This window comes from Burkholderia sp. AU45388, assembly GCF_030481585.1.
Taxonomy (GTDB): domain Bacteria; phylum Pseudomonadota; class Gammaproteobacteria; order Burkholderiales; family Burkholderiaceae; genus Burkholderia; species Burkholderia sola.
Genome location: NZ_JAUJPV010000003.1, coordinates 456,150 through 502,211 on the forward strand (window position 1 = coordinate 456,150; position 46,062 = coordinate 502,211).

Here is a 46,062-nt window from a genome sequence, read left to right on the forward strand (position 1 = left end):
GCTTCACGCCGGGCGCGACGACCGACGAATGGTGCGAACGTCACCTGCTCGCACGCATTCATCGCTATACGGTGAAGCGGCTGCGTCGCGAGATCGAGCCGGTCGAGCGCGCCGATTTCATGCGCTTCCTGTTCCACTGGCAGCACCTGACGCCCGACACGCGCGGCACCGGCCGCGACGCGCTGGCAGCCGTGGTCGAACAGCTCGAAGGCTACGAGGCCGCGGCAAGCGCGTGGGAAGACGCACTGCTGCCCGCGCGACTCACCGACTACACGGCGGGCGGCCTCGACGAGCTGTGCCGCTCGGGCAAGTTGGTGTGGACCCGCATCGGCGCGCCGGCGCGCTCGGCCGGTACGCCCGTGAAGACCACACCGATCGTGCTGCTGCCGCGCCGCCATCTTTCCGCGTGGCAGGCGCTGCGCGACCCCGATGCACAACCTGCGCTATCCGCACGCGCGACGCAAGTGCGCGACACGCTCGCCGCGCACGGCGCGATGTTCTTCGATGCGCTGCTCGACGATCTGCACATGCTGCCCGTCGAACTCGAACAGGCGCTCGGCGAACTCGTGTCGGCCGGCCTCGTGAACGCGGACAGCTATGCGGGCCTGCGCGCGCTGCTGAAGCCGGCCGTCAAGCGCAGCGCGACGTATGCGCCCCGCACGCGCCGCGGCGGCGCGCTGATCGGCGGGATGGACGACGCCGGCCGCTGGGCGCTCGTGCAGCGTCATTCGCAGCCCGACGACGACGCGCACGCATCGAAACGCCGCCTCGCCACGACCGATCCGGACGCGCTCGAACATATCGTGTGGACGCTGCTGCGCCGTTACGGCGTCGTGTTCTGGCGGCTGCTCGAACGCGAAGCCGACTGGCTGCCGAGCTGGCGCGAACTCGTGCGCGTGCTGCAGCGCCTCGAGGCACGCGGCGAGATTCGCGGCGGTCGCTTCGTCGCCGGGCTTGCCGGCGAGCAGTTCGCGCTGCCCGAGGCCATCCCGATCCTGCGCGAACTGCGACGGCAACCGGGCGACGGGCAATACGTGTGCGTGACGGGCGCCGACCCGCTGAATCTCGCCGGCACGCTGCTGCCCGGCGACAAGGTGCCGGCGCTGGCCGGCAATCGCGTGCTGTTCCGCGACGGCGTGCCCGTCGCATCGCTGGTATCGGGTACGTTCCACTACGCGCCCGAGCTGTCGCCCGCCGCGCGCGAGGAAGCGCGCCTGCGGCTCGCGCGCGCCTGCTGACATCGGCTGACATGCACGCGATACCCGACTACTAATCGCCGGGCCGCGCGAGCGCCATCGTTCGGGTAGCATCGAACGATCGACCGCGCGGGCTTGCGCGCGTCGCCCACACAAAACAAGACTTCCGGAGACTGCCGCTCATGCCTTCGCATGCCGATTCGCCCGTTGTCCATCACGCGGGTTCGCTGACCATTTTTCAGGGTGCCGCGCTCTATATCGGCGCGGTGCTCGGCACCGGCGTAATCGCGCTGCCCGCACTCGCCGCCGAAGTCGCGGGGCCGGCCTCGCTGCTCGCGTGGGCGGCGCTCGTCGTACTATCCGGGCCGCTCGCGGCCACCTTCGCCGCACTCGGCGCCCGCTATCCCGATGCGGGCGGCGTGTCGACCTACGCGCGGCGCGCATTCGGCCCGAAGGCCGCGGCCGTCGTCGGCTGGTGCTTCTATTTCGCGGTGCCGGCCGGCGCGCCGGCCGCCGCGATGTTCGGCGGCGCATACGTCGCGGCCGTCACGGGCGGCGGACACACGACGATCGTCGTCACGGCAGCCGCACTGATCGCGACCGTGTCGGCCGCGAACGCATTCGGTGTCACCGTGTCGGGCCGCATGCAGCTCGTGTTGTCGGCGCTGCTCGTCGCGTTGCTGCTCGCAGCAGTGCTTGCATCAGCGCCGCACGCGCGCACCGCGAACCTGCATCCGTTCGCCCCGCACGGCTGGCTCGCGATCGGACAGGCCGCCGCGCTGCTCGTGTGGAGTTTCGCCGGTTGGGAAGCGATCACGCACCTCGCGGCCGAATTCCGCCGGCCCGCGCATGACATGCCGCGCTCGGCCGGCATCGCGGTCGTGGTCGTCGGGTTCCTGTATCTGTCGGTTGCCGCCGCGAGCGTGACGGTGCTCGGGCGTTCCGCGGGCGCATCCGGCGCGCCGCTCGCCGAACTGATCGCGGGCGGCATCGGCGGCCATGCGCAGGCGCTGGCGGCCGCCGCCGCGCTGCTGCTCACGCTCGGCACGATGAACGCGTATTTCGCGGGCGCGGCCAAGCTCGGCGCGGCGCTTGGACGCGACGGCGCGTTGCCCGCATGGCTCGCACAGGGCAGCCAGGTGGGCGGCGTGCCGCGCCGCAGCCTCGGCGTGATCGCCGTGCTCGCGGCCATCGCGCTGGCCGCGACGGCGCTGTCGGACGTCGGGCCGAAGCCGCTCGTGCTCGTGACGTCCGGATGTTTCGTGATGGTGTACGGGCTCGGCGCGGCAGCCGCGCTGAAACTGCTGCCGCGTGGCGGCATCGCGTATCGCTGCGCGTGGATTTCGCTGATTGCGGTGGCCGGGCTGTTCATGACGACCGGCTGGTACTTCCTGTTCCCGCTGCTGCTTGCGGGCGGTGCGCTGCTTTATCTGCGGATGGCCGGGCAATCGTAGAGCAAAATGCAGTCGCCATCGCTTGAAAACGCGAAAGTATCACCTCGCCGGCCGACGTTGACTGCAACACCAAAGTTTCCCACCGGTTCTCACGCTTTTAAGAGGCACATTAATGTTGTCACTGGCTTCGACTCGGCGAAGTTCCACGTTACCTAGTCGAGCAATACCGCAGGTATGTCCTCGACGAGACATACCTGCGTGCACATTGAATCAATCAGATCTGGAAACCCCAACTCCATTGAACAGAGGGGAAGTCGCTACTACTGGGAATATAGATGGCGTTGTTCTGGATCAAGTGCCCGTCGCCGGTATATTTCGAACTGCCGGTCAAGTATCCCGACGAATCATAGCTTTTTGCGTTGTACGTTCCATCGCTGTTGTATGTGAACTTTGAGAACCCGGTAAGCTTTCCAGTTGATGTGCTAAATCGGTCAGCTTCGATATGACGCCCCAGACCATCGAATATGTCACGCTCGAACAGTTTTCCATAGGAATACTGATAATAATCGTAAATAATATGATTTACGCCGAAAAGTGCGACCATTTCATCCGCACCGTCAAACATGTGAGCGATGAAACTATTGTCAGTGGAAAAATCGTACCGATGCGTCGCTCGTCCGTTAGAGTAAAAAATATCCTGTGTCTTGAACCCGTTCGCATTAAAGGTCGCATATTCTTTCATCTTTCCATTGGTGCCGAACAGTGCTGCGAATTGTGAGCCATCACTATTAAAGACATGAGAAGCGTAGCTGCCGTCGAGATTGAAGTCGATCTGCTTGGTTGCCTTTCCGTCCGCACCAAAGAAAATATCCTGCGTCTGGACACCGGCTGCATTGAACTTCGCATACTCGCTCACTTGACCATTGACGCCGAAAAACGTCGCTGTTTGTGAACCATCGGCAGCAAAGTCGTACTTCGTGTAGCTCTTGTCGACGTTGAAGTTGTACTGCTGCGTGGCCTTGCCGTTCGCGCCGTAGAAGATGTCCAGCGTCTTGAAGCCGTTGGCGTTGAACTTCGCGTATTCGGTCATCTGGCCAGTCGTGCCGTACAGCGATGCGGTCTGTGAACCGTCGGCAGCGAAGTCGTATTTCGTGTAGCTCTTGTCGAGGTTGAAGTTGTACTGTTGTGTGGCTTTGCCATCCGCGCCATAGAAGATATCCAGCGTCTTGAAACCATTGGCGTTGAACTTCGCGTACTCGGTCATCTGGCCGGTCGTGCCGTACAGCGATGCGCTCTGCGAACCGTCGGCAGCGAAGTCGTATTTCGTGTAGCTCTTGTCGAGGTTGAAGTTGTATTGCTGCGTGGCCTTGCCATCCGCGCCGTAGAAGATATCCAGCGACTTGAAACCGTTGGCGTTGAACTTCGCGTACTCGGTCATCTGGCCGGTCGTGCCGTAGAGCGAGGCAGTCTGCGAACCATCGGCAGCGAAGTCGTATTTCGTGTAGCTCTTGTCGAGGTTGAAGTTGTACTGCTGTGTGGCCTTGCCGTTCGCGCCGTAGAAAATGTCCAGCGTCTTGAAACCATTGGCGTTGAACTTCGCGTACTCGGTCATCTGGCCAGTCGTGCCGTAGAGCGAGGCAGTCTGCGAACCATCGGCGGCGAAGTCGTATTTCGTGTAGCTCTTGTCGAGGTTGAAGTTGTACTGTTGTGTGGCTTTGCCATCCGCGCCATAGAAGATGTCCAGCGTCTTGAAGCCATTGGCGTTGAACTTCGCGTACTCGATCATCTGGCCAGTCGTGCCGTAGAGCGAGGCAGTCTGCGAACCATCGGCAGCGAAGTCGTATTTCGTGTAACTCTTGTCGAGGTTGAAGTTGTACTGTTGCGTGGCCTTGCCATCCGTACCGTAGAAGATGTCCAGCGTCTTGAAGCCGGCGGTATTGAATTTTGCGTATTCGACGATCTTGCCGTTCACACCATACAACGTTGCGGTCTGCGAGCCATCGGCGCTGAAGTCGTACTTCGTGTAGCTGTTGTCCAGCCGGAAGTCGTACCGCTGGGTGGCTTTCCCGTCAGCCCCATAAAATATGTCCTGGAGCTTGAACCCCGTATAGTCGAATTTTGCTTGTTCCTGGATTTGGCCGTTGGGACCGAACAGGGACGTCGTCACGGCACCTTTCAACGAAAGGTCGCCATTCACCATCACCCATCCGCCGTTCAGCAGCGGAATGCCCTTTGTATCAATCGTGAATACTGCCTGGCCATCAACTGTGAAGCTGGTGTACTTGATCATATCGCCCTGGATTTTCTGCCAGTCGACGAGATTCGGATCCATGCCGGAATGCTGGAGAATCCACCAGTCCGCGTAATATTGGGTGTAGGTCAGATATTTGGCAATGGACGGCGGGAGCGTGCCGTAGTATTTACCTGCGGCGTCGACAAACGCCGTACCGGGATTTGCGAGCGCCTGAGCGGCAGCGGATCCCCACGTTACATTTTTGACGTCGATACCGGCCGACTCCGCCAGTTTATTCAGTTGCAGCGTCAGACGACTGTCGGATAAGTCCGAATGCATGTGACCGGTCGCGCCACCAGTTAGGCCCAACTGGATTGCAACGATGTATTCGGAAAGCAGCGCCACCCCTTCGTTCGTCAAGCCATTGGCAACGGCCTGATCGGGATTCAGCGCAAGCGAACCGCCCATCCCGCCTGGCAGCAGCGCGCGCCCAAGTTCGTGAGCCAGTGTGGTGGCAAAAATATTTGCCGGTTCACTCCATGTAGGATCGAAGGCGATGACCCTGTCAGTAGGGTTAGCGTAAACCCCTTTACCTATCTCCCCGGTTACGAAAATCCAGCCATCCAAATTGCCGAAAGCATTCAGTTCGCCAGCCAAGAAAGAAGATTTTTTCGCAGCCTCGATAATTGCGTTATATTTTACGGAATTAAATCCAAATCCATCAGCAAGCTTTTTAAGAGCTTTTTTATTGAGATCAACCGCCAATTTAAATCCCCAGTTTTATTTATTTTTTGATATCAATGATAATGCGAGAAAGTTCACCAGCCGGATTAAATCCAACGGTGATTGTCTTATCGATATGACTATCTACAATCTGGCACCGCCACGTTTCGTTTCCGTGGGGAGCAGTAGCTGCACCCGGACCGCCGTGGGGAGATGGCTGCGGAGGCACGCGCACAAATTCACTTTTGAATATCTTTTGAGCTGCATTAAAGTCAGGGCCGCCCTCATACATCCCAAAATTTATCACTGCCGTTGTCACACCAGATTGATTAATTGTCTTTCCGCCTACAAAATTGGCACCAGGAATTGATCCTCCAAAAGCCTCTGGTACTTTTCTTCGCGGAATCACCGAACCCGGCACACTCGCCATAATCGAAATTTGTCGATCCGCGCCGTTAACGTCGTCGAATATACTAACCTCCTCGAGATTAAATATATTTTTCAGATTCTCTTCGGTATAGAACGCATCTTGCAGCAGGAGGTCGCCGTCAAAAATCACCTTGAGGTTCTGAACGAACTCAACAGGAGTTTTCGGTCTGGAAATCATTTGCGCCACCTCTTTTCCACCTTGCAACGAAACGGACTGATTGGTCGGCGAACTCGCTTGTTGCGCGGTATTCAGACGGCTGGTCAATACGGGAGCCATTTGTGGTGCGTCATCAGGTTGTGCATAGCGCAGACTTCCCGGCAACGCGGCCGGCAGGTCGGACGCCGGCACCGGCTGCGCACAACTTATGTTGCTTGCCACGGTAGCGGTCGCCACTGCGGTTGCTGTAATAGCTTTCATCAATACCTTTCCTCTAAAAACCACGTTAATAGAATGGCGCAAAACCTGCTCTGCTTCGTGTCAGGGACATAAAAGCCCTCAAACGTGCACGAGCGGTGGCGCTCAAATTTTTCAAATAAATTCGCTCCTTGACAATTTTACGCTGGAGAACATTACTTCACCACCCGCAATAATTGCTTTTTCTACTCCCCTTGCTTGCGGCGGCACATTAGTTATGCCCCATGCATTATGGAATCGACATTGCCCGCGATGGAGGCAAATAAGGATTCCCCGGCATGCCGAAACCGGATCTCGAAAGATTCTCTTGCGCCCGGCGGGCATTTTTAATATTCTCGATGGTCTGCCGCTCGTTCCTTAATCGCATCAACTCTGCCTGTTTCATACGCGCCGATGCATTTATGCAACGAGTGATCGAGAGACGTTGCTGAAACGTCAGATCTGCCGTGTCAAGCGGGTACCCGTCCGCCTGACGAATCTGGCACCCAAGCTCAGCGCGTGGCGCTTCTTCGGCATGACCTACCGGGATCAATTCGATGTCTGATAACAACAGAACCGCAACAAACAGACCAGCAGATTTTCGTGTCTTCATGAGAGCCTTAACTCGGAACAATAAATACCGGGCACTTTCGAGATGGCATCGCAGGATTAATCCCGCATCGATTTGCGAATCCCGTCCCTAACCGGTTCAAGCAGGTAATCGAATGCCGAGCGCGCATGCGTGCGGATATACACCTCGGTCCGGAGCCCCGGCCCGAGTGCGACCGGCTCCTTGGCGAGACGGTTGGCCTTTTCCAGTGCTTGCGCCGGCACCTCGACCCGGACCACGTAGAAGCGCGTGCGCTTATCGCTGTCGGTCAGCGCGTCTGCCGAAATGTATGTGACCTTGCCGTCGAGCATCGGCGTGGTGCGCGAGTTGTAGGCCGTCAGCCGAACGTCGGCATGGCTGCCCGGCGCGATCTCACGCACGTCATCCGGTCGGATATTCGCTTCCACGATCAACGGCGCCCCTTCGGGGACAACATCAACGATCGGCTCGCGAGGCGCGATTACTGCGCCGATCGTATGTACCTTCAGGCCGACGATCGCACCGTCGACCGGCGCGGTCACGCGGGTACGGGCAGACTGATCGCGAGCTGGGCGTAGCCGCTCGCCAATCTGAATCGCGCGCGTGGTCGCTTCCTTAAGCTGGTCGTCGGCCGCCTTCACATAGTCGTGACGCAGCCCGGCAATTCGGAGTTCGAGATCAGTCTGCCGCTGCTTCGCGCGGCTCAGATCGGCGGCGCCTGACTGGACGCGCGACAGTGCATCAGCCTCGGCCCGCCGCAAATCGAGCACCTTCGTTTCAGCAACGAAACCTTCCTGTTGCAACGTTTCGTTGGTCCGCCGTTGCTGGCGCGTCATGTCGTAGCTGCGGTTCATCGTCTGAATCAACTGCGAACTGATCGCGATTTCCTGGCGGGTCTGTGCCAGTTCGGTGCGCAGCATCGTGCTTTGGTCGACGAACGCACGCCGGCGCGCGATGAACAGCGAAGACTCGCGTGCCAGCAACTCGGCGACGCGCGGATCGTCGCGCTGTTTCTCCAGCGCAGCCGGGAACGCCAGCGTTTCCTTCAGTTCGCGCTCGGCGGAAAGGCGTGCGATCTTTGCCTGTTCCGCATCAAATTGCGCTTGCAACGCCGATAATTCGGCCGCCGGACTCACATTGTCCAGCACAACCAGCACTTGGCCCGCCTTCACACGGTCGCCATCCCGGACCAGGATTTGCTTCACGATCCCGCCTTCCAGGTGCTGCACTGTTTTACGTTCGCCTTCGGTGCGCACCGAGCCCTCTGCGACGACGGCGCCAGAAATCGGCGCGAGCGCGGCCCACACCCACATCAAACCCAGACCGACGACGACCCCGGCGACGCTGGCGCAGATCAACCGGCGCGGCAACGGCAGCACGCTGCCGTCGGATGCCACGGACGCAGGCCGCCAGCGTTTCAGACTTTCGCTCACACGAAGTAAGGGCATGGATGTTCTCATCGGTTGCCTTCCATCGCCGGATCAAGCGTTGGCACCCGGGCGGCCTGCAACGAAGACCGGCTTGCCTGCAACGCGGCGAAATCGATTCCCTGCGGTAAGCCGCTGGCGTCGTCGGTTTGCCCATTCGCTGGGCACGAGCCACTATCGGCCTGCTCCGGTCCAGATGGCATTTCAAGCCGTTCCATTTGACCATCTTTCAGCCGCAATATCCGGTCAGCCAGTGCGAGCAGCGACGGCCGGTGGGTGACCGCGATGATGGTCATTCCATCGGCTTTCAGATGGCGCAGCACGCGTTCGAGCGCGGCTTCCCCCATCGTGTCGAGGCTCGCATTGGGTTCGTCCAGCAGCAGCAGGGCAGGCTCGCCGTACAGAGCGCGCGCGAGGGCGATGCGCTGACGCTGGCCACCGGACAACAACTCTCCCGCGTCACCGATCAGCGTCTCGTATCCATCGGGGAGATTCAGGATCATCTCGTGAACCTCGGCTCGCTTCGCCGCGCGCACGATCGCGGCCGAATCGAGCGGGAGCGGCTTCGCGGTCCGGGCGATGTTTTCCGCGACGGTGCCTGCGAACAGCTCGACGTCCTGCGGCACGTACCCGAGATACCGGCCCAGGGAAGATCGGGGCCACTGCGCCATGTCGGCGCCGTCCAGCCGCACCGCACCTGCCTGCGGTCGCCACAACCCCGCGATGACCCGCAGCAACGTCGATTTACCGGACGCGCTAGGCCCCGTGATCACCAGCGTCTGGCCCGCCGCCAGCGTGAAATTGATACCGCGCAGCAGCAGCCCCAGACCTGGCGTTCGCGACGGCACGCTGAACGCGATCTGCTCGACCCGAATTTCGCCGGTGGGCGGTGGCAACGCGATCGGTTCGGCCTCGGTCTGGCTGACCAGCAGTGCCTCTAGGCGAGGCCATGCCTCGCGCAGTTCGCCGGCCTGCCTCCAGTTGCCAATCAACTGTTCGATCGGCGCCAACGCCTTACCGAGCAGGATGGTCGTAGCCAGCATCACGCCCGGCGTCGCATGGCCCGAAATCACCAGCCATGCGCCGGCCGCCATCATGATCACCTGGATCGCCTGCCGCAGCCCCTTGGTCAAGTCGCGATAAAACGCGCTGCGATCCGACACGTCGCGCTGTGCGGCGATGTAGTCGCGCTTGCGTACATCCCAGGCACCCACCAGGTTTTCCGTCATGCCGAGTACGGTCATGACTTCGGCATTGCGGATGAGGTGCTGGTAGAACGCATCACCCTCCCGCTGCCGCGCAAGGTAAGACTCGATACCCTTGCGCGTAAGCCGGTCGTTGACCATCGCGACACTCACCAACAGCAGTGCGCTGAGCACCGCGATCAGCGCCAAAGACCAATGAAAGAGGCCGATGACGGCTACGTAGACCACCAGCCAAGGCGCGTCGAAAAACGCAATCACGCCCGACCCTGCGAGAAACGCCCGCAGCGTATTGATGTCACCCTGACTCGCGAGCGCGCGCGATGGCAGCCGATAGGCGCGAACGGAAATCTGCGTCTGCAACGCGAGTCGCTCGAGCCGGTTGCCGATTCGCACGCCCAGGTCCGACAAGATCCGGCTGCGGGCAATATCGACGCCGATATTCATCCCGAGTGCGATCGCCATGAAGGCCATCAACATCAGCAGCGTTTGAATGCTCCGGCTCGGTAGCACGCGGTCGTAGACCTGCAGCAGATAGATGGTCGGCGTCAGCAGCAGCAAGTTTGACGCGATACCGAACGCGGCCGCGATCACCAGATGGCGCCTGATGAGTTGATACATCAGTGTCCTCCCGATGCGCCGGAGCTCGCGATGCGGGCAGGCGTGTGCTCGACCAGCATCGTATCGAGTGCCGCAAGGTCGGCCTCGCCCAGGTCGGCGGTGCTCGCTTTCAGCTTGAGCGCTTGGGCGAGCGTTTCAGTACGGGCGCGCGCAAAGTCGCGCTGAGCCCGGTAGAGCTTGTCGCCTGCGTCGAGCACGTCAGCATTCACGCGAACGCCGACCCGGTAGCCGGTCTGATTCGATCGCAATGCGACCGTGGCGGAGCGCACCGCGCTCGCCAGCGCATCGGTCTGCGCCAGTCCCCGTGTGACGCCCAAATACGCGTCGTGGGCCGTGAGCCGGGCACTCCGCTGGGCGTCGTCCAGATCTTCGCGAGCCTTGTCTTCCAGCGCGAGCGCTTCGCGAATCTTGCTGCGGGTCATCAGGCCGTCGGTCAGGGGCAACGAGATCTGGACGCCGACGTAGCCGGAGCTGCCGCGGCTCGCGCCGGTGTAGAAGTTCGTCTGTCCATTGATAAACGCCGCGTTGCCGTTGCTGGCATTCCCGACCAGCGAGACGGTGGGATAGTCACCGGCGCGCGCCTTGTTTCGCTCGCGGCTGGCGAGTTGGATCGCGATCATTTTCCGACGCACCCCATAATCCGCGGTGGCGGCCGTGTCCATCCACTGTTGTAGGTCCTCGGGCGCCACGGGCGGCAGATGTGCATCGCCGCGCCATCCGTCTACTCTGTCGACAGGATGGCCGACAATCTTCTGGAGCGCCGCGTAGCTGGTATCGCGTTGCGTTTGCGCGGCGACTTCATCCGCTCGCGCAGCATCGAAGCCGGCCAATGCCTCGTTCGTATCAACGATGGTCGCATCGCCCAGTGCGAAGCGGCGTTTCGCAAGCGCCAGTTGTTCCGCGACGGCCTTGCGGTGGCCGATGGCAAGCGCAAGGTCGTCCTGTGCATTCAGCGCGGCCAGATAGGCCTGGGCAACGCGAAGGAGCAAGTCCTGCTTCGCTTGAGCCAACGCAAGATCGGCATCCATCGCAAGGAGTTGGCCTTGCTGCCAGTTTTCCCAGGCGGCCCAATTCAAGAGTGGCTGGTTCAGTGTCAAGGTGAAGCCATTTGTCGAATAGCCGGGTATGGTCTGGCCTGGAATCTGCATGCCATTGCGATAGATGACCTGCTGGATACCAACTTGCGGCAACAGTCCCGCTCGCCCCTGCGGGGATTTTTCGATTCCCGCACGCCATGCAGCTTCTGCACTCCTGAACGTAGCATCTTGGGCAAGCGCCTCGCTAGCGAGATTTGCCAGACTCGACGCGTTGGCATACGGAGCCGATATGATCACAAGAAAGCTGGAAATTGCGTTCAGCGCATTGCGCGCAGCGTGCCGAGGACGCCAGCCCTTGAGGTTGGATTCTCGTGACATGCCCCCATCTGTTCGGCTGTGCCAACTGCAGTTGCTCATCGTTTTCCTTTATTTGCGCATCCACTGCAGTTGAGTCCAGCGCAAACGTTTGTCTTGCTGAGCACAGTTGCACGTCACATTGCAGATCTTTTCGAGTGTATAAAAAACATCAATTGGTAAGAATAGAACGAATCCGAATTCCTTTAGAGATTCACTCGAAAGAATCTGAAAATCCAAGCAATTTGAACGTTAGTCGCACTCGATTAATATGCAATCGACCGGTCTTAGACATCGCCCAAAAGGCAAGCGGCCTCGGACATCGCAACCCGACGCCGGGATCGCGCTGAAGGCGCATTAGGTATGTCGGGTAACAGCGACTTTCTATAGTGGTTTGAATAACCACGGTAGGGTGTGCCGTGCAGGAGCAATTTGAATCTTCAATCCAATCAATTTGCGACACGACAGCGGAAATGAACGCCACCGCGAATCGGCAAGCCGCCGCGCCCTCCATGGGACTCACCGGAAAACAGCGTGAGCCTCCATCGGAAATCGGCTGCCCGCCGGTTCACCGGGCACGCGTCAGGCCGGCACCAGCTCGAAGCTGAGCCGTTTGCCGAGCGCGGTGGCCGCGCTCGCGAGCGTCGCCAGCGTGAGGCTCGTGTCGGTTTCGTCGAGCAGACGGTTGAGCGCGGCGCGGCTGGTTTTCATCCGCGCGGCCATCGCCGTTTTCGTGATGTGCTGCGCCTTCATTTCCTGCCCGATCTGCCACGCGATCACGCGCTTGATCGCGGTGGCGGTGGCCGCTTCGAGATTGCCGTCCGCTTCGAGGAAGGCGTCGAAATCGCTGCCGATATGCGGATTGTTCGTGGTCGTCATGTCGTACTCCAGGTGCATGGCGTTGCCGGCTGCCCGACCGTCGGAGACGGTGCGTTCCGGCGCAACCGGGGAATTCAGATGGCGTGCGTCAGCGCTTTCAGGCGCGCGACGGTGACGTCGAGATCGTCCGACGGCGTGGCCCGCGACTGCTTGAAGAAGCCGTGCAGCAGCACCATCGTGTCGCCCACGACGGTAAACAGCACGCGTGCGCTTCGCCCCGGCACGGCCACGCGGATCTCCCACACATTCTTCGCCATCTTGCGGACCAGCGGCATGCCGAGCGGCCAGCCGAGTTGAACGGTCTTGATCTCTTCGCCGATCGCCCTTCACTCCACGCGCCCGAGCGCGTCGAGCCATTCGCGCACCGGCTCGTTGCCGCGGGCCGTCCGGAAAAACCGCACACCGAGCGTGACCTGAATCTGCTGTCTCGCCATCGTCTTGTCGTCCATCGTATCAAAAATGGTACGATATGCCAAGCACCCCGATGACGGCTACTGGCCGGATGGCCGATCCTGCAGCAAGAAAGAGAAAGGGATCGGCCCGGCGCATCGCCAGGCCCGATGGATCAACGCTTGCCGCGAGCAGGCTTGCGCGCCGCGTGTGGCGCCCGCTGCGGGCGCGCATCGCCGAACCGCGACCGTGCGATGTCGCGCACCGCGTCGATCAGCGTCCGCGCGACCGGCGACGGCTGCGCATCGGTACGCAGCACGAGCCCGACCGGCTCGTCGGTGCCCGCCGACGGCAGCGGCAGGCCCGCCAGCGCACCTGCCGACAGATCGTATTCGGCCGCATAGAGCGGCACGAACCAGACCGCGTCGTTCTCGAGCGCCAGCGCGCGCGCGACCGATACCGACAGCACCTCGATGAATGAATCCAGCGGCGGCGCGCCGCATGCGCCGAGCAGTTGCTCGGCGGACTGGCGAATCAACGTGCCGAACGGCGGCAGCACGACCGGATAGCGCGCCAGCTCGGCGGCCGGCGCCGTGCTCGCGAGCAGCGGATGCCCGGCGCGCACGACCGCGACGAGCGGCTCGTTGTACAACTGCTCGAACGCGAGCCCGATCATCCGCTCGGGCTCCGACAGCCGCCCGATCGCGCATTCGATCGCGCCGGATTTCAGACGCTCGAGCAACTCGGCGTTCGCGGCCGTCGCGATCCGCACGACGATGCGTGGCCAGCGCGCGGTCAGCGCCTTCATCAAGGCCGGCGCGAGCGAGGCCGCGACGGTCGGCAGCATGCCGATTTCCAGCGTCGCGGCGGCGGCCCCGCCCTCCCGCGCCAGCAGCCCGACGCCCTGCCGCAGCGCCAGCACGCACGCGTTCGCATGCGGCATGAACAGTTGCGCTTCGCGGGTGGGCTGCGCGCCGTGCCGGCCGCGCTCGAACAGCTTCACGCCGAGGATCGCCTCCAGCTCGGCGATCGTCTTGGACACGGCCGGTTGCGTGATCGACAGGCTTTCAGCCGCCTTCTGCACGCCGCCCAACTGCGCGACCGCGAGAAAACACTGCAGGTGCCGGAATTTGACGCGGCCGTCGGCGATACGGTTATTCATAACGAGCAGTTATGCGAATGACGATGAATCGCCATTTTGCATAACTTTCCGGAAAGGCCCAAGCATCCGGCGCGGCGTCACGCATGGCGCCGCAGCGCATGGAATCCGGTCGGCTCCCAGATCCGCTTCGCGATCAGCAGGGCCGTGCCGTGCTTCTGCCCCAGCGGCGCGGAGGACGACTCCGCATGCAGCGCCGCCGCCTTGCTGGCGAGCCTCCGCAGCTCCTGTTCGAGCTCCGCGGCAGCTGCATCCGTCAGCATCCCCTGCAGGAACGTCATCGTCTCGCCCGGGCCGTCGAAGCGGCTGCCGAGAAAATCGTCGAGCACGTGCGCATGGAAATAACGGCGAATCGGCCCGCCCGGCAGCCAGTCGAAATCGCGCGCGACGCGCACGCGAATCCGGTCGCCGGGCAGCAGCGCGATCACGTTCATCCGGTCGAGCATCAGCAGATATTTCACGCACTCGGCCTGCGTGAGCCGATAGGCCGACACGATGTCCTGCACGGTCCAGTAGTTGATCGCGCAAACGGCGACGAGCAGCAGCTTCTCGTCCGACACGAGCAACGCCTCCTGCTGCTCCGTCAGCACGCGCAGGCGCGGCGCGGACGCCGACGCTTCCTGCACGAGTTCGGCGAGCGTATAGCCGAGCAGTTGCGCGATCTCCGCGACACGCTCCAGCGTGAAGCGGCCGCTCGCGAACAGCCGCTTCACGCTCGTCTCGGACACGTCGAGCGCACGCGCGACATCGCGGTAAGTCATTCCCTGCGCCTTCAGCTGGCGCTTCAGCGTTTCGATGAGTTGGGCGGTCTCGGTCATGGCAGTATCAAAAAATGATGCTCGAGGTCGGATATTAGGCTACTCGCGCATCCACATCAGCACTTTGGGTTACTTGTCTGCATAATCCGCTCCGTCCTGTCACGCAACGACGGAGCCGAAATGACCGCCCGAATCGACACCACGCCCTGCGAACCGCGCCGCGCCACCCCGCGCGATGCACGCGACACCGATCGCACGATGCCGCTCGCCACCATCCGCACGCTGGCCGCCGGCGCGCACGTCGGCGATCTCCTGTTCATCCGCGCGCCGGCCAGTGGGCCACAGGCCGCGGCTGGCGCGGCCGGCACGTGGGCCAACCGCTTCGGCATCGTCGTCGATACGTCGGGCGACGAACCGCTGATCGCCGAACCCACCGCGTTCGCGTGGACCAAGCTCACGCCGCTGTCGCGCTTCGTCGCCCGCACCGACGGCGGACGCATCGCGCTGGCACGCCGCGTCGCGGCAGCGTCGGCCGACGCGCAGCGCCACGTCCATGCGCTGGCCGAACAGCGAATCGATGCGCTGTTCGGCAGCCGCCTCGCCCTGCGTGCGCGGCGCGGCTTCTGCGCGCGGTACGTGGCCGACGTGCTCGGTGCCGGCCACGCGTCGACACCGTCGGCCCTGCTGCGCAGCGGCACGCTGGCGCTCGAATTCGACGGGATCGTCTTCGATCCCCGCCACCCATGACGACGGGCACGCTCGGGGAGACCGCATAACAACGAGAACGAACGATAAAAAACAGCGACGGGCTGGCTGGAGGGCCGTGCACGGGGTCGTCACCGACGACGCGAAGCCCGATCGTTTTTTCCGCCGGACAGGCTGCCTGTCCGGCGGAATTTTCATTGGAGGCACCACCATAACGAACGGTTATGCGATTCGCGAAAAAAGGTCATTTTGCATAACTTTCCGGATTGGCTAAAGTCGTGCCATCCACTTCGCGAAAAACTGACAGGAGACGCCCGATGGATTCCCCCACGATCCTCACGCCGCGCGACTGGCCGTCGCATCCGGCCTATGTTCACCCCGAGTACCGTTCGTCCGTGAAGCGCGGCCCGACCCGCCCGCTGATCCCCTTGAAGGAGAAGCTGCGCGACCAGTACGCGCCCGTCTACGGCGCGGAAGATCTCGGCGCGCTCGACCACGACCTGACGAAGAATGCCGTGAAGAACGGCGAGCCGCTCGGCGAGCGGATGGTCGTCACCGGCCGCGTGCTCGACGAGGGCGGCAAGCCCGTACGCAACACGCTCGTCGAGGTGTGGCAAGCCAATGCGGCCGGTCGCTACGTGCACAAGGTCGACCAGCACGACGCGCCGCTCGATCCGAACTTCCTCGGCGCAGGCCGCTGCCTGACCGACGACGAAGGCCGCTACCGCTTCCTGACGATCAAGCCCGGCGCGTATCCGTGGGGCAACCATCCGAACGCGTGGCGCCCGAATCACATCCACTTCTCGCTGTTCGGCGATTACTTCGGCTCGCGTCTCGTCACGCAGATGTACTTCCCCGGCGATCCGCTGCTCGCGTACGACCCGATCTTCCAGGGCACGCCCGAGGCCGCGCGCGACCGCCTGATCTCGCGCTTCTCGATGGACATCACCGAAGAAGGCTATGCGCTCGGCTACGAATTCGACATCGTGCTGCGCGGCCGCGACGCCACCCCGATGGAGCGCTGAACCATGACGACGCTGAAGCAAACCCCTTCGCAGACAGTCGGCCCGTACTTCGCGTACGGCCTGTGCCCGCAGCAATACGACTACGACCTGAAAAGCCTGTTCACGCCGACGATCGCCGCCGCGCACGCCGAAGGCGAGCACGTGCTGCTGGTCGGCCAGGTGTTCGACGGCGACGGTAACGTCGTTGGCGACGCGGTGCTCGAATTCACTCAGGTGGACGGCGCGGGCCGCTATCCCGCGTCGCGCGACGACATTGCGAAATCCGGCTTCACGGGCTTCGCGCGGGTCGGCACGGGCACCGATCCGCAGCAGCGCTTCGTCGTCGAGACGGTGAAGCCGGGCCGCGTCGCCGCCGACGAGGCGCCGCACATCAACGTGACCGTGATGATGCGCGGGATCCTCACCCATGCGTTCACGCGCGTGTACTTCGACGACGAAGCCGCCGCGAACGCGGCCGACCCCGTGCTGAACGCGGTGCCGGCCGAGCGCCGCGCGACGCTCGTCGCGAAACGCGACGCGCAGCCGGGCCGGCCGGTCGTCTACCGCTTCGACATCCGCATGCAGGGGCCGGACGAAACCGTGTTCTTCGACGTTTGACACATACGCCGGCGCGCGCCGGCTTCACCTGCAACCGCACCGCCGCGTGGCGCGATGCCGATCGGTATCGCGCCACGCGGCGTTTGGGCGATCCGTCGCCGGCATTCGATGGTGCGCCGCACCGTGACGCGCGGCGCGCGGGCTGTCGTCATCGGGTTCCCGCCCCGATATCGAACACGCAATCGGCGCGCATGCTGCGGCAGCACATGAATCGTCGGGTCGACACGATATCGTTTGCGCGTTATGCAGCGTATTCTTTGCTATCCGCAACAAGCCGGCAGGATTGAATCGAACGAGGAAACAATGACAGGTGTCATGCGCGGCGCTGCCCGACCAGCGGCGCGCGCATTTTTCAGACAGAGTGCCTTTAAACGCGTCTGGCCGAAGTTGGCGGACGCGTATTTTTTTGCGGCAACCGCTTAGCGACGACTCTCCAGATACCGGCTCGGCGTGTCGCCCAGAATGCGGCGAAACGCCGACGTGAACGCACTCGCGCTCGCGTAGCCGAGATCGAGCGCGACGCGCGTCACCGGCTGCCCGTCGGTCAGGCGGGCAATTGCAGCGAGCATGCACACCTGCTGGCGCCACGCGGCAAAACTCACGCCCGTCTGCGCGCGGAACTGCCGCGTGAACGTGCGGCGGCTCACGCCCGCGGCGGCCGCGACCCGATCGAGATCGGCCGCGATCGACGGCGCCGCGAACAGGTGCCGGCACACCTTCGCGAGCCGCGCGTCGGCCGGCAGCGGCGCATGCAGCGACAGGCGCGGCATCGTCGCGATTTCCGCGACCAGCAGATCCATCAGCTTGCCCGCGCGGCCATCGACGTCGTACATCGCCGGCAGGTCGATCGCATCGTCGATCAGTTGCCGCAGCAGCGGCGACACGCCATACACGCCGCACTGCGCGGGCAGCCCGGCCGCCTGAGCGGCGTCGGTGGACACGAACGTGTTGAGCATCGTGACCGGGCCGGTCATCGTCATTTCGTGCCGCACGCCGGCCGGCACCCAGCACGCGCGCTGCGGCGGCACCAGCCAGCGGCCGTGCGGCGTCGACATGCTGATCGTGCCGCGCGACGCGAACGCGAATTGTCCGCGCACGTGCGCGTGTTCCGGAAACGTCGTGCCCGCCGCAAAGTCGTTGGCGGTCACGACCACGCTCCGGGGAATGTGTTCGTAGGGATCTAGCAGCGTATTTCTCACGGCCCGAATTCCATCATCAATGACCCGATATCGAAGGCGGGTCGCCTTCGAACGATCTACGATCCGCTCCACCGTTGCGCCACCTCGCGGCCGCAACACCCGCCGGCCCGGTCGGCCGGATGGTAACCTCATCGGAACGAATATGCCGAATACCTTTCATCGCGTGGGGGACGGCCCCCACCCTGTTCTCGTGCTGCACGGCTGGTTCGGCGACGCCCACGCGTTCGAACCGCTCGAAGCGTGGCTGTCGCGCGAGCGCTTCAGCTATGTATTCATGGACTACCGAGGTTACGGCCGTATGCGCGACGCCCGCGGCGATTACACGATCGACGAGATCGCCGCCGACACGCTCGCGCTCGCCGACGCGCTCGGCTTCCCGACCTTCAGTCTCGTCGGCCATTCGATGGGCGGCATGGCGATCGAGAAGATCGCCGCCATCGCACCCGATCGGGTGCGCGCGCTCGTGGCGATCGCCCCTGTGCCGTGCGGCGGCCTGCCGTTCGAGGCCGAGCGACGGCACTATTCGAGCGGGCCGCCGATCACCTCGCCGATCGCCGGACCATCATCGACCGCAGCACCGGCAACCGGCTGCCCGCCGCCTGGATCGAGTGGAAAGCCGCGTATTCGGCCGCCTGTTCGTCGGCGCGGGCATTCGGCGCGTACTTCCGCGCGTGGGCCGATACGGATTTCAGCGCGGCGATCACGGGCATCCATCCGGTAAAGGTCCTGATCGGCGAGCACGATCCGGCGTTCGACGCGGCGCTGATGGCCCGCACCTACCTGCGGCGCTATCCGCTCGCCACCGTCGATGTGCTGCGCAATGCGGGTCATTATCCGATGAACGAAACGCCGCTCGCGCTGGTTGCGGCAATGGAAGCATTCCTGCTCGCCGCGACGGCCCGCGCCGTCGCGATCGGCTGACCGGCCGCGCGCCGGCGGCATCGTCGCGGCACGCATCACCGGAGCATGAACGACATCGCCGACAGGCTGTTCAGCGTGCGCACCGCGTGCTCGACCGACGGGCCGTCGAAGCGCAGCGTCACCGCATCGACGCGCTCGAGCGACGGCAGCACGCAGAACAGGTCGGCGAGCGCGACCGTCTGTACGCGCAGCGTGCAGGCGGCCGGCGCGGGCCGATGGGCGCCCGCGCGCCGGCCGGACGACAGCGCCTGTGCGACCGTTTCCCGTGCGGCGGCCGCGATCCGCGCGCACGACGCCGACGGCGTGAGCGTCTCGCCGCTCGATGCGCCGCCGGCCGTCTTGACCGTCTCGAAACGCGCGTCCGGAAACAGCGGCTGCGTTTCCTCGGCGAACACGTCGTCGCCCGTGGCGAGCGCGACATGCGCGCCGTATTCGCGCGCCAGCGCGCCGTACAGCCCGGCTTCGCCGAGCTCGACGCCGTTGAGCCACACCTGCGTGAACGCAAAGCTGTTGATCGTGTGCGCGAGCACGCCGCGCGTCTGCGATTTCGCGTGATAGCCGATCATGAACACGAGATCGGGCTGCTGTTCGACGCCCGTCATCATCCCGAGCGTGCGCGGCTTGCCGAGCACGACGCGCGCCCGCGCATCGAGCCCGTCGGGCAGCAGGTTGCGAAAGCCGCCATGCGAATCGTTGACCCAGACGGCCTGCGCACCACCGGCAAACGCGCCTTCGATCGCCGCGTTGGCCTCGGCGGTCATCCAGCGGCGCGCGCGCTCGTATTCCGGGTTGCCGGCACGCGTCTGCTCGGTCGCGAATACGCCGGCGACACCCTCGATGTCGGTCGAAATCAGGATCTTCATGACAGGGTCGAACGTCCTTCGTTGTATGCGTTGAACCACCGGTCGAGATCGGGCACCGCGTCGCGCAGCGATTGCCGCACGTGGCCGTCGCGCCCGATGACCGTTACCGCCTGCAGCAACGCGTCGGCGATCGCGTGCTCGACGCTTTCGGCCGCGGCCATGAACAGCGGATCGAGCGCCGCGTCGGCCACGAGGGCCGGCAGCGCGATCGTCGATGCGTCATGCGCAATCGTGTAGGCGGTCGAGAAGGCGAGCGCGAGGTCGCCGCTGCCATGCCCATAGACGGAGCCCGTGCGGGCCAGCCCGGCTCCCGCGCGGCGCGCGAGCCGCGACAACTGCCGCGCGTCGAGCGGTGCGTCGGTCGCCAGCAGCAGAATGATCGAGCCCTGCTCGGGCGCCGCCGCGTGGGCGGCTTCGGCCGCGCGCCGTTGCGCGACGATGCGCCCGAGCGGCACGCCGCCGAGCGTCAGCATCGGCAGCCGGCCGAAATTCGCGAGCACGAGCGCGCCGACCGTATAGGGGCGGCCGGCCGCGACGGCCACGCGCGACGCGGAACCGATCCCGCCTTTCAGGTCGAAGCACGACATCCCGCGCCCAGCGCCCACCGCGCCGCGTGCGACGTCGCGCGACGCCGCGCGGCACGCGTCGTCGTAATGCGCAGCGGTGACCGCGAACGCCTGGATGTCGTTCAGGTAACCGTCGTTGCACTCGAACACGAGCGGATTGACGGTCGGCCAGTCGCGGCCGATCCGCGGATTCGCGGCGATCGCCGCGCGGATCTGCGCGTGGGCGACCGCGCCGACGCCGAACGTATTGGTCAGCGCGACCGGCGTCTCGAGCGTGCCGAGTTCGTCGACCTGCACGAGCCCGACGCTCTTGCCGAAACCGTTGATCACGGCCGCCCCCGCCGGCACCTTGCTGCGGTACACGTCGCCCGGATGCGGCTTCACGACGGTCACGCCCGTCTGCACGTTGCCGGCGTCGAGCGTGCAATGGCCGATCGTCACGCCCGGCACGTCGGCGATCGTGCCGCGCGGGCCGGCCGGCAGCGTCGTGGTCCACATCGGCGCAGCCCGCATCAACGGCGCTCCAGCTTCGGATCGAGCGCGTCGCGCAGCCCGTCGCCGAGCAGGTTGAACGCGAGCACGGTCAGGAAGATCGCGAGACTCGGGAAGATGGCGATGTGCGGCGCCGTCACCATGTCCGCGCGCGCCTCGTTGAGCATCGCGCCCCACTCCGGCGTCGGCGGCTGCGCGCCGAGCCCGAGGAACGACAGGCTCGCGGCGGTGATGATCGACGTGCCGATCCGCATCGTGAAGTAGACGACGACCGACGACACGGTACCCGGCAGGATGTGCCGCATGATGATCGTCCAGTCGGACGCGCCGATGCTGCGCGCGGCCTCGACGTAGGTCATGTGCTTGAGCATCAGCGTGTTGCCGCGCACGAGCCGCGCGAACGCAGGGATACTGAAGATCGCCACCGCGCAAATCACGTTGATCATCCCGTTGCCGAGGATCGCGACCACGCCGATCGCGAGCAGGATGCCCGGGAACGCGAACAGCACGTCGGCGACGCGCATCGTGATGCGGTCCCACCAGCCTTCGTAGTAGCCGGCGAGCAGCCCGAAGAACGTGCCGATCACCGCGCCGAGCGCCACCGAAAAGAAGCCGGCCGCGAGCGAGATGCGCGTGCCCGCGACGATCCGGCTGAAGATGTCGCGGCCGAGCGAATCGACGCCGAACCAGTGCACGGCCGACGGCCCCGCGTTCAGCGCGTCGTAGTCGAAATAGTTTTCCGGATCGAACGGCACGATGTGCGGGCCGACGAACGCGAGCACGACGAGCGCCAGCACGAAGCCGCCCGCGACGAGCGCGACGGTCTGCTTGCGGAACTTGCGCCAGAATTCGCGCCACGGCGTGCGGATCGCGGTCGGTGCGGCCGGCGCCGCGGGCTGGACAGTCGCGTTCATGCTGGCCTCACTTGAACCGGATGGTCGGGTTGATGACCGCGTACAGCACGTCGACGGTCAGGTTGATCAGGATGAATTCGAGCGAGAACAGCAGCACGATCGCCTGGATCACCGGGTAGTCGCGCATCGTCACCGCGTCGACCAGCAGGCGCCCGAGCCCCGGCCAGTTGAACACGACCTCGACGACGATCGAACCGCCGAGCAGGAAGCCGAACTGCAGCCCCATCATCGTGACGACCGGGATCATCGCGTTGCGCAGGCAGTGCTTGAGCACGACCATCGGCTCGTGCACGCCCTTCGCGCGCGCGGTGCGCACGAAGTCCTCGTTCAGCACCTCGACGAACGACGCGCGCGTGAAGCGCGCCATCACGGCCGCGACCGCGGCGCCGAGCGTCAGCGACGGCAGCACGTAGCTCTTCCACGTGCCGTCCGGCACGACCGGCAGCCAGCCGAGCTTCACCGAGAAGATCTCCATCAGCAGCATGCCGAGCGCGAATGCCGGAAACGAGATGCCCGACACCGCGAGCGTCATGCCGAGCCGGTCGGGCCAGCGATTGCGCCAGACCGCCGACGCAATGCCGATCGCCATGCCGAACAGCGTCGACCACCCCATGCTGACGAGCGTCAACAGCAGCGTCGGCATGAAGCGCTCGCCGATCTCGGTCGACACCGGCCGCTTGCTGCGCGTCGACACGCCGAAATCGCCGTGCGCGATCTTCGCGAAGAAACGCGCGAATTGCGCCGGCAGCGGCCGGTCGAGCCCGAGATCGGCGCGCACGAGCGCGACGGTCGCCTCGTCGGCTTCGGGGCCGGCCGCGAGCCGCGCCGGGTCGCCCGGCAGCAGATGCACGAACAGGAACACCAGCACCGCGACGATCGCGAGCGTGGGCAGCAGGCCGAACAGGCGCTTGACGAGGAAATTCAGCATGGGACACCGATCGAATCAGCGCACCGGCGGCTCGCGCCGCCGGCACTGCGTGGCGGGCAAACCGCCGTCATTTCAGCGAGATCTCGTCGAAGTTGAACGAGCCGTCCGGCATCACGTACGCGCCCTGCAGCCGCTTGCTGCGCGCATACACGATCTTCTCCTGCACGAGGAAGATCCACGGCGCGTCGGCCCAGATCTGCTTCTGCGCATCGGCGTAGAGTTCGGCTTTCTTCGCGCGGTCGACCGTCTCCAGCGCCTTCGTCAGGTCGCCGTCCACCGTGTCGTTCTTGTAGTACGCGGTGTTGACCAGCTTCGGCGGCGCCGACGCGCCGGCCAGCAGCGGCGTGATCGCCCAGTTCGCTTCGCCGGTCGACGACGACCAGCCGATGTAGTACATCCGCACCGGCGCCTTCGCCGGATCCGGCGCGCTCTCGACCTTCGCGACGCGTTCGCCGGCTTCCAGCGCCTGCACCTGCACCTTCACGCCGACCTGCGCGAGCTGCTGCTGCACGAACTGGATCGCCTTCTGCGACGTCGAGTTGTTATACGCGGACCACAGCGTCGTCTCGAAACCGTTCGGATAGCCGGCTTCCTTCAACAACGCACGCGCCTTCGCCGGATCGTACGGCCACGGGCCGAGCTTCGTCGCATAATCGACGCCCTGCGGCACCACGCCGGTCGACGGCGTCGCGAAACCGGAGAACGCGACCTTCGCGAGCGCTTCCTTGTTCACCGCGTAGTTCAGCGCCTGGCGCACCTTCGGGTTGTCGAACGGCTTTTGCAGCATGTTCAGCGACACGTAGCGCTGCACGATCGACGGCCGCTCGACGACGTCGACCTTCGGGTTGCTCTTCAGGTCGGCCGCCTGCTCGAACGGAATGCGGAACGCGAAATCGGCCTCGCCCGTCTTCATCAGCGCCGCGCGCGTGTTGTTGTCGACCACCGGCTTCCAGTCGATCGCGTCGATCTTCGGATAGCCCTTCTTCCAGTAGCCGGCGAACTTCTTCACCTTCAGGTCGTCGGTCTGCTTCCACTCGACGAATTCGAACGGCCCGGTGCCGACCGGATGCAGCGCGATATCGCGGCCCCACTTCTTCAGCGCGGCCGGCGAGATCATCACGGCCGACGGGTGCGCGAGCGTGTTGATGAACGCCGAGAACGGCTCGCGCAGCGTGATCTTCACCGTGGTCGGATCGACCACCTCGGTCTTCTCGATCACGCGGAACATGTTGTAGCGCTTCAGGTGGTTCGCGGGATCGGTCACGCGGTCGAAGTTCGCCTTCACGGCCGCCGCGTTGAAATCGGTGCCGTCGTGGAACTTCACGCCCGAGCGCAGCTTGATCGTGTACGTCTTCGCGTCGGGGCTCGCTTCATAGCCGGTCGCGAGCACGTTGACGAGCTTCATGTCCTTGTCGAAGCCGAACAGCCCCTGGTAGAACGACTTGACGACCGCCTGCGACACCGTGTCGTTCGCGTCGTACGGGTCCATCGTCGTGAAGGTCGAGTCCACCGCCATCACCGCGGTCTGCTGCGCGAACGCGGGCACCGCGGCCGACAGCGCGAACGCGCCGGCGAGCGCGACGAAGCATGCGCGCGGACGAAACATCGGAAACGGATGCTGCTTGTTCATGTTGCTGGGCTCCTATCGGTGAATCGGTGACGCCTCACGGGCGTTTCGGTTTCGACTGCCTGCTGGTTCGTGCGCCGTCATCGCAACGCACGGTTTCATCACTCAATACGCACCGCCGACACGATGCGTCGCGACGTAATGATCGGGACCGACCGCGACGAGCGGCGCGACGACCGGCTCGTCGCCGGCCGCGCGGATCGGGCTCGGAATCTCGTCCGCCGCGAGCTGGCGCGGCGCATGCCGGCGCGCGGGGTCGGCCACCGGCACCGCACTCATCAGCTTCTTCGTGTATGGATGCTGCGGCGCCTCGAACACCGCGCGACGCGGGCCGATCTCGACGATCTGGCCGAGATACATCACCGCGACGCGATGGCTGATGCGCTCGACCACCGCCATGTCGTGCGAGATGAACAGGTACGCGACGCCCAGCTCGCGCTGCAGGTCGAGCATCAGGTTGACGATCTGCGCCTGCACCGACACGTCGAGCGCCGACACCGACTCGTCGGCGATCACGACCTTCGGGTTCAGCGCGAGCGCCCGCGCGATCGCGATGCGCTGGCGCTGGCCGCCCGAGAATTCGTGCGGATAGCGGCGCGCGGCTTCCGGCGGCAGGCCGACCTTGTCGAGCAGCCAGTCGACGCGCGCCTGTGCTTCACGGCCGCTCGCGACGCCGTGCACGAGCAGCGGCTCCATGATCGAGAAGCCGACGGTCAGGCGCGGGTTCAGCGACGCGAACGGGTCCTGGAAGATGAACTGGATGTTCCGGCGCAGCGCCTGCAGGTCCGGGCCCTTCAGCGCGCTGATGTCGCGGCCGTCGAATTCGATCGAGCCGCTCTGCGATTCGACGAGGCGCAGCAGCGAGCGGCCGGTGGTCGACTTGCCGCAGCCCGATTCGCCGACGAGCGCGAGCGTCTCGCCCGCGCGCAGCTCGAAGCTCACGCGCTCGACCGCATGCACGTATTGCGACACGCGGCCGAACACACCGCTCTTCACCGGAAAACGCGTGACGAGATCGCGCACGCGCAGGATCGGCGGCGCGGCATGATCCACCGGCGGTTGCGCGTCGTTCGCCGCGGACGCCGTGGTCGGGGCCATGGCCGGCGCGTTCGTGCCGTCCACCTTCAGCAACGGGAATTTCTCGGGCGCGTCGGTGCCCTGCATCGAACCGAGCCGCGGCACGGCCGCGAGCAGCGCCCGCGTGTAGCGATGCGCGGGCGTCGCGAAGATGCGGTCCGACTCGCCCTCCTCGACCTTCTCGCCGCGATACATCACGAGCACGCGGTCGGCCACTTCGGCCACCACGCCCATGTCGTGCGTGATGAAGATCACGCCCATGTTCATTTCGTCCTGCAGCCCGCGCACCAGTTGCAGGATCTGCGCCTGGATCGTCACGTCGAGCGCGGTCGTCGGCTCGTCGGCGATCAGCAGCGCGGGCCGGCACGACAACGCCATCGCGATCATCACGCGCTGCCGCATCCCGCCCGACAGCTGGTGCGGATAGCGCGCGAACACGCGGCGCGCTTCGGGGATGCGCACGAGATCGAGCAGCCGCAGCGCTTCCGCGCGTGCTTCGGCCGCGCTCTTCGACTGGTGCAGCGCGATCGCCTCGCTGATCTGGTCGCCGACCGTAAACACCGGGTTCAGCGACGTCATCGGCTCCTGGAAGATCATCGCGATGTCCGCGCCGCGGATGCCGCGCATCGTCGCGGCACTGGCCCGCGCAAGATCGACCAGCGCGCCGCCACGTCGCCGGAACGCGATGCGGCCGCTCGTGATCTCGCCGCCGCCGTGCTCGACGAGCCGCATCAGCGCGAGCGACGTGACCGATTTGCCCGAGCCCGATTCGCCGACGATCGCGAGCGTCTCGCCGCGATCGACGTGAAACGACACGTTGCGCACCGCGTCGAACGTCGCGTTTTCGCGGCGGAACGTGACCGACAGGTCGTCGACGGCCACCACGCGCTGCTCGGGCAGCGCCAGGGGCGACGGGTTACGGCTCGAAGTCATGGCGTCTCTCCTCGTGCGATCCGCAATCAGGCCGCATCGTCGCGGTAGATGCCGACGACCGGCGCTTCACCGACGCGCGCGTAGCCGCGGTACATCCCTTCGGTGTTGAACGGCATCGCGACGTTGCCCCGTGCGTCGACCGCGATGATCCCGCCGCGGCCCGCGAGGCGCGGCAGCTTGTTCATCACGACGTCGTGCGCGGCGTCCGCGAGCGACGCGCCGCGATACGCGAGCTGCGCGGCCACGTCATGCGCGGTCGCGAGCCGGATGAACATCTCGCCGGTGCCTGTCGCGGAAACGGCGCAGGTCGCGTCGTCCGCATAGCAGCCGGCGCCGATGATCGGCGAATCGCCGACGCGCCCCGGCTGCTTGTTCGTGATGCCGCCCGTCGACGTCGCCGCCGCGACGTGACCGTTCAGGTCGCACGCGACCGCGCCGACCGTGCCGTGCTTGCGGTCCGGATCGAGCGGCTCGGCGGCCTGTGCGGCGCCGCCGAACGCGAAGCTGGCCGCATCGTGGTCGAGCATCATGCCGGCCGCCGCGCGCGCCTTGACCCACTGCGCATGCCGCGCTTCGGTGTCGAAGTAGCCGGGTTCGGCGAGTTCGAGCCCTTGCGCGGCCGCGAACGCATCGGCGCCCGCGCCGGCGAACAGCACGTGCTCGCTCGCCTCCATCACGCGCCGTGCGGCGAGCACCGGATTGCGCACGCGGGTCGCGCAGCAGATCGCGCCGGCGCCGAGCGTCGCGCCGTCCATGACCGCCGCGTCGAGTTCGTGCTTGCCTTCGGCCGTATAGACGGCGCCGCGCCCGGCGTTGAACAGCGGACAGTCCTCGAGCATCCGCACCGCGACGGTCACCGCGTCGAGCGCGCTGCCGCCGTCGGCCAGCACCTGTTGCGCGGCCTGCAGGATCGCGGTGAGCTCGGCGCGGTACTGGCGTTCGGTGTCGGTATCCATCGCTTCGCGCAGGATCGTGCCTGCGCCGCCGTGAATCGCGACGATCGCGGGTGAAGTCATGATTTTTTCGGACGGGGGGAAGAAGGGTTGGCGGCCGGCAGCGCCGCTTGCGGCTGCACGAGCCACGGCAGCAGGAATTCGGTCATCTCGGCCGCGGATTTCGCGGATCGGTGCGTGCGCAGCGCAACCGCATCGATCAGCGCCTCGATCATCGTCAGCACGGCCGCTTCCGACGTGGCCGCGAAACGTCGCTCGGCCTTCACGTACAGGTTCAGCGACGCGATCGGCGCGAGCGGCGATTGCGGGCCGTCGGTGATGCCGAGCACGCGCGCGCCGCGCGCCGCCGCACGGCGGGCCAGCTCGATCGTGTCCTTCACGTAGCGCGGAAACGCGAGCGCGATCACGAGATCGCGCGAATCGGCCGTGTACAGGCGTCGCGCCGCGTGCGAAGGCCCGCCGAGCAGCGCGAGCGACTGCACGCTGTCATGGCAGACGGACAGGCCGTGCTCGATCAGCCCGGCGAGAAACGCGCTCGACCCCGCGCCGAGAATCAGCACGCGTCGCGCACCGACGATCGCCTCGACCGCCGCCTCGACGTCGGCCGCGTCCAGTTGCGCGCGCGTGTTCTCGATGTTGGCGACAGCCTGGTCGAATACCGCATCGATCCAGACCGCGTCGCGTACGCCGGATTCCTGCTCCTGCGCGGAACGCAGCCGTTCGACCGGCCCGAGCGTGGCCTCGAAGCCGCGCACGAGCGCCGCGCGCATCGCCGGATAGCCGTCGAAACCGAGCGCCTTCGCGAAGCGGTTCGCGGTGGCGATCGACGCATTCACGGCCTGCGCGAGTTCGTCGATCCGCATCGTCGCCGCGCGAAACGGGTTCGCGAGCACGAATTCGCCCATGCGCCGGTGAATCGGCGTCATCAACGGCATCGCCGCCGCGATCCGCTCGGCGATCGCGGGTTCGTCGTGACTGACATCGGGCGGAACGAGAGGCGTCATGCGAAGGGTTGTTGCAAGGTTCGATGAAAATGAATTTACACAATCCGCCAACAGAAAAGAAATAAATTTTCATCCGGGTTGTCGCAGTTCATCCTGCGTCCGTCGACCGTTCGGACGAGCGGTCGGCCCCGCCGCACGGGCCTTTGACGGGCGAGCGCCCCGCGCCGCCGCTCGCGGTCGCCGCGCGCCCATCGGGAAAACCCCGAGTACGTTCGTACGAATGCAGATTCACGTTGACCGGATTCGCATTCGAACATAGGATGTTCGAAAATGATCAGTCGTCAGATAACATCGCAACTCGATGACGGCGAAATGTTCGCTCGAACACCTTGATTTCGATATGAACCGGGAAAGCCGGCGCACATCAAGATCGGACATCGTACGAATCAAAAACGAAACAAGCCATTCCTCCGGATGGCCCTCATGGACCGGGCAGGCGCCGCGCGCCGCCCTCCCTGACAGGAGACAGCAGTGAAGACAGTCAAGGCGTTGCGCTGGTGGATCATCGTGCTCGTGTGTCTCGGCACGATCCTCAACTACCTCGCACGGAATTCCCTCGCGGTGCTCGCGCCCGAGCTCAAGCAGGTGTTCGCGATCTCGACGCAGCAGTACTCGTACATCGTCGGCGCGTTCCAGATCGGCTACACGATCATGCAGCCGGTGTGCGGATTCATCGTCGACCTGATCGGGCTGCGGCTCGGGTTCGCGCTGTTCGCGATGCTGTGGTCGGTGGTCGGCGTCGCGCACGGCTTCGCATCCGGCTGGCTGTCGCTCGGCATCCTGCGCGGCTTTCTGGGGCTGTTCGAGGCCGCCGCGATTCCGTCGGGGATGAAGGCCGTCGCCGAATGGTTTCCCGATCGCGAGAAATCCGTCGCGGTCGGCTACTTCAACGCGGGTACGTCGCTCGGCGCCGCGATCGCGCCGCCGCTCGTCGTGTTCATCTCGATGCGGTTCGGCTGGCAGGCCGCGTTCATGGTCACCGGCGCGCTCGGGTTCGTCTGGGCCGCGCTCTGGTACACGCAGTACCGCTCCCCGGCCGACCATCCGCGCATCACGCTGCGGGAACGCACGCTGATCCGCGACGGCCAGGCGACGATGCCGCCGGTGTCGAAGCGCCGCATCCGCGACGTCGTCACCGCACGGCGCTTCTGGGCGATCGCGCTGCCGCGCTTCTTCGCGGAACCCGCGTGGCAGACCTTCAGCTTCTGGATTCCGCTGTACCTCGCGACCGAGCGCCACATGCCGCTCACGCAGATCGCCGTATTCGCGTGGATGCCGTTTCTCGCGGCCGACCTCGGCGGCATCGCGGGCGGCTACCTGTCGCCGTACCTCGCGAATCGCTTCAAGCTGCCGCTCGTGTGGTCGCGCGTCGCCGGCGTCGCGCTCGGCGCGGTACTGATGCTCGGGCCCGCGATGATCGGGCTCGTGTCGTCGCCGTACACGGCGATTGCGCTGTTCTGCGTCGGCGGCTTCGCGCACCAGATGATCTCCGCGCTCGTCAACACGCTGTCGGCCGACGTGTTCGATCCCGAGGAAGTCGGCACGGCGAGCGGCTTCGCCGGGATGGCCGCGTGGATCGGCGGCCTCGGCTTCTCGTTGCTGGTCGGCGCGCTCGCCGACAAGATCGGCTACGCGCCGCTGTTCGCGTGCCTCGGCCTGTTCGACCTCATCGGCGTCACGCTGCTCGCGCTGCTGATCCGCGGGCAGTCGAAGCAGGAACGCCTGCTCGCGCAGCACGCCTGACCTCCGTTTTCACCAGGAATCGCATTCATGACTTCGCTTCTTCATCCGCCCGTGTTCCGCGTCGCCAGCCACCACGCAAACCGCGTGCTGCTCGCAGCCGATACCGGCGCCACCGTCGAAATCTTCGTGCTCGAGGACGACATCGTGCGAGTGCGCGTGCTGCCCGACGCGACGGCGCGCACCCCGCGCACGTGGACGATCGCGCCGGGCCTCGACGACGTGCCGCTCGACGGGCGCGACCGCCTCGACCTGAGCGGCTTCGCGCTGCCCCACTACGACTTCGTCGAAGACGACGACGCCGTACGCATCGAAACCGCGCAGGTCCGGCTCGCGGTGCGCCGTCAAGGCGGCCATTGCACGTGGTCGATGCGCGGCGCGGACGGCACATGGCGCATCGCGCTCGCCGACCGCGCGACGCAGGCATACAACTTCGGCTGGTGGGACGATCGCGCGTATCACTACGTCGCCCGCGAGCGCGGCGACAAGGTATTCGGCCTCGGCGAACGCGCGGGCGAACTCGACCGCACGGGCGCGCGCTTCGAGATGCGCAACATCGACGCGATGGGCTACAGCGCGAAGCACACGGACCCGCTGTACAAGCACATTCCGTTCTACATCACGTGGTCGCCCGATGCGTGCCAGGGGTTCGGGCTGTTCTACGACACGCTGTCCGACTGCGCGTTCGACATGGGCCGCGAGCTCGACAACTACCACGGGCTCTATCGCTATTTCGTCGCCGAGCACGGCGATCTCGACTACTACTTCATCGCGTCGCCCGCTACGCCGCTCGCGGCCGCGCGGCGCTTCACGTCGCTGACCGGGCGCCCCGCACGCACGCCGAAATGGGGGCTCGGCTATTCGGGCTCGACGATGAGCTACACCGACGCGCCGGACGCGCAGCAGCAGATGAACCGGTTCGTCGAGCAGTGCGACGAGCACGACATCCTGTGCGATTCGTTCCACCTGTCGTCGGGTTATACGTCGATCGGCGCGAAGCGCTACGTGTTCAACTGGAACCGCGACAAGTTTCCCGACGCGAAGGGTTTCGTGCAGCATTATCGCGACCACGGCATCCGCCTGTGCGCGAACATCAAGCCGTGCCTGCTGCGCGACCACCCGGCCTTCGACGACGCCGCGCGACGCGGGCTGCTGATCCGTTCCGCATCGGGCGAGCCCGCGTGGGTGCAGTTCTGGGACGAAGTCGGTGCGTACATCGACTTCACGCAGCCGGACGCCTACCGGTGGTGGCAGGAGCAGGTCACGTCGGCGCTGCTGGAATACGGGATCGAATCGACCTGGAACGACAACAACGAATACGAGATCTGGTCGCCCGACGCGATCGCGCACGGTTTCGGCCAGCCGTTTCCGGCGCGCGAAGCGAAGGTGCTGCAGACGATGCTGATGATGCGCGCGTCGCGCGACGCGCAGCGCGCGCATGCGCCGGCGCGGCGGCCGTTCCTCGTGTCGCGCTCCGGCGGCGCCGGCATGCAGCGCTACGTGCAGACGTGGTCGGGCGACAACACCACGTCGTGGGAGACGCTGCGCTACAACCTGAAGATGGGCCTCGGGCTCGCGCTGTCGGGCGTGTCGAACATCGGCCACGACATCGGCGGCTTCTCCGGCCCCGCGCCGTCGCCCGAATTGCTGCTGCGCTGGGTGCAGTTCGGCATCTTCATGCCGCGCTTCAGCATTCATTCGTGGAATGACGACGGCACCGTCAACGAACCGTGGATGTACCCGGAGATCACCGCACAGGTCGCGGCGCTGATCAAGCAGCGCTACCGGCTGCTGCCCTACCTCTATCACCTGCTGTGGCTGTCGACGACACGCTGCGAGCCCGTGCTGCGGCCGACCCTCGCCGATTTCCCCGGCGATGCGCGCTGCTACGACGCCTGCGACGACATGATGCTCGGCGACGCGCTGCTGGTCGCGCCGGTCGTCGAGCCCGGCCAGACCGAACGCACGGTGTACCTGCCGTCGGGCGCACGCTGGACGTGCTGCGCGAGCGCGCAGTCGTTCGACGGCGGCGCGAGCGTGACGCTGCCCGCGCCGCTCGACACGCCGGTGATGCTGCTGCGCGAAGGCCGCGTGCTGCCGCTGAACGTCGCCGAACAGCATTTTGGTGCGCGCGCCGACACGCGCGGCTTCCTCGTCGCACCGCGCATCGAGGACGGCGTCGCATACGGCGAATGCATCGAGGACGACGGCGAGACGGAAGCGTGGCGCGACGGCGAATACGGACTGTGGCGCATCGAGACCGGCCGCGAGGCGTCGGGCGTGCTCGGCGTGTCGGTCCGCTGGGACGGCCGCCTGGTACGCCCGGCCCACCGCATCGAGATCCTGCTGCCCGCGTCGCTGCAAGGCCCGGTTGCGATGCGCGGCGCGCGCGTCGAGCAGGATGCGCGGGACGGGGCATGGCGCCGCCTCGTCGTCGCGTTCGACCACTGAGCCAACCCGATCAGGCGGGCCGCTCGCGCGGCCCGCCGCCTGCCACAGAGGAGGCGTTCAACCTCCCGCCCCCTTGAAAAGATGAAGAGACACGGAGATCGACAATGAAAGCACCCGTCAACCGTTATGCAATCCTGATCTTGTCGGCCGCGTCGCTCGGCACGACCGCTGCCCATGCGCAGAGCAGCGTCACGCTGTACGGCGTCGTCGACGATTCGCTCGCGTACGTGAACAACCAGCAAGGGCACTCGAACATCTACATGCGCGACGGCAATCTGTATGCGTCGAAGTTCGGGCTGCGCGGCGACGAGGATCTCGGCGGCGGCACGCACGCGATCTTCGACCTGCAGGCCGGCTTCAACCTGAATACCGGCGCGCAGGCCGCCGCCGGCACGATGTTCAATCGCCAGGCCTTCGTCGGCCTACGCAACGCCAGCTACGGCACGGTAACGGCCGGCCGCCAGTACACGCCCTACTTCCTGTTCGTCGGCCCGTACGCGTCGAGCAGCTGGCTGACCGGCGCGACCGGTGCGCATCCGGGCGACATCGACGGACTCGACACGACGATCCGCGTGAACAATTCGGTTACCTACACGTCGCCGACCTTCGCCGGGCTGACCGCGAGCGCGATGTACGCATTCGGCGGCATTGCCGGTGCGACCGGCAAGGGCAACACGTTCAGCGCCGCGCTGCGCTACGCGAACGGGCCGATCGGGATCGCGGCCGGCTACCTGCGGATCAACAGCTCGGGCTCGTCCGCGGGTTTCCTGAACCCGGCCACCGCGTCGTCGGGCAGCTTCGCGGTGTCCGTGCTGAACCAGGGCTACCTGACCGCGAAGGCCGTCGAGCAGATCGCGGCGGCCGGCAACTACACGCTCGGCGACCTGACGATGGGGCTCAACTATTCGAACGTGAAGTATCTGCCGGGCAACGGCTCGACCTTCACCGACACGGCCGTGTTCAACACCTACGGTGCGCTTGCCGCGTACCGCTTCACGCCGGCGTTCTCGGTGGCCGGCGCATTCGCGTACACGCTTGCATCAAAGGCGAACGGCGTCGCGAACGCGGCCCGCTATCAGCAGTACTCGCTGAAGGAGTCGTACAGCCTGTCGAAACGCGCGACGCTCTATGCGCTGCAGGCGTACACGCATTCGAGCGGACGGACGCTCGGCGCGCAAGGCGCCAGCCATATCGTCGACGCGGCGCCGATCGTCGGCGATTCGCAGCAGCTCACGCCGTCGACGACGCACGGCCAGTTCGTCGGCATGGCCGGGATCGCCGTCACGTTCTGAACCCGCCGAACGGCGCCTTTCGCGCGCCGTCTTCTACCTGGACGAGGCGCATGCGCGCCGTCCGGGGCGCCCGACATGCATTCGCCGCCGCGTTTGCCCCGCCTCGCCGACCCATGCGTGCGCCGCGCGGGTTTTCTCGATCTCTCTGATACCTTACAATTCGTCAGGTTTACCCTTCTGCATGCCCTCTTCTTGCAGTCCTGACACCGCGGTACACTCGACGCACGCCGTATCAGGGTCCGACGCGCCACAGGCGCGCCGGGCGGCGTTGCGCCTCGTTGCGCCCACAACTGGATACCCGCCATGCCGGATTCCCGTCCCACGCCCCGCACGACATTCAAGCCGCAGGTCGTCCTGCCGGCGCTCGCCGTCATCGGCGCGCTGCTCGTCGTGTGCGCACTGCGCCCGAGCGAAGCCGGCGCGCTGTTCTCCGCCGGCCAGCAATGGGTCATCGCACGGTTCGACTGGTTCTACGTGCTCGCCGTCACCGGCTTCCTCGCGTTTCTCGTGCTGATCGCCGCCAGCGATTTCGGCAATATCCGGCTCGGCCCCGACGATGCCGAACCCGAATTCAGCTTCGTGTCGTGGACGGCGATGCTGTTCGCGGCCGGCATGGGCATCGGCCTGATGTACTTCGGCGTCGGCGAGCCGATGCAGCATTTCCTGAAGCCGCCGACCGTCGATCCCGGCACGCCCGCCGCCGCACGCGAAGCGATGCTGATGACCTTCTTCCACTGGGGCTTCCATGCGTGGGCGATCTACGGGCTGATGGGGCTCGTGCTCGCGTACTTCGGCTTTCGCTACAACCTGCCGCTGACGCTGCGCTCGGGCCTGTATCCGGTGCTGCGCGAGCGCATCAACGGCTGGATCGGCCACACCGTCGATGCGTTCGCGCTGGTCGGCACGGTCGCCGGCATCGCGACGACGCTCGGCTACGGCGTGATGCAGCTGAGCGCGGGCCTGCATACGGTCGCCGGCTGGGATACGGGCGGCAACCTGTTCCGCATCGGGCTCGTCGCGGTCGTCGTGATCCTCGCGGGCGTGTCGGCCGCGACCGGCCTCGACAAGGGCGTGCGCCGGCTGTCCGAGCTGAACCTGCTGCTCGCGTTCCTGCTGCTCGCATTCGTGGTCGTGGCGGGCCCGACGGCGTTCCTGCTGCGCGCGCTCGGCGACAACATCGGCCAGTACCTGTCGAGCCTCGTCGACCTGTCGTTCCGCACGTACGCGTACGCGCCGCCGCGCGAGGAAGGCTGGTTCGGCGGCTGGACGATCCTGTACTGGGCGTGGTGGGTGTCGTGGTCGCCGTTCGTCGGCATGTTCATCGCGCGCATCTCGCGCGGCCGCACGATCCGCCAGTTCGTGATCGGCGTGCTGCTCGTGCCGACCGCGTTCAACCTCGTCTGGATGACCGTATTCGGCAACAGCGCGATCTGGCTCGATACGCACGGCGCGGCCGGCGCGCTCGCGCAAACGGCGACCAACGTCGATGCGCTGCTGTTCCGCTTCTTCGATTTCCTGCCGTTGCCGCAACTGCTGTCGATCGTCGCGATCGTGCTGATCGCGGTGTTCTTCGTGACGTCCGCCGATTCGGGCGCGTTCGTGATCGACCAGATCGCGACGCGCGGCAACGCGCATTCGCCGGTCTGGCAGCGACTGTTCTGGGCCGCGCTGCTCGGCGTGACGGCCGCGGTGCTGCTCGTCGCGGGCGGACTGGGCGCGCTGCAGGCGATGACGCTGATCGCCGCGCTGCCAGTCGCCATCATCATGCTCGCGCTCTGCTACGGGCTGTGGCGCGGGCTCGCGGCCGACCGCGCGCACTATTCGCAGGACGTTGCGCCTGCAACGAGCTTCTGGACCGGCCAGCACTGGCGCCATCGCCTGACGCACATCCTGCGGCAAACGACCGAGACGGAAGCGCGCCAGTTCGTCGCGGAAACGGTCGAACCCGCGCTGCGCAAGGTCGCCGACGAGTTGCGCGCGAGCGGCGTCGATGCGCACGTGCAACGCGACAGCGACGATGCGGTGCGGCTGACCGTGCCGACCGCCGAGCACCGCGATTTCGTGTACGGCGTGCGCGTCACCGTGAAATCCGCGGCCGCGTTCCTGGTGCGCGAGGCCGCCGAGCCGGACGAATCGCGTGCACACGTGTACGGCATCGTCACGTTCTTCGAGGACGGGCGGCTCGGCTACGACGTCGAATACCTGCGCGGCGACGAAGTGATCGCCGACGTGCTGCGCCAGTACGAACGCTACGTGTCGCTCGCGGCAGACAAGCGCACGCATCTGCTGAGCCGTGCGCCGGGGCACGCGACGGAGTCCGAATGAGCGGGCTGCTGCACAGCCGCGCTGCCGACGTCATCGCGCTCGGCACGCTCGCCGTGCTCTACCTCGGCGGCGCCGGCGTCGCGCTGTGGCGAATCCGCGCCGCGGCGCCGCTCGGCAAGGTCTACTGGATCGTCTGCGCGGCGCTGCTGGCCGGCGGCGCCGTCGCGATGGGCGGCAACCTGTCGCCGGTGCCGAACAGCGGCGAAATGCCGCCCGGTTTCGCGCTCGGCGCCGAAGCCGTCCTGCTCGGGCTCGCGCTGGCGGCCGGTGGCTGCGCGTGGCTGATGCTGCGCGCGCGCAAACACTGACGCACGCAGGTCGCGCAGCCCCGGCTTCATCACGCGGGCACGGCCACATGCGGGGCGAACGAGCGGCCATGCCCTTCCTCATCCGCTGCTTTCACACTAGTCATGCGGACGGCGCACGGGCCGTCACGAGCCAGCACGCCGCGTCGAAACGCACTTCGGCGCCACACACGTACCGCTCGAAAGCCGCGCGCATCGCGTCCACCACACGCCGCCGCGTCGCCTCGTCCGTCTCCCGCAACGCAAGGCCGACCGGGCCCAGCCGGGCAATGTAGTCGTCCAGCTCGGACGTCGGCAGCATGCACACCCGGTCGACCGGCTCGATCGCAACGTCGGCCCAGCCGCTGTCCGACAGCACCGACGCGATCCGCTGGCGGTCGCCGAACGCGAACTGCCCCGGCGCGCCGGGCTGCCGCGCGGGCAGGTTCGGCAGCAACGGCGCAGCCGCCCGCTCGGCCGTCGTCATGAACGGGTTGTCGGCCGCGCCGCGCCACGCGACGAACCGCATCGGCGCGCCCGCTCGCGCGGCCTGCCGCAGATTCGCGAACGCCCGTACCGGGTCGTCGAAGAACATCACGCCGAGGCGCGACACGATCAGGTCGACGCTCGCCGGTTCGAATGCGTGCGTCTGCCCGTCCGCGCACACGAACCGGACGCGCAGGTCGCTGCGTTCGGCACGCGCGCGTGCGGCGTCGATCATCCGCGCCGAAATGTCGATGCCCGTGCACTGCGCGTTCGCGCCGAGCCGCCGCGCGATCGCGAGCGTGACCGCGCCCGTGCCGCAGCCGACGTCGAGCACGCGGGTGGCCGACGACGCGGCCGCGGCATCCGCCAGCAGCGTTTCGAACGGCTCGAACATCCGGTCCAGCAGCGCCTGCGCATCGACCCATGCGCGGCCAGACGGACCGTTCCATAACGCCGATTGCGCTTCGTTGGGCCGGTTGGCTTCCATCGTCGATCCCCTTCGATTCATTGATGACGAACCGGACTGTGCTGCTTCAAGCCGGCTTGAAGTCAAGGTCGGCCGATATGCGCCCGCCACGCCCTCGTTTTCACATTTCTTACATTCTCGCTGCGTATCGTTGACGACTTTCCTACGGTGCCCGGCCCTCCCATGCGACGACTCCTCACGCGCGCGCTGCTCGTGCGCTGCGCTCCCCTTGCTGCCCTCGCCGCGCTGTCCGCGTGCTCGAATCACATCGATACGCCCGACGATCCGGCCAGCGCGTCGGCCAACGTCCAGGCCGCATGGGTCGAGATCGGCGAGGCGAACCAGGCGATCGCGCGCGTGATCACGAACTACACGCCCGCATCGGCCGGCGATCCGTCGTGCCCGCAACTGACCGTCGACGGCAAGGTATCGCGCATGGCGCTGCGCGCGGGCGCCGCGACCGTCGCCCAGCGGCCGACCGCGAGCGACCCGGCCGATTCGAAACCGTCGAGCTTCCCGGTGTCCGTCTGCGAAACCACGCTGCCGGCCGGCGCACAGGCGGCTAGCGTCGCGGGCCGCACGCTGCCGCTGCCGAAAGCGCAGCCGCAGCGCGTCGCGATCATCGCCGACACCGGCTGCCGGATGAAGAAGGCCGACAACGCATGGCAGGCGTGCAACGACGCCGCGGTCTGGCCGCTCGACACGATCGCGGCCAGCGTCGCGAAGCTGTCGCCCGATCTCGTGCTGCACGTCGGCGACTACCACTATCGCGAGAACGCGTGCCCGCCCGACATCGCCGGCTGCAAGGACAGCCCGTGGGGCTACGGCTGGGATACGTGGCAGGCCGACCTGTTCCGCCCGGCCGCGCCGTTGCTCGCGAAGGCGCCGTGGGTCGTCGTGCGCGGCAACCACGAGGAATGCGCGCGTGCGGGCCAGGGCTGGTTCCGCTTCCTCGACCCGCGCCCGTATTCGGCCGCGCGTTCGTGCGACGATCCGGCCAACGACACCAACGCGAACTATTCGGAGCCCTATGCGGTGTCGCTCGGCGGCGGCTCGCAGGTGATCGTGTTCGACACCGCGAAGGTCGGCCGCACGCCGCTCAAGACGACCGACGCGCAGTTCGGCATCTACCAGAAGCAGTTCCAGACGGTCGCGGCGCTCGCGTCGAAGGCCGGCATGACGACGACGATCTTCACGAACCATCATCCGATCCTCGCGTTCGCGCCGATCGCCGGCAGCACGCCGGCGCCGGGCAACCTCGCGCTGCAGTCGGTGATGTCGAGCCTCAACGCGCAGGCGTACTACCCGCCGGGCGTGCACGTCGCGCTGCACGGCCACGTGCACGATTTCCAGGCGATCGACTTCTCGTCCGGGCACCCGGCGACGATCGTGTCCGGCAACGGCGGCGACAACCTCGACGTCGCGCTGCCCGACCCGTTCCCGGCCGGCCTGACGCCCGCGCCGGGCGCGGTGATCGAACGGCTGTCGCACAACAACAGCTTCGGCTTCCTGATCATGGAGCGCAACGCCGCGCCGGCGACGGGCTGGACGTTCCATGCGTATTCGGCGGCCGGCAAGCTGCTGGCGTCGTGCAATCAGTCGGGCAGGACGCTCGCCTGCGACAAGACGGGGTTCATCGCGCCGTGACGGAAGAAGTTCGATGTGACGCCCACGGCGGGCGCGGCCGGCAGACGCTGCACACGCTTGCCGCCACCCTGCTCGCCGGCCTGGCGCTCGCAGTTCACGCCGCGCCGGCCGAAACGGTCCTGCTTCCCGGCGCGCCGCCGTCGCGCGTCGTCGACACGATCGGCAACGGCACGCCGCAGGTGACGGGCAAGGTCGACGCGGCCACCGCGCGCTTCGCGCCGGACCCGACGCTCGTCGCGCTCGGCCGCCGAATCTTCTTCGACCCGCGGCTGTCCGAGCCGCGCGGCATGTCGTGCGCGGGCTGCCACGATCCGGGCCGCGCGTTCGCGCCGACACTGTCGGCCGCATCGCTCGCGGGGCCCGGCGTGCCGGAAGGCAGCCGGCCCGGACGCTTCAGCCAGCGCAATGCGCCATCGCTGCTCTATGTGCGCTACGTACCGCGCCGCCACTTCTACCAGGACGACGATGCGCCCGCGCCGTCGCCGTTCGGCGGCCTGTTCAGCGACGGTCGCGCGGATACGCTCGCCGAACAGATCCGCGGGCCGCTGTTCGATCCGAACGAGATGAACAACCGGTCGCCGGCCGCGCTGCTGCGCAAGGTCGATGCGACCGAACTCGCGACCGATCTCGCCGCGCGCTTCGGCGCGCCGGTGCGGCGCGATCCCGAGCAACTGATGCGCGCGCTGGGCGCCGCCGTCGAAGCCTATCTGCAGAGCGACGAGATGGCGCCATTCACGTCGCGCTTCGACACATTCCTGCGCACGCGCAAGCCGCTCGCGCCGGCCGAGATGCGCGGCCTCGCGCTGTTCCGGAATCCGGACAAGGGCAATTGCATGACCTGCCATACGCTGTCGGACACGTCGAGCCGACCGGAACGCTCGCTGTTCACCGATTTCGGCTACGACGCGATCGCCGTGCCGCGCAATCGTGCGCTACCTGCGAACCGCGATCCGCGCCATTTCGACAACGGGCTGTGCGACACCGCGCGGCGGCTGCGCTGGCCCGAGCCGACGCAATGGTGCGGCTACCTGCGCACGCCGGGGCTGCGCAACGTCGCGCTCAAGCAGACATTCATGCACAACGGCGTGTTCACGACGCTGCGCGACGCGGTCGCGTTCTACAACACGCGTTCGACCGATCCCGGCTTCTGGTATCACGGCGCCCAAACGTTCGACGACGTGCCGGCCGCCTATCGCGGCAACATCAACGTCAATTCGACGCCGATGAACCGCCGGCCCGGCACGCCGCCCGCGCTGACCGATGCGGAAATCGACGACATCGTCGCGTTCCTCGGCACGCTGACCGACGCGCGCTATACCGGCCGGGCCGCGCCGGCCGCCGCTACGGCCCCGGCGGCCCGGGTTGCGCGCACCGCCGCGCCGGTGCGCTGACCCTGGCCGAACGGCCAGCCGACGCGCCCCCGCTTGCGGTTCGCGCAAACACTGGTTATATTTACAGCACTGTATTTATGAACAGTGAGGTGCGCGATGGAACATCTGGTCCGTATCGTCAACGACACCGATCGCCAAGTGCTGGCGTGGCTGCGTGCCCAGGTCGGCGATGCCCGCGTCGAGCGCGCGGCGCGTCAGCTCGGGCATACGCGCAAGCCCTTTCCGTCCGCCGTGTGCCGGTATCTGGGCATGAGCGCGCCGGCCACGCTGCGTCCGGCGCCCGCCCGGCCGCGCGCGGCACGCGATTTCTCGGTCGGCGATCGTTACCTGTCGCTGATCCGCCAGCACCTCGCCACGCACGCGGTCGGCCGATGAAATGGCGGCGGCTTGCCGGTTCGGTACCGCGTCCGGCCGGAGCACTCGCGTATTCGGAAATCCGGCCCGCTGCCGCCGTCACGCTTACGCGGCCGCCATGGCTTCCCGTACGAGGCGGCCGAGTGTGTCGAACGCCGCCTCGTGCGCCGCATCGAATACGCGCGTGCAGGCGAGCCGGATATAGCCGTCGAAACGGTCCGAATTCGAGAAGATCGAACCGGGCGCGATCTTGACGCCATGCGCCAGCGCCGCGTCGAACAGCGCATCGGAGCGCACGCCTTCCGGCAACGCGATCCACAGCAGCATCCCGCCCAGCGGCTGGTTCATCCGCGTGCCGGCCGGGAAATGCCGCGCAATTGCGTCGATCGTCACGTCGCGCTGCACACGCAATTGTTCGCGGAACCGGTGCAGGTGCCGATCGAACGCGCCCGAGCCCACGAATTCAGCGGCGACGGCCTGCAACAGCGCGGCGTTGTGTCGGCTGTGCGCGAATTTCAGCATCCGCGCGCGCGCATGCCAGCGGCCCGCACTCATCCAGCCGAGCCGCATCCCGGGGGCCAGCACCTTGTTGAACGACGGGCAGTAGATCACCGTGCCGTCGCGGTCCCATGCCTTGACCGGCCTGACCGCCTGCGGCGCCTCGACGAGTTCGCGATAAGGCTCGTCCTCGATCACGGCCACGCCGTGGCGCGAGCACAGCGCGACGAGCTCGGCCTTGCGCGCGTCGGGCATCACGCAGCCGAGCGGGTTTTGCAGGTTCGGCACGACGACCACGGCCCGGATGTCCGGATAGGCAGCCAGCGCCACGTCGAGCGCCTCGATCGACAGGCCCGTCGTCGGGCTTGCCGGGATTTCGAGCGCCTTCAGGCCGAGGCTTTCGAGCAACTGGATCAGGCCGAAGAAGGCCGGCGATTCGATCGCGATCGTGTCACCGGGCCGCGCGACCGCCCGCAATGCGAGATTCATCGCATCGACGCCGCCGCTCGTCGACATCACGTCGTCCGGCGTCAGCGTCACGCCGTAAGACAACGCGCGTTTGGCCATCGTCTGCCGGAATTCGGGCGAACCGCCGACGGGCCCCGCGTCGGTCAGCAACGTGGGCTTGCGCCGCAGCAGCCGGATCGCCAACGCCTGCAGGCGCTCGGTCGGATATAGCGTGGCGTGCGCGGATGCGCCGCCCAGATTCAATGCATCGGTCGCCGCGTTCGCACGGTCGATCACGCGCGATACGCGTTCGTGCAGCCCGGCGAACGGCGGCTCGACGCTCAACGGCGGCCCGTCGCTTTCCGGCAGCGCGTCGAGCACGGCCGCCGCGCGGCGGCGCACGAAGTAACCCGAGCGCGGCTTCGCGTCGCACCAGCCCGCATCCTCGAGCCGCCGAAACGCCTGGATCGCGGTCGACAGGCTCACACCGTGCTGCGCCATGCACGCGCGGACCGACGGCATCCGGTCGCCGGGCGCCAGCGTGCCGGCCGCGATGATGCGGCGGTAATGTTCGGCGAGCCGTTCGTAAAGCGGCTCGCCGTCCATCGGCAAAGGCGTGCGGGATGCGTCGGCGAAAATCGTCATGCGGGCCATCGTGCCCGCGGCATCCAGCGCACGCCAGATACAGATCCGGGGAAAACCCACCGATACAGCAGCCCGAAATCATCACCTGCACCGCAACAGATTCCCGTCCCCTGAATCTGCCGTGCGCACGTCCGTTTCCTTAACCTGATTGCATGCTGTCGCCTCGTCGTCGCGAGGCCGCCCAACCGGAGCAACCGGGGAAAAGGAATCACCATGCGGACGCAACACCTCCGGCTCGACGCCGGGCAAAGCCACTTTGCGTGGTTCGACAAGGGCAGCCAGTTGATCGTGCTGGACGGCGCGCTGGCGGTCACGCTGTGCCACGGCGGCCTCGACTGGTTGCCCGATGTACCGCAATACATTCGCCGCGAACTCGACGAAGGCGAATGCCTGACGCTCGAAACCGCCGGTCATGTCGCGCTGTCGGCTCGCGGCAGTCGCGTGGTCAGCACGACGATCGTGGAACCCTCGGGTCGAAGCGGCATGCTCCCGGTGTGGCGCGGCATCCTGCGCCGGCTGTCCGGGAAAGTGCACGGCGGCCGTCACGTGAGCGAGCATTTCTGACATCGCGACTCGCCTGCCGCCGGAAACACCGGGAAGTCATCGCATCATCGCGGCGACCGACGAACGCATGATGTTCCGGGCAACCTGAAGCCGCGCGCGATAAATGCGCTGGCTCAAGCGCGATAAATAGGTAGGTGGGAAAATTTCGCGTGGCGTAATTATATTTCCGCCCATGAAAAAGACCGGTCGCGTCGCCGACCGGTCCTGCCAAATACGATCACTTCCTTGCAGCAGCCTCGATCGCGTCCGTGTCCCACTTCCCGCGTCGCGTTGCCTCGGCCAGCATGCCCAGGGTCAACGGGTGGCGCTTCGGCGGCCGGAGCCGCTTCACGAACAGCCCGATGAGGGACGACAGCAGTTCCTGACCTTCCGGGCCGAAATAACGCCGGTACGGGAACCCCTCGGCGTCGACGTTGAATGTCTTCGCCCAGTTGTCGATAAACTCGACACCGTCAAGGCCAGTCACGCCGAGATCCTCCTCAAGCCGTGTCTCCGGCTGGAGATTCAGCTTGCCGAACAACGGCCGACCAAGCTCCTTGCGAGCGAAGGCTTCAAAACGTTCCCAGGTATCGTCTTTCATGGTTCAGAGCACCCGGTCTTCGGGCTTCACCAGTCGGTTGTAGGTCATCACGGTGTTGCGCATGATCAGGTAGGCATCGCGCGCCAAGAACACCTCGCCTACGATGGGAATCGTCCGGCCGACCCACGCACCGAGGCGGTGGGTGAACGAGATCCGTATACCGGACAGCCCGACGCCCGTGATCATCGGCAAGCGAAATGGCAGCGTCTGAGGAAACAGTTTGCGGGCGGCAAGCGAGGCGACGGAAGTGCCCGGCGTAGCCCCGGCGACCTTGCCAGGGACAGGGACGTCACCCTGACCGAGCAGCATTGCCGACGCGGCGGCCAGATCGTCCAAACCGAGCTGCTTGCGCGTCTCGTCGAACGCTACCAGGGCGAAGACGTCGACAGGACGCAGATTGTGCCAAGTACCGTACGTGTATCGATTTTCACTCATTCATTTTTCTCCTGAACCAGCAAGGGCGCTGCTCTCTCAGCGTGTACCTCTTGGGAAGGCGCTACTTTACCGCATCGCCTAGAACAGCCCGGCCGGCACCGCCGCTCGGTCCCAGCTGTAGACGATCAGCTCGCCGCGCACGGCATCGCGGCCGCTCTTGCCGACCGTGTAGCTCAGGCTGGTTTCTTCCATCTCGAACCCATCGAACACGCGCCGGATATCCGGATGGTCGTTGATGCTGACCATGATCTTGCCGGCGCAAGTTCGCATGGTGGCCGCCATCTGTTCGTATTCCTCGAATGGGAACGCGACACCGTAGCCCTCGGTCTGCCAGTACGGCGGATCGCAGTAGAAGAACGTGTGCGGCCGGTCGTAGCGGGTGATGCAGTCGCGCCACGACAGGTTCTCGACCGTGGTGCCCTGGGCGAGCCGAAGATGGGCGGCCGACACGCTCTCTTCGATGCGCAGGAGGTTGATTGTCGGGGCTGTGGCCGCCGTGCCGAAGGTTTGCCCCTCGACCTTGCCACCGAACGCATGCTGCTGCAGGTAGTAGAAGCGCGCGGCGCGCTGGATGTCGGTGAGCGTTTCCGGGACCGTCTCCTTGTGCCACTTGAACACCTGCCGGCTCGCCAGCGCCCATCGGAATTGGCGCACGAATTCCTCGTAGTGGTGCTGGATCACCCGGTAGAGGTTCACGAGTTCACCATTGATATCGTTGATGACCTCGACCTCGGCCGGATGCCGCAGAAAATACAGTGCGGCGCCGCCAGCAAAGACTTCGACATAGCAGCTGTGAGGCGGGAACCGAGAGAGCAAGGTGTCTGCTAGTCGGCGCTTTCCGCCAATCCAGGGGATGATGGGTTGAGCGTACATTTTTGAAAGTCGTTTTCGTGTCGTTAAACAATGGCAAGGATTGACGGCGGGCACATCGTCATGGGATGACGACATCCAGAACGTCATCCTCGATCGCCACAGGTGCGCCAGCCGCGACCGGCAGAGCATGGATGCGCAGCCGCGTACCTGGAGCGTACGCCGGCAGCAACAGCTCGGAACCAATGACCGTCAGCCGGCCGGCGATCGGCATCTGCTGCTCCGGCCCGCCGTTGATCGCCACATGCACGTCGGCGCCGACCGCGCCGTCGTCGTCGACATCGGGGACGCGCTGGCGAAGCTGGATGCAGCTGATCGTCTGCTTGGCGGGACGGTCGATCTATATCGAGAGATCGCGGGCATGCTTGAGAGCACGACGAGAGCCAATTTCGAGGCTCAGGGTCGGCCCGCGTGGGTACCGCTGGCAAAATCCACGGAGAGAGAGAAGCTGAAGCGCAACAAGGGGAGCAGCGTCCTGAAGATATTGCAGGATCGCGGAACCCTTGCCGGAAGCATTTCGGCCGACTTCGGGGGCGGACCACGCGCTCATTGGTGTCGCCGCACCATACGCGGCTATTCATCAGTGCGGCGGAACCGTTACCCATCCGGCACGTAGCACCAAGGTGCGGCTCCGGACTGACGCCAAGGGGAGCCTCGCCCGGCAGGCCGATCACAAGAATTTGGCGGTCTTCGCCCGGTACTCCCATAAACGGGTGCGGGAGAGCTGGCACGAGGTCGGGGAGTACAACGTCAAGATTCCGGCCCGGCCGTATCTGCCGTTTAGCGGGCCACCGAACGCGCCCGTCCTGCAGCCCGAAGCCGAGCGCGGCATTGAGGCGATTGTGGATAAGTTGCTGCGCCAGGCGTTCGAGGGGCCTGTCCGTAATTTCGTGTTCGAGGCATATTCTTGTCCCAAGGAGAACGTATGCCTCGCAAACCGAAAGCCAAGCTGGCAGAACTGCCGGCGATTCCCGCTGAGCTGCTGGAGCAGTTCGGCA

General features: G+C 65.9%; 39 protein-coding genes and 3 pseudogenes (1 of these 42 cut by a window edge). 17 read left to right on the forward strand and 25 right to left on the reverse strand.

Translation table 11 applies throughout. The features are described 5' to 3' along the window. Positions 1–1,238, forward strand: partial view of a DEAD/DEAH box helicase gene (locus tag QZM72_RS09480; RefSeq protein ID WP_301737939.1) — the 3' end only. The gene continues 3,271 nt to the left of window position 1, outside the view; 1,238 of the gene's 4,509 nt are visible here — the last part of the coding sequence; the start codon falls outside the window, past its left edge; it ends in the stop codon at positions 1,236–1,238. 140 nt (positions 1,239–1,378) lie between these two features. Further along, the gene (locus tag QZM72_RS09485; protein ID WP_301737940.1) at positions 1,379–2,650 is read left to right on the forward strand and encodes an APC family permease; all 1,272 of its coding nucleotides are present in this window, start codon (positions 1,379–1,381) and stop codon (positions 2,648–2,650) included. A 214-nt stretch (positions 2,651–2,864) separates the two neighbouring features. Here the strand turns inward: QZM72_RS09485 and QZM72_RS09490 are convergent, their stop codons facing one another. The 10 genes and pseudogenes from QZM72_RS09490 to QZM72_RS09535 all read right to left on the reverse strand — a co-directional run bounded on the left by QZM72_RS09490 (position 2,865) and on the right by QZM72_RS09535 (position 14,845). Next, positions 2,865–5,588: a hypothetical protein gene (locus QZM72_RS09490; protein ID WP_301737941.1), complete on the reverse strand. Its 2,724-nt coding sequence runs from the start codon at positions 5,586–5,588 to the stop codon at positions 2,865–2,867. Between the two features lie 19 nt (positions 5,589–5,607). Continuing rightward, positions 5,608–6,393: a hypothetical protein gene (locus tag QZM72_RS09495; RefSeq protein WP_144030145.1), complete on the reverse strand. Its 786-nt coding sequence runs from the start codon at positions 6,391–6,393 to the stop codon at positions 5,608–5,610. A 226-nt stretch (positions 6,394–6,619) separates the two neighbouring features. Further along, entirely contained in the window at positions 6,620–6,982 is a 363-nt protein-coding gene (locus tag QZM72_RS09500) for a hypothetical protein (RefSeq protein ID WP_144030144.1), read from the reverse strand. Between the two features lie 56 nt (positions 6,983–7,038). After that, on the reverse strand, positions 7,039–8,406 hold the full coding sequence (locus QZM72_RS09505) for an HlyD family type I secretion periplasmic adaptor subunit (protein WP_256979733.1): 1,368 nt from the start codon (positions 8,404–8,406) through the stop codon (positions 7,039–7,041). Positions 8,407–8,414: 8 nt separating this feature from the next. Next, complete coding sequence (locus QZM72_RS09510; protein ID WP_089469629.1) at positions 8,415–10,208, reverse strand: type I secretion system permease/ATPase; 1,794 nt, start codon at positions 10,206–10,208, stop codon at positions 8,415–8,417. Continuing rightward, positions 10,208–11,623: a TolC family outer membrane protein gene (locus tag QZM72_RS09515; protein ID WP_256979732.1), complete on the reverse strand. Its 1,416-nt coding sequence runs from the start codon at positions 11,621–11,623 to the stop codon at positions 10,208–10,210. Before QZM72_RS09515 ends, QZM72_RS09510 begins: the two co-directional genes overlap by 1 nt. A gap of 558 nt (positions 11,624–12,181) precedes the next feature. Next, positions 12,182–12,478 carry an XRE family transcriptional regulator gene (locus tag QZM72_RS09520; protein WP_089470553.1) on the reverse strand — a complete coding sequence of 99 codons (297 nt, stop codon included), beginning with the start codon at positions 12,476–12,478 and terminating at the stop codon, positions 12,182–12,184. Positions 12,479–12,552: 74 nt separating this feature from the next. Further along, positions 12,553–12,912 (reverse strand): annotated as a pseudogene (locus QZM72_RS09525) (type II toxin-antitoxin system RelE/ParE family toxin). Between the two features lie 131 nt (positions 12,913–13,043). After that, positions 13,044–14,030 carry a pca operon transcription factor PcaQ gene (gene pcaQ, locus QZM72_RS09530; protein ID WP_089469627.1) on the reverse strand — a complete coding sequence of 329 codons (987 nt, stop codon included), beginning with the start codon at positions 14,028–14,030 and terminating at the stop codon, positions 13,044–13,046. A gap of 77 nt (positions 14,031–14,107) precedes the next feature. After that, positions 14,108–14,845 carry a helix-turn-helix domain-containing protein gene (locus QZM72_RS09535; protein WP_050010837.1) on the reverse strand — a complete coding sequence of 246 codons (738 nt, stop codon included), beginning with the start codon at positions 14,843–14,845 and terminating at the stop codon, positions 14,108–14,110. Between the two features lie 120 nt (positions 14,846–14,965). Between QZM72_RS09535 and QZM72_RS09540 the strand changes: the two genes are divergently transcribed. From QZM72_RS09540 to pcaG, 3 genes are all read left to right on the forward strand, one after another. Next, entirely contained in the window at positions 14,966–15,532 is a 567-nt protein-coding gene (locus QZM72_RS09540; protein WP_089469626.1) for a YiiX/YebB-like N1pC/P60 family cysteine hydrolase, read from the forward strand. A gap of 275 nt (positions 15,533–15,807) precedes the next feature. Next, a complete protein-coding gene (gene pcaH / locus QZM72_RS09545) occupies positions 15,808–16,515 on the forward strand; it encodes a protocatechuate 3,4-dioxygenase subunit beta (protein WP_006489685.1) in 708 nt (235 codons plus the stop codon). 3 nt (positions 16,516–16,518) lie between these two features. Then, positions 16,519–17,112, forward strand: coding sequence for a protocatechuate 3,4-dioxygenase subunit alpha (pcaG, locus tag QZM72_RS09550; protein WP_089469625.1), 594 nt, complete (start codon positions 16,519–16,521; stop codon positions 17,110–17,112). Positions 17,113–17,531: 419 nt separating this feature from the next. On the opposite strand, the gene QZM72_RS09555 is transcribed toward pcaG, so the two are convergent. Further along, positions 17,532–18,311: a helix-turn-helix domain-containing protein gene (locus QZM72_RS09555; RefSeq protein WP_301737942.1), complete on the reverse strand. Its 780-nt coding sequence runs from the start codon at positions 18,309–18,311 to the stop codon at positions 17,532–17,534. Positions 18,312–18,453: 142 nt separating this feature from the next. Between QZM72_RS09555 and QZM72_RS09560 the strand changes: the two are divergent. Then, positions 18,454–19,232, forward strand: a pseudogene (locus QZM72_RS09560) (alpha/beta fold hydrolase). 35 nt (positions 19,233–19,267) lie between these two features. Here the strand turns inward: QZM72_RS09560 and QZM72_RS09570 are convergent. The 8 genes from QZM72_RS09570 to QZM72_RS09605 form a co-directional block, all read right to left on the reverse strand. After that, positions 19,268–20,095, reverse strand: coding sequence for a M55 family metallopeptidase (locus tag QZM72_RS09570; RefSeq protein ID WP_301737945.1), 828 nt, complete (start codon positions 20,093–20,095; stop codon positions 19,268–19,270). Next, positions 20,092–21,174 carry a P1 family peptidase gene (locus QZM72_RS09575; protein WP_301737946.1) on the reverse strand — a complete coding sequence of 361 codons (1,083 nt, stop codon included), beginning with the start codon at positions 21,172–21,174 and terminating at the stop codon, positions 20,092–20,094. Before QZM72_RS09575 ends, QZM72_RS09570 begins: the two co-directional genes overlap by 4 nt. Further along, a complete protein-coding gene (gene gsiD, locus QZM72_RS09580) occupies positions 21,174–22,067 on the reverse strand; it encodes a glutathione ABC transporter permease GsiD (protein ID WP_089469620.1) in 894 nt (297 codons plus the stop codon). Before gsiD ends, QZM72_RS09575 begins: the two co-directional genes overlap by 1 nt. A 7-nt stretch (positions 22,068–22,074) precedes the next feature. After that, the gene (gene gsiC, locus QZM72_RS09585; RefSeq protein WP_089469619.1) at positions 22,075–22,995 is read right to left on the reverse strand and encodes a glutathione ABC transporter permease GsiC; all 921 of its coding nucleotides are present in this window, start codon (positions 22,993–22,995) and stop codon (positions 22,075–22,077) included. Positions 22,996–23,062: 67 nt separating this feature from the next. Further along, positions 23,063–24,625 (reverse strand): glutathione ABC transporter substrate-binding protein GsiB, encoded by a 1,563-nt coding sequence (gene gsiB, locus QZM72_RS09590; RefSeq protein ID WP_301737947.1) that lies wholly within the window; start codon positions 24,623–24,625, stop codon positions 23,063–23,065. 102 nt (positions 24,626–24,727) lie between these two features. Next, positions 24,728–26,632: a dipeptide ABC transporter ATP-binding protein gene (locus QZM72_RS09595; protein WP_089469617.1), complete on the reverse strand. Its 1,905-nt coding sequence runs from the start codon at positions 26,630–26,632 to the stop codon at positions 24,728–24,730. Positions 26,633–26,658: 26 nt separating this feature from the next. Beyond that, positions 26,659–27,648 carry an isoaspartyl peptidase/L-asparaginase family protein gene (locus tag QZM72_RS09600; RefSeq protein WP_089469616.1) on the reverse strand — a complete coding sequence of 330 codons (990 nt, stop codon included), beginning with the start codon at positions 27,646–27,648 and terminating at the stop codon, positions 26,659–26,661. After that, positions 27,645–28,589 (reverse strand): MurR/RpiR family transcriptional regulator, encoded by a 945-nt coding sequence (locus QZM72_RS09605; RefSeq protein ID WP_301737948.1) that lies wholly within the window; start codon positions 28,587–28,589, stop codon positions 27,645–27,647. Before QZM72_RS09605 ends, QZM72_RS09600 begins: the two co-directional genes overlap by 4 nt. A 471-nt stretch (positions 28,590–29,060) precedes the next feature. Here QZM72_RS09605 and QZM72_RS09610 point away from each other — a divergent pair, with 471 nt between their 5' ends. The 5 genes from QZM72_RS09610 (at position 29,061) to QZM72_RS09630 (ending at position 36,705) form a co-directional block, all read left to right on the forward strand. Beyond that, positions 29,061–30,332: an MFS transporter gene (locus QZM72_RS09610; protein ID WP_301737949.1), complete on the forward strand. Its 1,272-nt coding sequence runs from the start codon at positions 29,061–29,063 to the stop codon at positions 30,330–30,332. 27 nt (positions 30,333–30,359) lie between these two features. Continuing rightward, positions 30,360–32,780 (forward strand): glycoside hydrolase family 31 protein, encoded by a 2,421-nt coding sequence (locus QZM72_RS09615; RefSeq protein WP_301737950.1) that lies wholly within the window; start codon positions 30,360–30,362, stop codon positions 32,778–32,780. Positions 32,781–32,884: 104 nt separating this feature from the next. Continuing rightward, positions 32,885–34,072 carry a porin gene (locus QZM72_RS09620; protein WP_301737951.1) on the forward strand — a complete coding sequence of 396 codons (1,188 nt, stop codon included), beginning with the start codon at positions 32,885–32,887 and terminating at the stop codon, positions 34,070–34,072. Between the two features lie 303 nt (positions 34,073–34,375). Continuing rightward, the gene (locus QZM72_RS09625; RefSeq protein WP_301737952.1) at positions 34,376–36,397 is read left to right on the forward strand and encodes a BCCT family transporter; all 2,022 of its coding nucleotides are present in this window, start codon (positions 34,376–34,378) and stop codon (positions 36,395–36,397) included. Next, a complete protein-coding gene (locus tag QZM72_RS09630; RefSeq protein WP_301737953.1) occupies positions 36,394–36,705 on the forward strand; it encodes a hypothetical protein in 312 nt (103 codons plus the stop codon). The genes QZM72_RS09625 and QZM72_RS09630 overlap by 4 nt, the downstream gene beginning before the upstream one ends. Before the next feature lie 100 nt (positions 36,706–36,805). On the opposite strand, the gene QZM72_RS09635 is transcribed toward QZM72_RS09630, so the two are convergent. Continuing rightward, a complete protein-coding gene (locus QZM72_RS09635; RefSeq protein ID WP_301737954.1) occupies positions 36,806–37,654 on the reverse strand; it encodes a class I SAM-dependent methyltransferase in 849 nt (282 codons plus the stop codon). A 162-nt stretch (positions 37,655–37,816) separates the two neighbouring features. Here QZM72_RS09635 and QZM72_RS09640 point away from each other — a divergent pair, with 162 nt between their 5' ends. The 3 genes from QZM72_RS09640 to QZM72_RS09650 all read left to right on the forward strand — a co-directional run bounded on the left by QZM72_RS09640 (position 37,817) and on the right by QZM72_RS09650 (position 41,046). Further along, positions 37,817–39,280, forward strand: a complete 1,464-nt coding sequence (locus QZM72_RS09640; protein WP_089469608.1) for a metallophosphoesterase — start codon at positions 37,817–37,819, stop codon at positions 39,278–39,280. Continuing rightward, the gene (locus QZM72_RS09645; RefSeq protein ID WP_301737955.1) at positions 39,277–40,671 is read left to right on the forward strand and encodes a cytochrome-c peroxidase; all 1,395 of its coding nucleotides are present in this window, start codon (positions 39,277–39,279) and stop codon (positions 40,669–40,671) included. Before QZM72_RS09640 ends, QZM72_RS09645 begins: the two co-directional genes overlap by 4 nt. 96 nt (positions 40,672–40,767) lie before the next feature. Beyond that, positions 40,768–41,046 carry a hypothetical protein gene (locus QZM72_RS09650; protein WP_059783792.1) on the forward strand — a complete coding sequence of 93 codons (279 nt, stop codon included), beginning with the start codon at positions 40,768–40,770 and terminating at the stop codon, positions 41,044–41,046. Positions 41,047–41,130: 84 nt separating this feature from the next. Here QZM72_RS09650 and QZM72_RS09655 read toward each other — a convergent pair whose 3' ends face one another. Further along, positions 41,131–42,624, reverse strand: coding sequence for a PLP-dependent aminotransferase family protein (locus QZM72_RS09655; protein ID WP_301737956.1), 1,494 nt, complete (start codon positions 42,622–42,624; stop codon positions 41,131–41,133). Positions 42,625–42,828: 204 nt separating this feature from the next. On the opposite strand from QZM72_RS09655, the gene QZM72_RS09660 reads away from it, so the two are divergent. Further along, positions 42,829–43,179, forward strand: a complete 351-nt coding sequence (locus tag QZM72_RS09660; RefSeq protein ID WP_089469605.1) for a hypothetical protein — start codon at positions 42,829–42,831, stop codon at positions 43,177–43,179. A gap of 217 nt (positions 43,180–43,396) precedes the next feature. Here the strand turns inward: QZM72_RS09660 and QZM72_RS09665 are convergent, their stop codons facing one another. The 4 genes from QZM72_RS09665 to QZM72_RS09680 all read right to left on the reverse strand — a co-directional run bounded on the left by QZM72_RS09665 (position 43,397) and on the right by QZM72_RS09680 (position 45,314). Next, on the reverse strand, positions 43,397–43,759 hold the full coding sequence (locus QZM72_RS09665) for a DUF1493 family protein (RefSeq protein WP_089469604.1): 363 nt from the start codon (positions 43,757–43,759) through the stop codon (positions 43,397–43,399). Between the two features lie 3 nt (positions 43,760–43,762). Then, the gene (locus QZM72_RS09670) at positions 43,763–44,194 is read right to left on the reverse strand and encodes an STM2901 family protein (protein ID WP_089469603.1); all 432 of its coding nucleotides are present in this window, start codon (positions 44,192–44,194) and stop codon (positions 43,763–43,765) included. A 78-nt stretch (positions 44,195–44,272) separates the two neighbouring features. Next, positions 44,273–45,067, reverse strand: coding sequence for a DNA adenine methylase (locus tag QZM72_RS09675; RefSeq protein WP_089469602.1), 795 nt, complete (start codon positions 45,065–45,067; stop codon positions 44,273–44,275). Positions 45,068–45,125: 58 nt separating this feature from the next. Further along, positions 45,126–45,314 carry a hypothetical protein gene (locus QZM72_RS09680; RefSeq protein WP_256979731.1) on the reverse strand — a complete coding sequence of 63 codons (189 nt, stop codon included), beginning with the start codon at positions 45,312–45,314 and terminating at the stop codon, positions 45,126–45,128. On the opposite strand from QZM72_RS09680, the gene QZM72_RS35625 reads away from it, so the two are divergent. Together QZM72_RS35625 and QZM72_RS09685 are read left to right on the forward strand one after the other, a co-directional pair. Beyond that, entirely contained in the window at positions 45,309–45,680 is a 372-nt protein-coding gene (locus QZM72_RS35625; RefSeq protein ID WP_367620027.1) for a phage virion morphogenesis protein, read from the forward strand. The two genes, QZM72_RS09680 and QZM72_RS35625, sit on opposite strands and share 6 nt — an antisense overlap. After that, positions 45,568–45,837 (forward strand): annotated as a pseudogene (locus tag QZM72_RS09685) (virion morphogenesis protein); the annotation flags it as partial. The gene QZM72_RS35625 and the pseudogene QZM72_RS09685, both read left to right, overlap by 113 nt. Between the last annotated feature and the right edge of the window lie 225 nt (positions 45,838–46,062).

What these genes read in the sequence shown, in the direction of transcription:
- QZM72_RS09625 (WP_301737952.1), top strand. Translation starts at nt 34,376, where the DNA reads ATGCCGGATTCCCGTCCCACGCCCCGCACGACATTCAAGCCGCAGGTC.
- pcaG (WP_089469625.1), top strand. Translation starts at nt 16,519, where the DNA reads ATGACGACGCTGAAGCAAACCCCTTCGCAGACAGTCGGCCCGTACTTC.
- QZM72_RS09595 (WP_089469617.1), bottom strand. Translation starts at nt 26,632, where the DNA reads ATGACTTCGAGCCGTAACCCGTCGCCCCTGGCGCTGCCCGAGCAGCGC.
- QZM72_RS09600 (WP_089469616.1), bottom strand. Translation starts at nt 27,648, where the DNA reads ATGACTTCACCCGCGATCGTCGCGATTCACGGCGGCGCAGGCACGATC.
- QZM72_RS09640 (WP_089469608.1), top strand. Translation starts at nt 37,817, where the DNA reads ATGCGACGACTCCTCACGCGCGCGCTGCTCGTGCGCTGCGCTCCCCTT.
- QZM72_RS09655 (WP_301737956.1), bottom strand. Translation starts at nt 42,624, where the DNA reads ATGGCCCGCATGACGATTTTCGCCGACGCATCCCGCACGCCTTTGCCG.
- QZM72_RS09660 (WP_089469605.1), top strand. Translation starts at nt 42,829, where the DNA reads ATGCGGACGCAACACCTCCGGCTCGACGCCGGGCAAAGCCACTTTGCG.
- QZM72_RS09620 (WP_301737951.1), top strand. Translation starts at nt 32,885, where the DNA reads ATGAAAGCACCCGTCAACCGTTATGCAATCCTGATCTTGTCGGCCGCG.
- QZM72_RS09630 (WP_301737953.1), top strand. Translation starts at nt 36,394, where the DNA reads ATGAGCGGGCTGCTGCACAGCCGCGCTGCCGACGTCATCGCGCTCGGC.
- QZM72_RS09540 (WP_089469626.1), top strand. Translation starts at nt 14,966, where the DNA reads ATGACCGCCCGAATCGACACCACGCCCTGCGAACCGCGCCGCGCCACC.
- QZM72_RS09500 (WP_144030144.1), bottom strand. Translation starts at nt 6,982, where the DNA reads ATGAAGACACGAAAATCTGCTGGTCTGTTTGTTGCGGTTCTGTTGTTA.
- QZM72_RS09570 (WP_301737945.1), bottom strand. Translation starts at nt 20,095, where the DNA reads ATGAAGATCCTGATTTCGACCGACATCGAGGGTGTCGCCGGCGTATTC.
- gsiC (WP_089469619.1), bottom strand. Translation starts at nt 22,995, where the DNA reads ATGCTGAATTTCCTCGTCAAGCGCCTGTTCGGCCTGCTGCCCACGCTC.
- QZM72_RS09670 (WP_089469603.1), bottom strand. Translation starts at nt 44,194, where the DNA reads ATGAGTGAAAATCGATACACGTACGGTACTTGGCACAATCTGCGTCCT.
- QZM72_RS09575 (WP_301737946.1), bottom strand. Translation starts at nt 21,174, where the DNA reads ATGCGGGCTGCGCCGATGTGGACCACGACGCTGCCGGCCGGCCCGCGC.
- QZM72_RS09510 (WP_089469629.1), bottom strand. Translation starts at nt 10,208, where the DNA reads ATGTATCAACTCATCAGGCGCCATCTGGTGATCGCGGCCGCGTTCGGT.
- QZM72_RS09615 (WP_301737950.1), top strand. Translation starts at nt 30,360, where the DNA reads ATGACTTCGCTTCTTCATCCGCCCGTGTTCCGCGTCGCCAGCCACCAC.
- QZM72_RS09675 (WP_089469602.1), bottom strand. Translation starts at nt 45,067, where the DNA reads ATGTACGCTCAACCCATCATCCCCTGGATTGGCGGAAAGCGCCGACTA.
- pcaH (WP_006489685.1), top strand. Translation starts at nt 15,808, where the DNA reads ATGGATTCCCCCACGATCCTCACGCCGCGCGACTGGCCGTCGCATCCG.
- QZM72_RS09605 (WP_301737948.1), bottom strand. Translation starts at nt 28,589, where the DNA reads ATGACGCCTCTCGTTCCGCCCGATGTCAGTCACGACGAACCCGCGATC.
- QZM72_RS09665 (WP_089469604.1), bottom strand. Translation starts at nt 43,759, where the DNA reads ATGAAAGACGATACCTGGGAACGTTTTGAAGCCTTCGCTCGCAAGGAG.
- QZM72_RS09495 (WP_144030145.1), bottom strand. Translation starts at nt 6,393, where the DNA reads ATGAAAGCTATTACAGCAACCGCAGTGGCGACCGCTACCGTGGCAAGC.
- gsiB (WP_301737947.1), bottom strand. Translation starts at nt 24,625, where the DNA reads ATGAACAAGCAGCATCCGTTTCCGATGTTTCGTCCGCGCGCATGCTTC.
- QZM72_RS09650 (WP_059783792.1), top strand. Translation starts at nt 40,768, where the DNA reads ATGGAACATCTGGTCCGTATCGTCAACGACACCGATCGCCAAGTGCTG.
- QZM72_RS09515 (WP_256979732.1), bottom strand. Translation starts at nt 11,623, where the DNA reads ATGTCACGAGAATCCAACCTCAAGGGCTGGCGTCCTCGGCACGCTGCG.
- QZM72_RS09505 (WP_256979733.1), bottom strand. Translation starts at nt 8,406, where the DNA reads ATGCCCTTACTTCGTGTGAGCGAAAGTCTGAAACGCTGGCGGCCTGCG.
- QZM72_RS09485 (WP_301737940.1), top strand. Translation starts at nt 1,379, where the DNA reads ATGCCTTCGCATGCCGATTCGCCCGTTGTCCATCACGCGGGTTCGCTG.
- gsiD (WP_089469620.1), bottom strand. Translation starts at nt 22,067, where the DNA reads ATGAACGCGACTGTCCAGCCCGCGGCGCCGGCCGCACCGACCGCGATC.
- QZM72_RS09635 (WP_301737954.1), bottom strand. Translation starts at nt 37,654, where the DNA reads ATGGAAGCCAACCGGCCCAACGAAGCGCAATCGGCGTTATGGAACGGT.
- pcaQ (WP_089469627.1), bottom strand. Translation starts at nt 14,030, where the DNA reads ATGAATAACCGTATCGCCGACGGCCGCGTCAAATTCCGGCACCTGCAG.
- QZM72_RS09520 (WP_089470553.1), bottom strand. Translation starts at nt 12,478, where the DNA reads ATGACGACCACGAACAATCCGCATATCGGCAGCGATTTCGACGCCTTC.
- QZM72_RS35625 (WP_367620027.1), top strand. Translation starts at nt 45,309, where the DNA reads ATGCACGTCGGCGCCGACCGCGCCGTCGTCGTCGACATCGGGGACGCG.
- QZM72_RS09535 (WP_050010837.1), bottom strand. Translation starts at nt 14,845, where the DNA reads ATGACCGAGACCGCCCAACTCATCGAAACGCTGAAGCGCCAGCTGAAG.